The sequence below is a fragment of the Desulfolithobacter sp. genome (assembly GCF_054025815.1).
The window spans coordinates 57,198-113,806 of record NZ_JBPMMS010000034.1; the positions used below are offsets into that span (position 1 = coordinate 57,198).

The following is a 56,609-nucleotide window of genomic DNA, read 5'->3' on the forward strand; positions in this document are numbered from 1 at the left end:
ATTCCCGGAGGCGGGTATATGCGTATTTTGCCTTGTCACCCTGGCGTACCTTTTCAAGAAACGCGGCGTAGGCCCGGGCGGCCTCGTCCCGGCGCTGCATGGCTTCGAGGGCCTGGCCCCGGTAGAAGAGGATGTCCGGATTACCGGGCAGGAGCCGGTCCACCTCACTTAATTCCCGCAGGGCCTGGTCATATTTCTCTTTGGCGAGGCTGCTCATGGCCAAGAGCCAGTGGCCCTGGGCCTCTTTGGGGTAGACCTGGGTGGCCTGGCGGGCATAGCTTAGCGCTTCATCATGGTTATGATGCATAAACTGGCATTTGGCCATAACCACCAGGGCCTGGTAATCGTCCGGAGCGTGGCGAAGAGCAGTGTGCAACAGTTCTTCGGCCTGGCGGATCTGTTTACGGGCCAAGGCGGTTTCCGCCTTCTGGATGGCCCTGATTGCTGGTTTGAGACGGCGAAGACCTGCGGTGTGGTCCATGTAGCGCTGTCGGTGATCCGGGTTGTCGAGCATGGATGCGTAACGTTCATGGGCCTGCAGGCGGGCTGTTTCCAATCGTTCCCTGCTCATGGGATGGGTGGCGAACATGAGCTCGATGGCAGTGGGATTGTGCTCTCCGCTTCTGAGGAGGATTTCCATGAGACCCGCCATGCCAAGTGGTGTGTATCCGGCCCTGGTCATGTATTCCATGCCCAGGGCGTCGGCCTCCCTTTCGTCATTGCGGCTGTATCTGGCCAACAGGGCACCGGCCCCCAAGCCGCCAAGCCTGGAGATCAGCTCCGCCGTACCTTCATGACCGGCACTGGAGGTGGCTATCGAGGCTCCGGCGACCAGCAGGTTGACCAGCAACCCCTTGCCCATCTGCTCGGCTGCGTGCCGGGCACAGACATGGCCGATTTCGTGCCCCAGCAGGGCTGCAAGTTCAGCTTCGCTTTGCAGTTCAACCAGGATGCCTCGGGTGGCGGCGATGGAGCCGCCGGGAAAAGCGTAGGCGTTGATATGGGCCGCATTGACGCCGCGGAAGGAAAAGGGCATGTCAGGGCGATGTGAACGACGGGCCAGCTCCATTCCCACCCGGTTAAGATACTTGTTGAGCTCCCTGTCCATGAGGATACCGTAATCGGCCGAAAACTGGAATGGGGCCTGCTTCCGGTCCAGGGCTATCTCCTGGCTCCGGGTCATCATGACAAGGGATTTTTCTCCTGTCACCGGGTCGGTGCTGCAACCGCCAAGAAAGGGAGCCGTAATGGCGCTTCCACCGCAAAGAAAGAAAAAGCGCAGGATTGTACGGCGTGAAATTCGGGGCAAGGTGTTTGATCCGTTCATGGTGTTTTGTCCGTTTCGGGCCAGTTTATCTGCAGCAGAAGGTCATAAACGGCCCGATAGATACGCGGTTCGCCGCTTGCTCTGGGGCCGGCCACGTTCAGGGTTTTGATGTTATGGTCTTTCAGCCATTGTTCTATGGCTTTTTGAGCTCGTTTGGGATGCCATAGTTCCAGGTCGATATGGAGACAGGGGCGCCGGTGCCGGATGGCCAGGGCCTCGGTCAGGGCCGAGCCGCCGGTGAGAGGGCCAAATGACACTATCAGAGTGCCGTCACTGTCCAGTATGTTTTTCCTGGTTCGGTCCCGGTAGTTGGCCGACGGCAGCTCCTGGAGTCGGTAGCGGTCCGGCAGTGGTCCCTCCTCGGTCCGGCGCCCTCTTGGCAGCCAGCCGCCATGGGGGATGTTCAGGCTGATGGCCGCGTCAAGAGCCGCCCGGTCAGCCCCGCTCTGTCCTCCGGAGATAATTTTCATGTTCTTTCAGGACCCTTTGGGAGTCGACCCTGCCGTTGGCGTCAACGCAGCGGCGATCCGGCCGGCAATACGTTCCATGTTGGCCAGGTAGTCCCGCGCCAGCGGGTCAAGCGGTATCACTGCTCCGTCGATGGCCCTGGCGATGGTCCGGGCGCTGGAGCTTGAAAACTGGGGCTGAACAAAGATGACGTGGACATTATCCTCCCTGGCCGAGGCGATTAGGCTGGCCAGGTGGCGGGGGCCCGGCCCCTTGCCCCCGGGGGCCACTGCTTTTTGCCGCAACCCGTAGGCCCGGCAGAAATAGCCGTAAGCCGGATGAAAGACATATATGGTCTGGCCGGTCAGAGGCGCGAGCACCTCCCTGAGTCTGCGGTCCAGGGCCTCGAGATCCGCGGCAAAGGTTTCATAGTTTTGCTGGTAGAATTCTTTTCCTGCGGGGTCGAGACGGATCAGGGTGTCGCGAATGAGGGCCGCCTGTTTCTTGACCAGCCGGGGATCAAGCCAGGTGTGCGGATCCAGATCTTCACTCTTTTCCCGTTCTTTGGCATGCACATCTTCATTCTGCAGTCCTTTGTGATCGTGGTCACCGCTCAACATATCCAGTCCCTGACGCAGGTCGATGATGGAGAGATGGGGGACGGAGCGCTGTAGTTTGGGTATCAGGCTTTTTTCAAACGGCACGCCGATGCGGAAATAGACATCGGCCCGGGACAGGGTCGCCATTTGGCGTGGTGCAGGGGCGTAGGTGACCGGACTCTGGCCAGGCTGGACCAGGGCCTGGACCTGAACCCGCTCGCCACCAACCCGCTCGACAAAATATTCCTGAGGGAGGATCGAGACAAAAACCGTGATCCTGGCCATGGCCACGGCAGGCAGAGAGATGGTCAGCGTCAGGAAGAGGAGCAAAAGAGAGATTTTTTTCCAATGCATTGGGACTCCGGAACCGGTTTTGGGAAAAATGGGCGCGTACCTGAAAAATTTTACAATGACTTTTACTGGTTGTTGATGCGGGTGAGAACCGGCAGGTGACCTGGTCGTTTCGACGGTCACCATCAGGCATTCGGTACCCGGACCGGGACCATCGTTTGGACAGGTAACCCGGTAACGCCACTGTATCAGTATACGTTATGCGATCCGACTGTAAAATCAAGGGGGGAGGTTTCCCAAAGGGGAGACAGGTATTATATTTTTTCAGAGGCTTGCTGACGGTGGATCTGCAAACAGGGAGGGTATCATGCACGAGGCACGTTTTTACACCAAAAAGGAGGACGGCAAGGTCCAGTGCGGACTCTGTCAACACCGCTGCCAGATAAAACCGGGACGGCGAGGGATGTGCGGTGTGCGTGAAAACCGGGACGGGACATTGTATACTCTGGTCTACGGGTATCTGGTGGCGGAAAATAGTGATCCCATCGAGAAAAAACCGCTGTTCCATTTTCTTCCAGCCTCGAAATCCTGGTCCATCTCCACCGTGGGATGCAATTTTCGCTGTCTCCACTGCCAGAACTATGATATCTCCCAGTATCCCCACCTGCATCACGGTGGCATTGCCGGTACCTTCCGCTCTCCGGAAGAGGTGGTGGCTGCGGCGGAGCGAACGGGTTGTGCAAGTATCAGCTATACGTATGTGGAGCCTACCGTTTTCTATGAATTCGCCCGGGACTGTATGGAGTTGGCTCATTCGCGCTCCATCAGAAACGTCTTTGTCTCCAATGGCTACATGACCCCGGAGGTTATCCGGGATCTGGCCCCGCTGCTGGACGGGATCAATATCGACCTCAAGGGGTTTTCAGAGGATTTTTATCACCGGATCTGTTCAGCCCGGCTCCAACCGGTGTTGGACACGATTCGGCTCATGCACGAGGCTGGGGTCTGGGTCGAGGTGACCACGCTGGTGATCCCCGGGCTCAACGACTCGGATGAGGAACTGCGGGACATTGCCCGTTTCATCCGCGGTATCGATTTATCCATGCCCTGGCATGTGACCGCCTTTTATCCCACCTATAAGTTAACCGACCGCCCCCCCACCCCGGTGGCCACCCTGCGGCGGGCCAGGGACATCGGCCTTGGCGAAGGGCTGCGGTTTGTCTACGAGGGCAATGTGCCGGGTGAAGGAGGAGAAAATACCTGGTGCCCTTCCTGCGGCGTCGCTCTTGTTACCAGGCTCGGTTTTTCTCTTGCGGAAAATCGGTTGCGCCTCGGTGACAATCCGCGCCTGGCCCATTGTCCCGAATGCGGCGAAGATGTCCAGGGCGTCTGGAGCTGAGCGGTCGAATCGGTGGTGGTCAGAGCTGCAGGTCGACCCGTGGCTTACCGCTGTTGCCGGTATCAAGGGCCGATGAACAGATGAGCAGCCGTTTGGGATCGATACCGTGGTTTCCGCTGAGGAAATCCCGCACCGCGACAGCCCGCCTCTCGCCAAGGTTAAGGAGACGCTCTTTTGTTTCAGGACTGAGCCCGTCGGCCCTGGTGTCCGGAGGGAGGTCGTCCCGGGCCAGCTTCGGACAGAGCTGGAGTTCCAGGCTGGGTTTCTCCTTGAGAATTTTGGCAACCCGGTCGAGGTAGTCGGTCTGTTTCTCGCTCAGGACATCGCTGCCGGGCGTGAATTCCACCGGCGCCAGCCGGGTTTTGAGTATCTCGTTGCCAACTTTGGCGCCCAGGTAGGCCAGGGCGGCATAGGGGCCCAGGGCATAGACCAGGTAGGAGGATGCCCCGGTGATGATGGCCTTGTTCATGGCGGTGATCAGCAGCCCGGAAAGACTTACATTCAGTTCGTTGACCGGTCCGGAGACTGGTACTTTGAGTTCAATATTGCCATTGCTGTCCTTGAGAATAGCCAGGGCGTAGTCCAGGTCAAAGGGCAGGGCTATTGCCTTTTCCTTGTCCACTGTCTGGACATCGACTTTCTTGAACAGAAATTTGTTGTCAGCGTTGATGTTCTTGTCAGAGAGCTGGATTTTGGCTTGCAGTTCCAGCTGGCCTTGGGTGAATTTTACTCCTATGGCATCTGCTGCATAGGGTGACAGGTTGACCAGGGGATAGTTTTTGAGTTGTACTTCCTGTTCCAGGGCCATGTTTGGTCCGAACAGCCGGGCGGTCCCTTTGACCGAAAGGTAGGAGAACCTGTCGATCATCGCCTCCAGGGTGTATCTGGCAGGGGTTTCGGTGTCCTGGGAATTGATATGTTCCACCAGGGCTCTGGTCGGGACCAGCTCCATGGTGAAGGGGTGTGTGCGGGTATAGTCGGTGGCGGCCCGGTGATCGACAAAGAGGATGCGGTTTTCTCCTTCCAGGCGGATACGATCCAGGCGCAGGGGCGCTCCGGCGTAGATCTTGGCCGGTTCTTTTTTTTCGTCCACATCCGCAGGCGATATTTTATCTGGATCTTGTCTGTCTTCCAGGTGCTCCTCTGCGTCCGGCGTCGGCCTGCCTGTCAGTTCCCGTACGGCCTGGCTCAGGTTGAGCGAACCTTTTTCATCGATTTTCAGGTCCATGAAAAGGTCGCTGAGGATGATCTCTTCGCCAAAGATGCCGTTTTTCGGAGACCAGGACGGCTTGTTGACAGTGATGGAGCCAAGGTGCAGGGCCTCGGTGTCTTCCTTCCGGGGAAAGAGATGGATATCGTGGATCAGGAGGTGATCCAGGGCGACCTCACCGGTGGTGTCGGCCTGGATGTTTCTGGCTTCGAAGCCACCGAATCCTCCCTGGTTGCTGCCATTCCTGGTGTTGGTGATTGTCAGCGGATCTGAGTTCAGGGTCTGGATGGTGAAGTGCTTCAGATTCTGGCTCTCCATCCCGGTAAGGCGAAGAGAGGGCAGGCTCAGGTGCACTCTCATGTCCGGGCCGCCGTCGATATCCAGGCCAAGCAGGCTGGCTTCGGTGATTGTGACCGGGCCTTTCCCGGGAGCCTTAAGCCCGCTGATTGTCAGTTTCCGGCTTTTGAGCAGGTAGCGTCCGGTTTCCGAGTTCCCGATGACCAGTTGCTGCGCTTCCAGGTCTCCATTGCCATGAAGTTCGACATCTTCGTCAATCTGCAGGGTAAAGGCCCTGGTCGAGAGTTTCAGGTCGTTGATCGAGATTTTCCGTTTTCGGGGCTTGAGCAGGGTCTGGAGCTCCGTACCCGTCAGGGTGCCATCGAGGAGTACGGTCTGCTGCTGATCGTTTTGCTCCCAGTTGGCCGTGCCGTTCCAGTTGAGGCTGTTCTGGGAGCCGTTGATCAGGGAGAGGATGCGTTGTCTGCCTCCCCTCAAGGCAAGTTCTCCGTCGACTTGGACTGCGGCCTGACCACCGAAACGTACCGATGTTTTGCCGGCCAGGTGCAGCTCTTCCTGGGAGAGGTCGAGGTGTCCGGGCATGGTGAATTGCAGTCCTCTTCCTTCAATCGTTCCATCCAGGGCAACGGTATGTTCGGCCATGCCGGTCAGGGGTGAGGTGTACCTTCCCTGTCCCTGCCAGGAGATTTTTTTCCCTCCGGTATGGAGGGACACGGTCCTGGTGTCCAGGGCAAAGGCGGGGTCGTTGACCAGGAGGGCGCCGTTGAAGCTGACCTGTTGGCTGCGGGTGGCGGTACCCGAATTGTAGGATGCCTTACCCTTCCAGGAGAGATCCGTATCACCGATGGCGAGAATGGGCAGCGTCAGGTCTGTTTTACCGGCAGATACGGTTGCGCCGGAGTTTACCCGGACCTCCTCGCCGATATGGACCTGGACCGGTCCGTTGGCCAGAATGTGCTGCTGATTGATTTGCAGGTCGGCCTTGGGTACGGCCACCGTCACCTCGTTTCCTTCAAGACGGCCATCCACGTCGACCACCATGGCTCCGTGGGGGGGCATCTGAAACCTGGCCTTGCCGGAATAGCTGACCTTCTCCCCCCGAACTCCCCAGGAATCTCCACCCAGATCTCCTTTCTCAAGGGCGATATGCCCATCATAGGTTACATCCAGATCCGTATCTGGCCCGAGGGAGAGACGCACCACACCGTCAACCGTAGCGGTACCGGTGAAAGGCCCGAGAGAAGGTTTGAGAAAATCGGCCAGCCAGATCAGCTGAAACCCACGGATATCCACGGTACCGCTCAGGGATGGATGGGACAGGAGGCGGAGACTGTCCAGGTTAAGAGAGACCGGGGCTCCGTTGAACGAGCCGGAAAAGACAAGCTTGGCCGGGCGGGCATCGGTGGCTGTGCTCAGCTCGGAAAGACGCAGGCTGTCCACCTTCAGGGTCAGGTCAAGATCGGGGGTCTTCAGGTGGATCTGACTGTCGGAAACGAGTATTTCTTCAGCATCCAGGATCCAGGGCGAGAAACTCTGCTGCTTCGGCCCCGGTTCTTTTTCTCCTGCGGATAATGGCGGAGTGAAGAAGCCATAGCGCCAGGAACCGTCTGCATGCTGCTCCATGTCCACTGCGATACCGCGCAGGGTAGCCCTCCGGAGGATAGCTTTTTTGCGGAACAGGCCGGAAAGTTCCACCTCCAGGGTAGTTTCACTGTCCAGTACCACCTTTTTTCTGTCCCGGACAATCTCGACTCCCCGGATGGTGAGTGAGCCGGCCAGAGGATTGAGCCGTACAGCGCGAATCTGTACCTGGTCGGCCCCATTGGCCAGCAGCCATTTTTCAAGGCCGATGCGCAGGAGGAGCGGAGTGGAAAATATCAGGCCACCAAGGATGGCGACCAGCATTGCCCCGACAGGAAGCCACCATTTTATTCCGGATCTGGATTGCGTTGATTTGTTATTCGTTTCCATGGAATTCTTAGACTTTATAGCTCTTTATGTCTCTGGCAGCGGGCAAACGATGTGGGTCTGCAGCCTCCTGCCCAGCCCGGAGCCGGGACCTGCTGGTTTTTTCAGTGGCAAGGAACCGGACGATCAGCGATCCGCTGGCAATAAAGATCCCGGTCAGGGTCAGGGCAAGGTGGAAATGACCATAATCTGCCAGCTGACCGATAGCCGCCGGGATCAGGCCGCCACCCAGGACAAAGGAGAGGGGAATGGCCAGAGAGATGACCACGTTCCTGGTTTGCGCCGAGCCGATCCGGGAGAGCATGGCAAAGGCTGGCGGAAAGAAGCAGACGGCCAGTACCGGCTGCAGCCAGACCCAGAGAGAAACCAGAGTGGAAGCCGATAGTCCGAGGCAGGCCGTGGTGGTCCCGGTAAGAAGGAGGACCCATGCCATGGTTTTCCGGTTGCCGAATCGATCCGCCAGGATACCGCCCAGAAGGGCGGTGACCAGAGTGGTGATCCGCGACAATCCCACGAGCATGCTGGCCTGATACTTGGTCATGCCGTGTTCGCTGACTAAAAAGGTGGGCAGGATGGAGTAGACGCCGATGGTGCCGGTGATGCCCATGGCGAACAGGAGTACCAGAATCCAGAAATCTTTCTGTCCCATCAGGGTGCGGCAGCGGCTCAGCTCCGGCGGAGCCCCGCGTAGATGGCTGCCCCGGCCAATAATCGCATAAGTCAGGGCCATCAACAGGCCGGCTGAGGCCAGGATGAAGAGAATCTGGTGCCAGGTGATCAGCGGCAGGAGCCAGGCGGTGATCAGCGGGGCGGTGAGAAAGGCCAGGTTGGGGGCCAGTTCGTGCAGGCCGAAGGCCCGTCCCCAGCGGTCGGCCCGATACAGGTCGGATATGGTGGTGATAGCCGAGGGCAGGTAGAGCCCGGCCGCCAGCCCCAGGAGAAAGAAACCGACTCTGGTCAGCAGCAGATCAGTGGCTATGCCGACCAGGGCCAGGGATACGGAAACTGCCATCATGCTGGTGATGATCGTGACCTTGTGGTTCAGCCTGGACGAGACAAAGCCTGAGCCCAGCAGGGAGAGAAAGTAACCGCTGCTCATGATCAGGAAGAACGCGCCGGCCGCTCCGTGGGAAAGATGCAGGTCCTGCTCAAGCTGAGGCAGCAGGGGGGCGACGATAATGCGCGAACAGAAGTTCAGGTAAAATATTGCTGTAAGCAGCAACAGGGAGATCAGGGAGGAGACGCTTTTTTGTTGCATCAGTGGAAAGCGGCCCCACCGCAGGCTGACGGGAGAAGCAAAAGAATGTGGGCAACGGGACGGCAACAAGGCAAATGAGAAAACCTTTGGCAGAAAATAAATACGAAAAACAGGTAGACCGGTGGTGGTCTGTTCAGGCGGTTTTGTCCGGGTTGGTTATCTTGCTGGTATCGGCTGGAGTGTCATCGGTGACTTCACGGTCCTCTTCCGGAGAAATTTCCATGGCCGGAGCCTCCTGCTGCACCCGGACAGCCTTGGGGATCTTTGATTCCGGAACCACGAATTCACGGATTTTCTCGATTTCATGCTGCAGGTCCGGGTCGAATCGACAAATGTCGCATTCCTTGACGTGTTTGTCGACGAACTGCATCATGCGGGCAGGAGCCATGGTTTCTTCTCTGACGTGAAGATACCATCCCTTGATAAGACGAATCAGCTGATCACACTGCATGAAAACTGGCGGGACGTTGACCGTCCTCTCCTGGTTGGTGATTGATGTGTTGATAGGTACCCTTTTTACAGGGCGTGAGTATAATAAAAAGTTGTTTTTCAGGTCAATAGTTATTAAAGTCAGCATCAGGTGGAAGTGGAAAGGGCACTGGTGGCCCTCCCGGACTTCAAATCCGGTGTGCCGGGTGAACAGCCTGGCAGGTGGGTTCGATTCCCATGCACTTCCGCCATTTTTATTTTATTGAGGTGTTTATCCGGCTCTGTCCTGTTCAGACGACAGCTTTTTTCTGGTTCTGCTTTTCCCAGTCCTGGAGAAGAGGGTATCCCATTTCTTCCCGCTGTACCACGTAGCGCCTGGCCACCTGTCGGGCAATGTTGCGGATCCGACCGATGTAGCGGGTTCGTTCGGCAACGGAAATTGCCTTGCGGGCGTCGAGCAGGTTGAAGGTGTGGGAACATTTAAGGCAGTAATCATAGGCCGGCAGGATAAGCCCTTTGTCGACCAGCTTGAGGGCCTCGCTCTCATAGGTGTTGAAAGCGTGGATCAGTTCTTCGACATTGGCCTCCTCAAAGTTGAATGCGGAAAATTCCCGTTCTGCCTGGCGAAAGATCTGGCCATAGGTAACCTGTTCGTTCCACTGGATATCATACACCGAGTCCACCTCCTGCAGGTACATGGCGATCCGTTCCAGGCCATAGGTCAGCTCCACGGTAATGGGTTTAAGGTCAATGGAGCCGGCCTGCTGGAAATAGGTGAACTGGGTGATCTCCATGCCGTCGAGCCAGACCTCCCAGCCCAGCCCCCAGGCTCCCAGAGTAGGGGATTCCCAGTCGTCTTCCACGAAGCGTATATCGTGCTCCAGCAAGTTGAGGCCGAACCGCTTGAGACTTTCCAGATACATCTCCTGGACATCTTTGGGTGACGGCTTGAGGACCACCTGGTACTGATAATAATGCTGCAGGCGGTTGGGATTTTCTCCGTAGCGACCGTCGGTAGGCCTGCGGGAAGGCTGGACATAGGCTGCGTTCCAGGGCTCCGGTCCCAGGGCCCGGAGAAGAGTGGCCGGATGAAAGGTGCCGGCGCCCACTTCCATGTCATAGGGCTGCAGGACAACACATCCCCTGGAGGCCCAGTAGCTGTTGAGTGTGGCTATTATATCTTGGAAATACATGGTAATATGCTCTGCTTAACTGTCTGTGTCGGGAAAACGTACTGTAACATAACAGTCTACCATACCAGGGTGTGGCGGTAAACGCCTTTTTGCCGGCCACCGCTGTCGCTGTCGTCTGCGGGCACGGTTTTTCTGTAACGTCCCGGCATGTCATGTTATTTTTTTCTGGAGAGCGGACAATGATGCAACTTGTACCGGTGGAAACCATTCGCCGTATCCTCAAAGAGACGAAAACCATCGCCGTGGTCGGCCTCTCTCCCAAACCGTCCCGCCCCTCCCATCGAGTGGCCCTCTACCTGCAAAAGGTCGGATACCGGATTATCCCTGTGAATCCGGGACAGGAAGAAATTCTAGGCCAGCGGTGCTACCCGGACCTTTTATCGATCCCGGACAAGGTGGAGCTGGTGGACATCTTCCGTCGGTCCGAAGATGTGATCCCCATCGTCGAGCAGGCCATTGAGATCGGGGCCCGCACCGTCTGGATGCAGCAGGGGGTCGTCAATCAGGAGGCTGCGACTCTGGCCGGAGAGGCCGGTTTGACCGTCATCATGGACCGGTGCCTGAAAATTGACCATAACCAGTTTGGCGTCTCCTGACCGGCCGGTAACCCGTAAGGCCGCTTTTTTGTTTCTGAAAACCCATGGAACCAAAATATATCCGTATCCGTGGCGCGCGGATGCACAACCTGAAGAATATCTCGGTGGACCTGCCTCGAAATCGGCTGGTGGTTTTCACTGGTCTGTCCGGTTCGGGTAAGTCCACCCTGGCCTTTGATACCCTTTATGCCGAAGGCCAGCGCCGGTATGTGGAATCACTGTCCACGTATGCCCGGCAGTTCCTTGGCCAGATGGACAAGCCGGAGGTGGACTTGCTGGAGGGCTTGTCGCCGGCTGTTTCCATCGAGCAGAAGACCACCAGTAAGAACCCGCGTTCCACCGTGGGTACGGTGACCGAGATCTACGACCATCTGCGGCTGCTTTTTGCCCGCGCCGGTCAGCCCCACTGCCCGCGCTGTGACCGGCCCATCCGTTCCCAGTCGGTGGAGGATATGGTCCTGTCTCTGCTGGCCCGACCCGCAGGGACCAAGGTGATCCTGCTGGCCCCTCTGGTCAGTCGCCGTAAGGGGCAGCATGAACAGCTTTTTGCCCGCCTGCGTAAGGATGGATTTGTCCGGGTCCGGGTGGACGGGGATATCGTCTCCCTGGCCGACCCTGTCAATCTGGACAAGAACCGGCATCACTCCGTCGAGGTGGTGGTGGACCGTCTGGTTCTGAAGCAGGGCGTAAGGCGGCGGCTGGAGGAGTCGGTCACCACGGCGGTGCGACTTACCGACGGTACCATGCTGGTTCTGTTCCCCGATTCCGGCGAGGAGGTGTTGTTCAGCGAGTCTGCGGCCTGCCACAACTGCGGTATTTCCGTCCCCGAACTGTCCACCCAGCTCTTTTCGTTCAACAATCCTCAGGGGGCCTGCCCTGAATGCGGCGGGCTCGGGGTCAAGCAGTTCTTTGACGAGCAACTGGTGGTACCGGATCCGGATCTCAGTTTGGCCCGGGGCGCGGTGGCACCCTGGAACCGTCGCAAGCTCGCCACCCATGCCAGACACTGGATTCAGGCCCTGGCTGATCATTTTGGCTTTGATCCGGACACCCCGTTCAAAAAATTACCGGAGGATGTGCGCAGGGCAGTTCTTTACGGCACCGGCCGGACCAGGATCGATTTTGTCCATACCCGGGGCCGCCGGCATCTTGTCTCCAGCATTCCCTTTGAGGGCATCATCCCGCGCATGGACAGGCTCTTTCGCGAGACATCTTCCTCCCGGGTCCGTGAAGAGGTGAGCCGCTTCATGAACGAGCAGCCCTGTCCAGGGTGTCATGGGGCCCGGCTCAGGCCGGAGGCCCTGGCCGCCCGGATAGGACCATGGTCCATTATCGATCTGACAAGAATGCCGATCGACCAGTTGCTTGGCGAGTTGGATGAACTTGAGTTCGGTCAGAGAGAAAAGATGATCGCCGGCCCCATCCTCAAAGAGGTCCGGGAGCGGCTTTCTTTTCTCCAGGGGGTCGGCCTGGGATATCTTTCCCTTGATCGCAAGACCGGAACCCTGTCCGGGGGCGAAGCTCAGCGTATTCGCCTGGCCTCCCAGATCGGCTCCCGTCTGGCCGGGGTCCTCTACATCCTCGATGAGCCGAGCATCGGGTTGCACCAGCGTGATAACAACAAGCTTATCAAGACCCTGCTTGATCTGCGCGATCTCGGTAACACGGTGATTGTGGTCGAGCATGATACCGATACCATCGCCACTGCCGACCATGTGCTCGATATCGGGCCCGGGGCCGGAGTTCATGGCGGCGAGATCATTTATTCCGGGCCGGTTCCCGGACTGCTGGACTGTGAGAGATCCCTGACCGGAGGTTACCTCTCCGGGCGGATGGAAATTCCGGTGCCCGCGAAACGCAGAAAGGTCCGCAAGACGAAGAAATACAATTTGATCGTCAAAAACGTTTCGGTCAACAATCTCAAAAATCTGACCGTGCGTTTCCCCCTCGGGGTTATGACCTGTGTCACCGGGGTGTCTGGTTCGGGTAAGAGTTCGCTGGTTATCGAGACCCTGTATCGACAGGCGCACCAGTTTTTCCAGGCCGGCCGCCAGACACCGGGTATCGGCACGGTGGCGGGGCTTGAGCATATCGACAAGGTGATCGATATAGACCAGAGTCCCATCGGCCGGACACCCCGATCCAATCCGGCGACCTATACCGGGGTTCTCTCGCCGATCCGGGAACTGCTGGCCAGGCTGCCCGAGTCCCGGGCCAGGGGCTACAAGCCCGGCCGTTTCAGCTTCAACCTCAAAGGAGGGCGATGCGAGACCTGCGAGGGAGACGGGGTGATTCGGATTGCCATGCATTTTCTCCCCGACATCTATGTGACCTGCGAGCGTTGCCAAGGGAGGCGCTACAATCAGGAGACCCTGGAAATTCGCTACCGGGGCAAAAACATCGCCGATATCCTGGCCATGACAGTGGAAGAGGCCTTGGATTTTTTTCAAAATATTCCGCCGATAAAGAACCGGCTCCAGACGGTTTTCGACGTGGGCCTTGGTTACATCACTTTGGGGCAGTCGTCGGTGACCCTTTCGGGTGGAGAAGCCCAACGGGTCAAACTGGCCAGGGAGCTCAGCCGCCGTTCGACCGGACGGACTCTCTATATCCTGGACGAGCCCACCACCGGACTCCATCCGGCCGATATCCTTCATTTGCTTCACGTTCTCGGCCGGCTGGTGGACAGTGGCAACACGGTGGTGGTCATCGAGCATAACCTCGATGTGATCAAAACCGCAGATTATATCATCGATATCGGTCCGGAAGGAGGGGATGGCGGTGGAGAGGTGGTCGTAGCCGGCACGCCCGAAGAGGTAGCCGCCTGTCCCGCTTCCTATACCGGCCGGTTTTTGAAACAGACCCTGGCCGCCTGAGCAGCGGTTGCGTCTTTGGCGGTATTGAGGTACATATGCACCTGATCAGCATGAAGGCCCGCGGGGGCCCATAACAATACATCACATGAAGGAAAGACTATTATGACAGATCAGAACGACGCTCAGCAGACCATGCCGGTATTCCGGCTGCAGAAGATGTATATCAAGGATCTCTCTTTTGAGAATCCCAATGCTCCCGGGATTTTCCTGATGAAAAACCAGCAGCCCAAGGTGGAGTTCAACCTGCAGCTCAATAACCAGAAGATCGATGACGACCACTGGGAGATGTCCATTGCCATTACCGCCAAGATCGTGGACCAGGGCAATGATGATACGGTGATGTTCGTGGTCGAGATCGAACACGCCGGGGTCTTTCTGATGAAAAATATTCCTGCCGAGCACGTGGAGCGGGTTTTGGCTGTGGACTGTCCGCTCATGCTCTTTCCCTTTACCCGGCAGATCGTCAGCCAGCTGGCCGTGGATGGCGGGTTCATGCCTTTTCTCATGGAACCGATCAACTTTGTCGCCCTGTACGAAAACAGTCAGCAGCAAAAGGGTGAGCAGCAGTAGGCGGCCCTCCGGATTTGTTCCGGAGAAAATCGGTCGGAAAAAGAAAAAGCTCCTGCAGTGTGATCTGCAGGAGCTTTTTTTGTTTGCAGCAGGGGCGCCTGATTTTGTGCTCAGAGACCGGTCGCGACAAAGTTGTCAATCAGGGTGGTGATGGCCCGTTCCGTGGCCTGCTCGAACAGGGCATCATACTGGTAATCGGCGAGCACGCTTTCAGGAGAGACCCTGACATCCACCCGGTTCGTCCATACTACATCGCCGGTATAGGCATCCTGGACCCAGATCCTCAGCTGAACGACAGCCTGGGGAATACGGCCGCTGTTGTGGGTGAGAGTCCCGGCACCCGTGCCGATAACACCCCAGAAAATCGAGTTGGCATCCGAGCCTCCGGTGATGCCGAAAATGGTCTGATCCGGCTTGTCGGTGTCCCAGGGTGTGTTGAGGTTGTTACCAGCCAGGGAGCCATAGAGTGCGCCCGCCGACATGGAGCCCACCCTGTCGTAGGCCTCTGTGCTTGCCTGGCCAAAGGCGATTTTGCTTGTTATCCCGGTGACAAAGGTGAGTACGCCCTTTTTCCAGGGCTCCCAGGAGGGATCCTGACGATCTTTGTATTCGAGGATCCGGCCACGGATGATGTAATCGGCGCCGAAATGACGGCCTATCTTGACGATTTCCTGCTGGGTCAAGCCGTGGGTCCCCGGGCTGGTCAGTGCTTCGCCCTGACGTCCGCTCTCCCGTGCCGTCCTGATGTAATGACGGAATTCATTCTTCATTGCCTCGCTCCAGTCGCCCTTGAGCTCCTCTTCAAGCAGCGAGGTCTTGCTGGCTCCGTAGTCGATCACGTTGATTATCTTGTGTTCAGCCAGGTAACGGAACACGTCTTCCTGGATCGGCAGGCTGAAACTGTTGCTCACCAGTTCGTCGGTGAGATTCTCGGTGATCAGCAGGTTGCGGCGGTAGCTGGTTTCCAGATTGTCGGACCTGGAGTAGTCGGCAAACGGCAGGATCACGACCTTTTTTTCCGCTCCGGCAAGACTCTTTTTGACCAGAGGCTGCTTAAGCGATTGCTGTACCGTCTGACCGCAGCCCCCAAGGGCAAGGGCCAGGATAGCGACAAAAAGACAGCGGAAGATATTCATTCCTATTCTCCTGTGAAAACTCATATGATCTTTGGCGTAAGCAGAATGACCAGTTCTCTTCTCTCGAAAATTTTTTCTTCATATCCAAAAAGGTATTTCAAGATCGGAATATCTCCGACAACCGGGGCGAATTCCTCGTTGCTTCGCTTCACCTTGTCGATGAGCCCGCCAATGATCAGCATTTCGCCGTTGTCGACCTGGACCATGGTCGACATCTGCCGGACTCCCACCTTGGGAACACCCACCTTGAGCCCCTCGTTGCCGAAGACCTCGTACTGGATCGTATCGTCGATCAGATCGGTGGTAATCGGGGTCAGGTGAAGGATAACGGAGTCGTCGTCAAGGATGGTGGCGACAACGCCCAGCGAGATGCCTTCGACGATGTTATCGGTCTCGGCCGTATAGGTGATGGTACCTGCATCGTTATCTATGTCCTTGCTGACGCTTTTGAGGTAGGTGATGTCCTTTCCTACACTGATAAGGGCCGGCTGACCGTTGAGGACGGTGATTTTGGGATTGGAAAGCACGTGCGCATCACCCTGTTCGTTCAGGGCGTTGAGCATGGTCGTAAAGTTGACCGGTGAAAGGGCCACCTTGCTGACAAAACTGGTGGTGGCGGGATAAATCTGGCCAGTGGCATCACCAAAGGTGATCTGGCCGGTGACCGGAAAACTTTTGAGTACCTGATTCCAGTCGATCCCTACCTTGGAGTTGTCCTGGAGATAGACCTCGATGATCTTGGCTTCGATGATGACTTGACGATACAGCTCTTTTTTCAGTGAGCTCAGGTAGTTTTCCACCTTCTCGAGTACCGTGCGAGGCGCGGTCACCGTGATCAGGCCGACGTTTCTGTCAATGGTGTAATAGGCCTCGCCGGATGTCACGCTGCGGGTGGCGAGGTCCATCGGTGCCTCGTTTTCAGGCTGCTGCTCGCCCTCGGGCGGAGCTTCCACGGTATCGGTGGTGGCCGCTGGAGTCACTTGGTTGATCTGCCACTGCTGCATGATGGTGTCCAGGTTGGCCTGAATGTTTTCCCAGACGTCAAACGTGTTGTCATCGCTTGTGATTTTGACCGTGCCCTCGGTTCCGGTGGCTGCATTGCGGTTGGTGAGGAAATTACCGCCCACTGTCGTGGTGTAGCTTCCCTTCATATAGGGAATGGAAAGATGAAACCGTTTGGTCTCCTTGTATTTGACAATAATCGTGTTGTCATGGACTTCGTGAAAGTAATCAACCTGGCGCAGCAGGTTGTCAATGGCCTTGAAGTAATCGTCATCAGCACTGATATTGACATCGACCTTGACGTTCTGGTCCACGTCACTGGCCCAGGAGACGCTCATGCCCTTGAGGTTGGCCAGTCGCTTGAGGATGTCCCACAGCGGCTGCGGACCCCGGGTGGAGTTGATATTGGCTCCCACCTTGATGGCGTAATCGGCTGAATCCTCGGCCAGGACGTCGGCTGTCTCCTGTTCGATAACGAATGAAGGTCGCTGGAAACGCACCGGTAACTGGGTCGGCGCCGTCATTTCTTTTTTGACGATTTTCGGCGTCGGGGCCTGGTCCGGTTTCGATGTTGCGCTGGTGTCAACCGTGGTGCAGCCACTCACAAGATAAAGCAGGGCTATGCAACACAGCCAGGTAGAGAAGATTTTTCTGGTATGCACTTTCATGGACTAATCCTCGGTCAGGTGTCTTGATCCCATGTCACATGGGCCGGTCGAGAGCCACTCGAGCGGCAATGTATTTCTTCAGATCCGGTGGCACCCGGTAGCCAGACAGCAGAATGGCACGATATTTTTCGGTAGCCGCCTCCCGTTTTCCCATCTTGTCAAGAACTCTGGCCTCGGCAACCATGGAGTTCAGGGTTCCGCCATACAATCGGTCATGTTTGCGCAGCAGTTTGAGGGCTGCCGCGTATTCCTGCTGTTCTTCGCTGAAGACGGCATAACTCAGCAGAGCCTCGGCCGATGGCCTGGGTACACTGACACTCTGGTCAAAGTACTGCAGGGCCTCACTGTACATCTTCATGTTGGCCAATGCTATGGCTGCATTCAGGGCCGCGGAGGTATAGGTCGGATCGGCGTCCAGAGCTTTTTTGGCATAAAAGACTGCTTTGGCATTCTGGCGCAGCTGAACGAGGAAAAGTGATGCTATCTTGTTGGCCAACCGACTATTTTCAGGCCACTTTTTGAGGGCCTCGGTGTAGGACTGGACCGCGGTTTCATAGTTTTCCGCTGTCTCTGCCTGGCGCGCCCTGGCAATGATCTGGCGGGCCTCGATGATCCGCTCGGGGATGTTTTCCCGTTGCTGGATGACAATGGCTTCCTGGGCGGTCAACTTTTCATCGGCCTCGAAACTCAGGTTGTCCTCGGCCCGTTCAGGCCAGGCAAAAGCCTTTTCCTTGGGCAGGATGACAATGGTGTTGAACCGTTCTACTTTCTGCAGGTTCTTAAGCTGGAGGATGATGTCCAGTGCAAAATCCCAGGGAACGTCGTTGAGGGCCAGGGTCAGGGAGCCGGAAACCGATTCGTCGACCACAATGTTTTTCCCGCTGACTTCCCGCAGCAGCCGGAAAACATTGTGCAGATCGATTTTGTAGAAATCAACGGTGATCCGTTCTTTCTTGTAGCCTGCAAAAGAGAAGTTGTCCTGCATGGTTTGGGCCGCTTTCTTTTTCGCCGTCCTGGACAAGCTGGCAACATTGAGTGGATCCACCTGCGGCAGTTCCTGTTCGATCAGCTGTTTCTGGCCGATGAGGCTTGAAATCTGATCCGATCCCGTCTCTTCTCTGATGACGATTTCCAGCCCGTTGTCCCGTTCCTTTATTTCAAAGGGAAACAGACTGCTGCCGCTGGCATCCAGCACCACGCGCAATCCGCTGCCCCTTCTGGCAACCCGGACTCGGGCCAGGGCCGTGCCTATCTCCTGTTCCTTGAGCAGGGTGTCACCCCGGACATTGTCCAGGTCCAGGTAGAGTCGGGGGGGCGAAGATCCTGTTTTGTCGAGCACGCCGCTCCGATAGCCTCTCAGTTTGCCGTTGGCTTTGAGAACCACCCTGGTCAGGTCTCCTGTGGTCTCCACCTGGATATCTTCCACGATCGTTGCCATTCCGGAACCGTTTGATGCTGTCGTTTGCGGACGGGCATTTTTCTCGTCTATGGAAAGTATAATATCGTTGCCTTCGCTTCTGGTGGTGAAGGACCTGGGAGAAGGAAGGGTGAATTCAAGCCGTAACAGGGCAACGCCGGAGCCATCCACTGTTTTTGTCTGCAGGTTTATTCCTGTGTTTTCAGGCAGCAGGATTCTGTCCTTTGGGAGCTCTGCTTCGGCGATATCGACCACGATCCGCGGTGGATTGAAGAGTTCGTAGACCGTATAGGCAGGTTGCTGTGTCCCCTGAATCCGCAGATCCAGACCAGTGTCACTCCGGCTTGCCTTGATTGCTGATATCTGGTAGGCCTTGGCGGTCCCGGCCAGAGCCACGTTCCATTCCGCCAGTCCCGATATCAAGAGGAGGGCAAGAAGGAAGACAGTGAGCCGGTGGACTCGACATCTGCTTGGGCACGGGAAAAGATACAACATGATTTAGTTATCTCCCTCTTTGTTCAAACGCATGACCACGGTATTCTGAATCACTTTGCCGGACCTGGTCCGGGCGGTTTCGGTGATGATCACCTGCTCCTCCTGGATATCACTGACAACACCGCGTCGGCCAATGGGGGTGCCGTTTTTCAGGATGTAACCTTTACCGGTCACATCTTCCACCATGGCGATCTTCTCTCCGCCAGAGACAAGAACGGCCACAAGTTTCAGCTGACCGGGCTCGAACAGGCGCATGCCGGTAAGTTCAACGTTTTCCTCGACTATTTCGTCGGGGTTGACTTTGGTTGTGGTAGCTTTATCAGTTATAAAAGGCACAAAGGGATCGGGGCGCCCCTCGAGTCTGTACTCGAATGCGGTATCGTCTGTCATTGATTTTGATCCCTGGTTTGTCGCTTCCCTGCCTTCAGCCTGAGGATCGGTTGCCAGAGCCGTGGCGGACTGGACACAGGGGCCGGCCAGGCTGAACCACAGAGCCATGATGGCCGCCACGGTGAGAATTGGCCTGCCGCATCCTGGATCCGGTCGGGCAGGACAGCGACGGGGTCCAAAGACACCGCGCCGTGGAGTCCTGGCTCCGGGCCGGTCGGCATCGGTTTCGGGCCCCAGGTATCTTATCCGTTCGCAAGTCATGCGTTGCTACCGTTTCCTTCTTTTTTTCTTGTTCTTTTTGTTGTTATTCTGCACCTGTTGACCGGTAAAACGGTAGGTCAGAAGGCGGCAGGTGGAGTTGAGCAGCATCTCGCCTCCCTCACGCTTGGGAGAGCCCATCTTGATGTTGTTGACAGTGACCAGCCGATTCAGCTTGCTCACCCGGTCCAGGAAATGGCCCAGATTGTGGTACGGACCCCTGATGGAGATATCAATGGGGATCTCGGCGTAAAAATCCCGTGGTGTTTCCTTGCCCGGTTTAAAGGAGAGAAAGTCCAGCCCGGCAGATTTGCCAAGATCAGAGATGTTTCTGAGCAGTTCGGGTATTTCCTTTTTTTTGGGCAGGACCACGGCTATTTCTTCGAACTTCCTTTTGAGCTCCTCCATTTCTCTCTTGTAGCGGGGCAGGCTCGCTGCTGCTTTTTTTGCCTTGCGAATCTCTGTTTGCAGGGCGGTTTTCTGGCGGTTGAGTTTTTCTATCTTGTCCTGGCCGGGCATAAACATGAGAAAGTAGAACAGCAACAGCGGCAGAATAAACAGGGCCGCAATGATGCCGAGTTTGACCTTTTTACTCAGGGGCAGGTATTTTTCGTCGATAAAGATATCCAGTTTCGACGTGGCGCTTAAGGAGGTCATGAGCAGACTGTGTTAATTTTTTTCAGCCGGATTTTTCTCTTTGACCTTTTCAGGAACCCCTACACTGCAGGAAAGAGAAAATGATTTCAGGTTACGCCCCGCATAGGCTCTCAGGGAGCTGCTGACCAGGTTGACCGACTTGATATAAGGTGATTTTTTAAGGTCTTCCATGTATTTGGCAATGGTACGGTTATCAAGGGCCATGCCGGCTATCTGGAGGCTGTTGCCCGTCTGGGACAGCGACGTCAGCCACATGCGATCTGTGGGGGTGATGTTGGCTATTTCGTCGAGGATGTGGACCGTCAGGGAAGAGTTTTTTTTCAGTTGCCTGATGATTGCAATCTGTTTTTCAATGACCTGCCGGTCTTTTTCCAGCTGCTTGATCTGACGGTTTATCTTGTCGTAGCGCTGTTTTTCTTTTTTCAGCGCGCTTATTTCCTTGCCAAGCCGTTCCACCTTTGTGGCCTGCATGTATCCGGCAACGCCGAGGATAACAAGGAAAATGAAGAATGAGATGCCAATGGCGACAAGCTGCCGTTTGGCCCTGATTCGCTGTTTTATCTCCCGTACTGGCAGAAGGTTGATATAGACCATGTGCGTACCACTCAGAACTGAGCCGGGCGTATCGCCAGGCCGGCTGCAATGGCCATTTCCGGTGCAACCTTGTCAAGATATTTCTGGTCGATCTTCTTCTTGTTTACGTTCATGTTGACAAAGGGATTGAACTGGATGGTTTCGAGCCCGGTTTCCCGGCTGATGAATTTTTTGAGCCCAGCCACTTTGGAACCGCCACCACTGAGAACCAGGCGGGAAAGCGGCTGGTCCGGCCGGTTGGACAGGTAAAGATCAATGGCTTTTTTTATCTCCAGGACCCACTGGGTGCAGGTCTGGGTGAAGATATCACTTATCTCCCGCTCCCGTTCTCCGGCCGGGGCGAGGCCCAGCTTGATTTTTTCCGCCTCGTTGTAGTCGATGCCCAGGGCATGGGCTATCTGGTCGGTCAGCTGCTCGCTGCCCACCGCGATGTCCCGGGCCAGAACAGAGGCTCCGTCAGAGATGATGTTGATGTTCATCTTGGCGGCTCCGATATCCACCAGACCCACATTTTCCGTGCTGGACGATGAGATATGCCAGATGTTTTCCAGGGCAAAGCCATCCACGTCTACCAGGACGGGTTGAAGTTTCTGCTCCTGAAGCATACCCAGGTAGTCGTCGATGACATCTTTCTTGGCCGCCACCAGCATGACATCGGTGCGCTCGTTCTCCTCGGAGGCCGTGTGCAGGTCCTGGAAATCCAGGTAGACATCCTCGATATCAAAGGGAATGTACTGCTCGGCCTCGCTCATGATGTATTCGGTCAGTTCTTCCTCGTCCATAACCTCCAACTGGATTTTTTTTACGATGACCGAATAGCCGGAAATGGAGATGCCCACCTTGCTGTTCTTGATCTTCAGGTTGTTGATAAGGGAACGGAGGACTCTGCCTACCACTTCGGGATCCTGCAGGGTGCCATCCTCCACGGCACCGGGAGGCAGGGCGCCGCAGCCAAGGGCAACCAGCCGATAGGACTCCCCGGCCCTTTCGAGTTGACACACCTTGACCGCGTGGGACCCTATGTCGACACCAGTGATGAGTTTCTCTTTTTTTGCCATACGGTATTGTTCCTTTGCCTCACCTGGCGGAGAAAATCCGGCTGGGTGCGAAGGGTAAAAAACAGAGATAACACCATAAAATTCAACGTCTGTTTGTATTCTGGTCACAAATGAAAACCTTTGTCAAGCGCTGCGTAAAAGAAATTGAACTTTTTAACTGTGGAAAAACAAATGGATATGGCACATGATTCTCCTTTTATACTATATGTTGTGTTTTTTTGTGGATTGGTGGCTTATTTTGTATTGACTGGCCAGAACGGCAGGGAGTGGAAGAAGAAAACCTCCTTGAAACTAGCTGTGGATTCGGGTAGTTTTCTGACACTTGGCGTTTTTACCTTTTCTTATTTCCGGAAATTTCTGTGGCATATCTGAAAAAAAACAGGAAGAAGTCCGTTGTTCGCGAGTATGCCGAGGCTATAATATTTGCCCTTATCCTCGCTCTTTTTATCCGAACTTTTGTCGTTCAGGCTTTCAAGATTCCTTCCGGCTCCATGTTGCCGACCCTGCAGATCGGGGATCATATTCTGGTCAATAAGTTCATCTACGGCATAAAGGTCCCTGTAACCGGAAAGGTTATCGTCCCCATCAAGACGCCCCGGCGCGGTGATATCATTGTCTTCAAGTTTCCCCGCGATCCCAAGCTGGACTACATCAAGCGGGTTATTGCCGTGGGCGGTGATACAATCCAGGTTCGCGATAAAAAAGTCTATGTCAACAACAGGCTCTCTCCGGACAAGTACGCTATCCATACCGATCCAAACATTCTCCCGGCATCAGTGAGTCCGCGTGATAATTTTGGACCGGTCACAGTGCCCCCGGGCAAGATCTTTGTCATGGGCGACAACCGGGACAACTCCTTTGACAGTCGATTCTGGGGCTATGTGGACCTGTCCGTGGTCCTGGGCAAGGCCTTTATCATCTACTGGTCCTGGGATGTCCGGAAACCGCTGTTGTCTACAGACAGGTTCACCTCCATCCGCTGGGACCGGTTGGGAGATATCGTACATTAAGCACATTACGGCTCCTGCACACACATGAGCACCGGCTATTTCTTTTCACATCGGCATGTCCTTGGCATCAATCATCTCTCTCCCGATGATATCAATTACATATTGGATACCGCCGAATCGTTCAAAGAGATTTCGGCCCGTCCCATAAAGAAAGTTCCCACCCTGCGCGGCAACACCATCATCAACCTCTTTTTCGAGCCCTCCACCCGGACCCGGCTCTCCTTCGAGGTTGCGGCCAAACGCATGAGTGCCGATACCTTCAACATCTCCGCTTCTACCTCCAGCGCTGTCAAGGGTGAGTCCCTGATCGATACGGCACGAAATATCGCTGCCATGCATCCGGACATCATTATCATTCGCCACAGTTTTTCCGGGGCACCGCACATGCTGACCAAATATGTGGATGCGGCCGTGATCAATGCCGGGGACGGCACCCATGAACATCCTTCCCAGGGATTGCTTGACCTGATGACCGTACGGGAGCATAAGGGCAGGCTTCACGGGCTGAAGGTTGCCATTATCGGCGATATTCTCCACAGTCGGGTGGCCCATTCCGATATTCTCGGTTTTTCCAAGATGGGGTCAGAGGTCCATGTTTATGGTCCGGCGACCCTTCTGCCTCCGGATATCGAGCACCTGGGTGCCACCGTGGCCCCCTCCCTTGAAGAGGCTGTGCGGGATGCCGATGTGGTGATGACCCTGCGTATCCAGAAGGAGCGGCAGAATGATCCTCTGATCCCGTCTTTCCGGGAATATGCTCAGCAGTATGGCGTGAGGCGCGAGGTGGCTGATCTGGCCCGGTCCGATGCTCTCATCATGCATCCCGGTCCGATCAACCGCGGGATTGAATTGATGCCTGACGTGGCCGACGGGCCGCGATCGGTGATTCTGGAACAGGTTACCAATGGGGTTGCGGTGCGGATGGCTCTTTTGTATCTGGTCATGGGAAACAGCTGATCCGGCCGGCAGTGAAGTGCCCTGTTTTGCCCCTGTCAAATCATGAACCATGAAACAACAGAGAAAAAATTATGGCCAATGATTGGCGCATCAGGAATGGCCGGATCATCGACCCGGTAAACGGTATCGACCGGGTCGGTGACCTGTTTGTCAGGGATGGCGTGCTGGTGGAATCACCCCGGGACCTGCCGGGCAGTACCCGGGAGATCGATGCTTCGGGCTGCTGGGTGGTGCCGGGTCTTATCGATATCCATGTGCATCTGCGGGAGCCGGGTGAGGAGTACAAGGAAGATATCGTTTCCGGTACCCGTGCTGCCGCGGCCGGTGGTTTTACTGCTGTGGCCTGCATGCCAAATACCCGGCCTGTGAATGACTGTCGGGCTGTGACCGCCCTTATCCTGGAGCGGGCCCGGGAGGGATTTGCCCGGGTTTATCCGGTGGGCGCTGTATCCAGGCAGAGCGGCGGCCAGGCCCTGGCTGAATTCGGCGAGATGCGGGATGCCGGAGTGGTCGCTGTCTCGGATGACGGTTTGCCTGTACAGGACAGTCAGCTCATGCGGCGGGCCCTGGAATATGCCGGTGACTTCGGGCTGGCGGTCATCTCTCACAGCGAGGAACCATCGCTCAGCCGGCACGGGGTAATGAACGAGGGCAGGGTTGCCACCCGTCTGGGTCTGCGCGGTATTCCCGCTGCGGCCGAGTCTATCATGGTCTACCGGGAAATTGCCCTGGCCGAATACACCGGCTGTCCGGTCCATATTGCCCATGTCTCCGCGGCCATGAGCGTGGACCTGATCCGGCGGGCCAAGGAGCGCGGAGTTCCTGTGACCGCAGAGACCGCGCCCCATTACTTCACCCTGACCGAAGGGGCTGTGGAAGGGTACAACACCAACGCCAAGATGAATCCGCCCCTGCGCACCGAAGAGGACCGGCAGGCCATCTGTGCCGGACTGGCCGATGGTACGCTTGACGCCATAGCCACCGACCATGCGCCCCATTCCACGCTGGAAAAGGAGGTGGAATTTGATCTGGCCGCCAACGGTATCATTGGCCTTGAGACCTCCCTCCCGCTGTCCCTTGCCCTGGTGCGGGACGGGATCCTGGATCCCGTCGGCCTGGTACAGTGCATGTCCGTTCGTCCCGCCAGCATCCTCGGTGTGCCGGGCGGCTCGCTTTCTCCCGGAGAACCGGCCGATGTCACGGTGATCGATCCCGAGCTTTCCTTTGACTATACTGAGGATATGGTTGTTTCAAAGAGCCGCAACTCACCGTTTCTTGACTGGCGGCTGCAGGGCCGGGCCATACTTACCATGGTAGGAGGGCGGGTCACCTTTGAGCTGGCCATCACTGAGTGACGGTTTCCCGGATTGATGATAGACGTCATTGCTTGATGGCGTTGCAAAAAATCCGATCTGCTGCGTTGCAGCGGGTACGGCCAATGCTCGACCTGCTGCTGTACGCCGCCGCTGCCCCATATTCATTTCCATGCCGAACAGCAATCAGCGGGCCTGTGCCCGGAGTCTGCACTTGACTGCGGCTCCGGCAGAGTTTTGAAGGCAGGGATAATTCTGACTTTCCTGGTTCAGGGTGTTCTCCGCTATTTTGGGCTGGCTGTACCCGCTCACCGGGAAAGAGCTATTCCCGCGGGGCAATCAGGCAGGGAATTTTCTCGGTGATCGTTACCTGGTTTGGCAGAACTTCAGCCCGGTAGGCCAGGGTGCGGACACCCTGATTACTTACCCTGCGCAGCGTGTCGGCATAGAGGGGATCTATCTCTTCGGCCGGAGAGAACCAGGTCCCGTCCGCCCGCTGGACACAGAAGAGGACTGCTGCCTGGGCGCCGTTTCGGCGCAGAAGAGCCAGCTCTTCCAGGTGCTTTGTGCCTCTGGCGGTGACCGCGTCTGGAAACATGGCTCTGCCGTTTTCCACCAGGGAGCAGTTTTTGACTTCAAGATATACCTGGCCCGCATCGCTCTCAAGGACGAAATCCAGCCGGCTTCGATCCGAGACCCTGACTTCCGGAGAGATGGTCTGGACCTGGCCAAAATCATCGATCACTCCGGTACGCAGGGCCTCGTGAACCAGTTTGTTGGTCAGGTTGGTGTTGACACCGATCCAGATTTCGTTTTCCCGGACCATCTCCAGGGTCCAGCGGTATTTCCTCCGGGGATTGCCGGAGTCGGAAATGATCACCGGGCTGCCCGGTGTTGAGCAGCCGCGCATGGATCCGGAGTTGGGACAGTGAACCGTGAGCTCGCTGCCGTCTTCCAGAAGTACGTCGGCAAGGAAGCGTTTATAGCGTTTGATCAGGGTGGCGGTTTGTCTGGTTTTGGAAAGCTGCATTGCTGATTTTCCCTGTGGTGCAACAAATACTATGAAAAACTGCCCTTTTGGCCCATGGAACGGCTTGACCGCAGGTCAGGCTCTGCGGTATGTTCACTGGCAGCTTGGGGACCGGTACAGGTGCCACGGAGTGCAGGGTAATCCTGCCGTATCATGGGCCGGGAGCTGTTTTTTGTTTTCAGAAATTTTTTGAGCCGGGTCGTTCCGCTCAGGAGAACATTATACCAGTTTATACCAGTAAAGGAGAAAGGACACTATGAAACTTGGAATCAATGGCCTTGGCAGGATCGGTAAGCTTTCGCTGTGGCATCATGTTTCCCGTAAGTTTTTTTCGGAAATCGTGGTCAACCTGGGCCGGGGTGTGGGCCAGGGGATGCAGGATATCGCCACGGCCATTGAGCGCGATTCCACCTACGGTCGGCTGTCCATGTACCTGCACGGTCACCGGGGCGGTCGGGTTGTTGAAAACCTCGATGAAGCCGCCGGCACCATGACAGTGAACGGGGTTCCGGTCACCGTGCTGCGCGAGGCACGTAATCCCCGTGATATCAAATGGCAGGAGAATGATGTCCGGTTGGTGGTCGATACCACAGGAGTGTTCAAGGATCCCACCGCCGATGCCGACGATCCCCGTGGTTCGGTCCGGGGTCACCTGCAGGCCGGGGCGGAAAAGGTGCTGGTCTCGGCACCGTTCAAGATAAAATCCAAAGGGATCGACATGCCCGACGATGCGGTCACCACGATCATGGGTATCAATGACGACGACTATGATCCGGCCAAACACAGTGTTATCTCCGCTGCATCGTGTACCACCACCTGTCTTTCCTACATGATCAAACCGCTCATGGATCAGTTCGGTGCCGACCGGATGCTGTCCGCTTCCATGGTGACCGTGCATGCCGCAACCGGCAGCCAGCAGGTCCTGGATCGGTTGGCTTCCTCCGGGGCCACGGACCTGCGCAAAAACCGTTCTATTCTCAATAATATCATTCTGACCACCACCGGCGCGGCCAAGGCCCTGGCCCTGGTTATCCCGGAGATGAAGTCCATTGGCTTTATCGCCGAGTCAGTGCGCATACCCACTACCACCGGCTCCCTGATCGTTCTGGTGTTGAATCTCCAGGATGAGCTGGAAAACCCGGTCAACAGGGAGATGATCAACTCCATCTACAGGGATTTTGCTGCCCGTTCCCCCTATCTTGAGTATTCCGAGGAGCAGAATGTTTCGTCGGATATCATAGGTATTCCCGAGGCAGCAGCGGTCATCGAAGCCACCGAGACCCATACCCGGACCGCTTCTATTTCCGTAAATCTTGAGCATGTGAAATCGTGCAATTTCGAGTCAGGGCAGGTGCCGCCGGTTCTCGAGGTGCCGGTAACCCAGGCTGTCATCTACGGCTGGTATGATAATGAGCTTGGCAGTTATACCAACATGCTCGGAGAGCTGACCGTGTCCGTGGCCCAGAGTATGGTGTGAGTGTTCGGCCTATGCGGACCGGAGATGTGGCGCCGGTCGTTGATATTGAGGAATCTGTGATGGACGCGCCCTGGTCCCGCGCTCTTGTCGAGACCGAGCTGCGGGAGGCGAACGGGTTCCAGCTGGTGTTTGAAATGGAAGGTCAGCTGGCGGGGTATGTTTTTTTTCGGTTCTGTGGTCCCGAAGCCGAACTCTTGCGGATCGGGGTTCGCGACCGGAATCGGCGTCTGGGTACCGGTCGCGCCCTTCTGCGGGCAGGGATCGCTCTGTTATGGAGCCATGGTGTTGCCTCCTGCCTGCTGGAGGTGCGGAGCGCGAACAGTATCGCCTTGCGGTTCTATGCCAAAGAGGGTTTTGTCGAGGTCGGCCGGCGTCCGGGCTATTACCGCCAGCCCATTGATGATGCCCTGATTCTGGGCCTGGAGCTCCGGGACGGATGATTTTATTTTGCAGAGCAAGGAGGGGGTTGTGAAGACAATTCGGGATCTGGACATTGCTGGAAAACGGGTACTTGTCCGGGTGGATTTCAATGTGCCCATGGGCACCCAGGGAGAAATAACCGATGATATCAGGATCCGCATGGCCTTGCCCACCATTGAGTACGCTTTGGAGCAGGGGGCCCGGGTGATCCTCTGTTCTCATCTCGGCCGGCCAAAAGGCCAGCGGGTGGACGAGTACTCCCTGGCCCCGGTGGCCGCCCATCTTGGCCGTCTTGTCGGGCGCGATGTCGCTTTTGCTCGGGACTGTGTCGGAGCCGAGGCCGAGGCGGTGGTCCGTGCCATGGCTGATGGGGAGCTGGCCCTGCTGGAAAACCTGCGCTATCATCCGGGCGAGCAGGAAAACGATCCGGACTTCGCTCGCCGGTTGGCTTCCCTGGCCGATGTTTATGTTAACGATGCCTTTGCGGTCTCCCACCGGGCCCATGCCTCGGTGGTCGGGGTACCAAAGTTGTGCTCCAGCAAGGGAGCAGGTTTTCTGCTCAAAAAGGAGCTCGATTATTTCCACCGCTCCATGGATGAGCCGATCCGGCCCCTGGTGGCCATTGTCGGCGGCGCCAAGGTGTCGAGCAAACTCGGCGCCCTGACCAGCATGCTGGCCAAAGTGGATCGGATGCTGATCGGTGGAGCCATGGCCAATACCTTCCTCAAAAGCCTGGGGTACGATGTGGGTGCTTCCAGGGTGGAGGATGAGCTTCTGGATGAGGCCCGAAAACTGCTTACCCGGGCCCGGGAGAAAGGGGTCAAGGTGTACCTGCCGGTGGATGTCATCGCCGCTGATGGCTTTGCTCCCGATGCCGTGACCAAACAGGTCACCATCCAGGACATTCCGCCTGGCTGGATGGCCCTTGATATCGGTCCTGCTTCTGTGATCTGTTTTGACGAAGCCCTGGCAGACGCAAAGACCATTGTCTGGAATGGACCCATGGGCGCTTTCGAGATGGATGCCTTTGCCCGCGGCACCATGGCCCTGGCTCATACTGTCGGCTCCTCCCATGCCTTGAGTATCACAGGTGGCGGGGACTCCAACGCGGCGGTGAAAAAGTTCGGCGAGGCTGACAATATTTCCTATATGTCCACTGGCGGCGGTGCATTTCTCATGCTGATGGAGGGGAGGGAGCTGCCCGGAGTGGCTGTTCTGGAAGAGGGGCAGGAAAACTGAGGAGGACGAAATGGAACGGAGACCTTTGATTGCCGGTAACTGGAAGATGCACCTGACCTCGGACCAGGCCGTTGCCCTGGCCCGGACCGTCGCCAGTGCAGCCTCGGGTGTGGTTGACCGGGATGTGATGATTGCCCCTGCCTTTACCCTTTTGCCTGCGGTGGCGGAAGTTCTGGCCGAGTCACCGGTTCAACTGGGGGCCCAGAACGTTGCCTGGGAGGAGCAGGGCGCATTCACCGGTGAAGTTTCACCGGTGATGCTCAGGGAGTTTGGTGTCAGCCTGGTTATCGTTGGTCACTCCGAGCGGCGTCATATCTTCGGGGAAACCGATGATCTGATCAACAGGCGGTTGTGCGGGGCACTCAGGTTCGGGCTGATTCCGATCCTCTGTGTGGGGGAGACCCTGGAGGAGCGGGAAGACGGGATTACCATGCAGATCCTGGAGCAGCAGGTCCGGTCCGGGCTTGCCGGCGTGGAGGTCGGAGACATGGGTCGGGTGGTCATTGCCTACGAGCCTGTCTGGGCCATCGGTACCGGCAAGACCGCGAGCAAGGAGCAGGCCCAGGAAGCCCATCGGTTCGTCAGGAGTGTTGTTGCGAATCTTTATGAGAAAAACCTTGCTCAGCAAATTAGAATATTGTATGGTGGCTCGGTTAAGCCAGAGAACGTGGACAGTCTCATGGCCGAGCCCGATATAGACGGCGCGCTGGTGGGCGGCGCAGCACTCAAATCCGAATCGTTTGCTCGGATTATTTATTTTATATGACAACACTTTTAATTATCATTCATGTTCTGGTTTCGCTGTTCCTGATTGTGATTGTGCTGTTGCAGCACGGCAAGGGGGCGGATGTGGGGGCCACTTTCGGTGGTTCGAGCCAGAGCCTTTTCGGTACTGAAGGGCCGGTGCCGCTCTTGAACAAGATAACCACTCTTGCGGCTATCGTGTTTATGGGTACCTCGATATCTCTGGCCTACATTTCAGCCAACAAGAGCACCGGTACGGTGATGAAAGAGGTGCAGGTCCCTGTTGCGGTGCCGCAGGCAACAGTGCCCAGTGAGCCGGCCACCATACCCATGCCGGCTGGTGGGCAGCAGAAAAACAGTGAAGCCCCGGCGACCATGCCGTCGGCTGACAAGCCTGTATCGGAGAACACAGCGACCGAACAATAGAAAAGGGTGAAAACAGATTCAGGTTGCCGAAGTGGTGGAATTGGTAGACACGCTGTCTTGAGGGGGCAGTGGACCTCGTCCGTGCCGGTTCGACTCCGGCCTTCGGCACCAGATCTTCAAGGGCCGGTATCTCGTCAGAGGTGCCGGCCCTCTTTTTTTTCTGGCCTGCAGGTGGAAAATGAAAATCGTCATTGCGCCCAATGAGTTTAAGGAATCTCTTTCCGCCCCCGGGGTGGCCGCGGCCATGGCCGTGGGGGTGCGTCGGGCATTTCCCGGGGCCCAGGTGGTGGAGGTCCCGGTGGCCGATGGAGGTGACGGTCTGGTTGAGGTGGTGCACGGTGCCCTGGGAGGACAACTGGTTTGCAAGACTGTGACCGGCCCCCTTTTTACCCCGGTGGAGGCCTGTTTCTGTCATGTGGAAGACAAAGGGGTGGCGGTTATCGAGATGGCCCTGGCAAGCGGCCTGGCCCTGGTCCCTCCGGAGCAGCGTGATCCCTGTCAGACCACTACGTTCGGTACCGGTGAGTTGATCCGCGCTGCCCTGGATCTTGGCGTGTCGCGGGTGGTGGTCGGCATCGGCGGCAGTGCCACCAGTGACGGTGGCATCGGCATGGCCAGCGCTCTGGGGGTACGGTTTCTTGACGGGAAGGGACAGGAGGTTGAGCCTGTCGGCCTGGCCCTGGGATCGATTTGTCATATCGATATCTCGGGTATGGATCCCCGGCTGCGGGATGTTGAGATCGAGGCGGTCTGTGATGTGGATAATCCGCTCTGTGGAGATAATGGGGCCGCCCGGGTATACGCACCCCAGAAAGGGGCGACGCCCGCACAGGTTGAGCTGCTTGATGAGGGGTTGGTCAACCTGGCCCGCGTGATCGCGGCAGATTTGGGCGTCGATGTCTGTAATCTGCCCGGTGCCGGGGCTGCCGGTGGTCTGGGGGGCGGTTTGTACGCCTTCCTCGGGGCCAGGATGCGGCGGGGTGCCGAGTTTGTTCTGGATCTCGTGGAGCTGGAAAAGCATCTCCAGGGGGCAGACCTGGTGCTGACCGGCGAGGGGCAGGTTGATTTCCAGACCGCCAGCGGGAAGGCGCCGGCCGGGGTGGCCCGGGCGGCAGCAAGGCGGGGGATACCCTGTATCGCGTTGGCCGGGTCCGTGGGCGAGGAGCTTGGCGGGTTGTACGAGTCAGGGATCAGCGCTGTCTTTTCCATCTGTCCCGGGCCGGTGACCCTGGTGCAGGCCATGGCCGGGGCCAGGGAGTATCTGTCCCGGGCGGCTGAGCAGGTGGTGCGCTGTTATGTGGCCGGCGGTGCGGGTTACAGTTCGCCAAGTTCCGGGCAGGCCAGTTGAAACTGGATGGTTTCGTCAGCGCCCTCCATCTCCCGGATGGAGACGGCGCCCAGGGCACGAAGACGGTCAAGCACCTCCTTGACCAGTGATTCCGGGGCCGAGGCACCGGCAGTCACTCCGATGGTTGTCACTCCCTGCAGCCAGGCTGGATCTATCTCCGAGGCATTGTCTATCAGGTGGGACGAGATGTTGCGGTGTTCGCCTACCTCACGGAGCCGGTTGGAGTTGGAGGAATTTTTTGAGCCTACAACCAGCAACAGGTCGACCTCTTCACACAGTTTCCGGACCGCGTTCTGCCGGTTCTGGGTGGCGTAGCAGATGTCGGTCCGCTCTGGCTGGTCAATTTTCGGGAACCGGGCTTTGATGGCGGTCAGAACCTCGCTGGCATCGTCCATGGACAGGGTGGTTTGAGTGACATACCCGACCCGGTTGTCGTCGGCAACGGTAAGGGCGGCAACATCTTCGGGGCAGGAGACCACGTGCACTGCTCCGCTGGCCCGTCCGCATGTGCCTTCCACTTCGGGATGTCCGCGGTGGCCGATCACCAGGACGTCGTAGCCGATCTTGTTGAGCAGAGCCACGCGCCGATGCACCCTGGTCACAAGCGGACAGGTGGCATTGATGGTTCGCAGGCCCAGCCTTTTGGCCCGGTCCTCCACGGCCCTGGCCACACCATGGGCGCTGAAGATGAGTACCGAGTTTGCGGGTGCCTCCTCGAGTTGTTCCACGAAGACGACCCCCTTTTCCCGCAGATTGTTGACCACTGTGGTGTTGTGGACAATTTCGTGGAGCACATAGATCGGCGCACCGTACGTCTCCAGCGCTTTTTCCACTATGGCTATGGCCCGTTTGACTCCGGCGCAGAATCCGCGCGGCTTGGCAAGCAGTACGTTCATGGAAACTCCCAACGGGTTATAGGGTGTCCGGGACCGGGATTTTATGCCTCTGTTCGACTTTTCGGGGCCGGAAAGCCCCTTGTGCAAGGGCTGCGGACAGGGGGGCAGGGCCCTGTATGATGCAGGGCATCAATGATAATATTTGCTTTTGAAAAGGAAAAGAGAAAAGAGTATCCTTGCGGCCCATAAGAGAACCTTTTTCATTTTTTTGCGAGGTGAGCGGTGGATATCAAGAAGTATCTTCAGTCCCAGCGCAGGCTGGTTGAGCAAGCCCTGGAAGAATTCATGCTTCGGGCCGAGGGAGCTTTCAAGGATCACGTGGCAGCCATGCGCTACAGTCTGTTCGTTGGCGGCAAGCGGGTCCGTCCCATTCTCTGCCTTGCTGCCGGCCGGACCATCCATGGTGATGATTCCCTTGATGATCAGCTCTTGCCGGTGGCCTGTGCCCTGGAGTGTATCCACACCTATTCCCTGATTCATGATGACCTGCCTGCCATGGATGACGATGCCTTGCGCCGGGGTAAGCCCACCAATCACATGGTTTTTGGTGAAGCGCAGGCTATTCTTGCCGGGGACGGCCTTTTGACTTTTGCCTTCGAGCTGCTGAGTCGTCCGTCGGCAGGAGGCCAGGACCCGGTGGGCAGAATGCGGGTTATCCACACTATTGCCCGGGCGGCGGGCCCGCTCGGCATGGTGGGAGGGCAGGCCCTGGATATCGCCTTTGAGGGCCGGGACATCGAATTTGATGACCTCAAAACCATTCACCGCAGCAAGACCGGTGCACTGATAACCGCTTCGGTGCAGGCCGGTGCCCTGGTGGCGGGTGCGACGGAAGATCAGCTGCAGGCGCTGGGAGTGTACGGCAACAACATCGGCCTGGCCTTTCAAATCGTCGACGACCTGCTCAACGTGCTCTCCACCACCGAACAGCTCGGCAAGGCGGCCGGCAGTGACGCCGAGCGCGGCAAGGCCACTTATCCCTCCTTTTTCGGAGTGGAGAGGACCCGGCAGCTTGCCAGCGAGGCCGTGGAGCGGGCCCTGGAAGCCGTGGATGGTTTGGGGGAGCCTGCCGAGCCGCTCAGGGCTCTTGCCCGCTATATTGTCGTGCGAAACCGGTAGATTGTCCGCCGGCCCTGTTGCTGTCTGACGACGTTGTTCGTCCGGATTTTTGTCGTTTTAAATCCGCCTTGATTTTTGTGCCGGCTCTGTGCGATAATACAACAGCTTGTAACATTTTTTGCCCTTCAGTTCGGGGAAACAGTAATTTGAACAGACAGGCGGAATTGAACTATGCGTTGTCCGAAATGCGGCTTTATCTCTTTTGACCACCTCGAAACATGCGTCAAGTGCGGGCGGGATATCAGCGAGGTGTCTGCTGAGCTTGACGGGACCATCTATCAGGTGGATGCTCCTCTCTTTTTACGGACCGATTTTGAGGAATCGCCGGATGTTTCCGGGGGCGAGGAAGTCTCCGGGCAGGACGAGCTGGTCTTTGAAGACTCGTCCGAAGACATTGATTTTGTCCTGGATGACGTGGAGGATGGTCCTGGTGCGGATGACGACAAAGATAAAGATTCAGAAATCGTCTTTACCATGGAAGAGAGCGAAGAGGCTCTGCAGTTGGACACCGAGATCGGCGAGGGACTTTTTGATGAGATTTCCCTTGATTTTGAGGAAGAATCTGCGTTAGAACTTGGCGCGGAAAAGGAGCCCTCCCTGGATAAAGAGGTCCCATCCGGGGGTGGTGACGAAGGGCCGTCGCTGGATTTCAGTGGGCTTGATCTTTCCGACCTGGCACCGCCGACCGGGGAAGAGGAGGAAGAAGCTCTGGTCCTGGACGAAACGGTTGGTGTGGAAGCTGAAGAGGCCGTTGCTCCCGGGGCTGGAGGGAGCGGAAACCTTGAGGATTTGCAGGTCGATGGCCTGGATCTTGGCGCTCCGCCACCGCTGCCGCCCTCGGGCCAGGACGGAGACATCGTGGCCGGACCGGCAGTGAAAACCGGCACAGCCCTGGATGATTTTGATGTCGACCTTGGCGATCTTCTCACGAGGGAAAAAACGTGAAAAAGATGTTGACAAGATGCACGGTAGTTTGATATATAATATCAATTTAAGCTCGGGTGCCGAGATAGCTCAGTAGGTAGAGCAACGGACTGAAAATCCGTGTGTCCCTGGTTCGAATCCTGGTCTCGGCACCATTTTGACGCATAAAAGGAGTTGCAGAGCTCACTGTAACTCCTTTTTTATTTATCTGCTCACGGTTTATCAGGAAATCAAAGATCAGGAACCCGGTATGTCTGGCTTTTTCAGGCCTGGATTTCAGGGGCCTGGTTCTCTTGATTTGTTGTGCGGGATTGTTGCCCCGTATGGTGTTAGGCTGTTTGGGGCTGACAGTAATTGAGGAACTGGTAATGAAGATAAAGGATCTGTCAAAAGTACGAAATATTGGAATCAGTGCCCATATCGACTCGGGCAAGACCACGCTTACAGAGCGGATTCTGTATTATACGCGTCGTATTCATGCCATTCACGAGGTGCGGGGCAAGGACGGCGTCGGTGCCACCATGGATTCCATGGAACTCGAGAAGGAGCGTGGCATCACCATTCAGTCCGCGGCCACCTTCTGCAGCTGGAAGGATCATCATATCAATATCATCGATACGCCCGGCCATGTGGATTTCACCATTGAGGTGGAACGGGCCCTGCGGGTCCTCGACGGTGCCATTCTCATTCTCTGTTCCGTCGGTGGTGTGCAGTCCCAGTCCATAACCGTCAACCGGCAGATGACCCGATACAAGGTGCCGCGGATCGCCTTTATCAATAAGTGCGACCGTACCGGCGCCAATCCCTACCGCGTTACTCAGCAGCTGCGCGACAAGCTTGAACTCAACGCAATCATGATCCAGCTGCCCATCGGCCTGGAGAGTGAGCTTGAAGGGGTGGTCGATCTGGTCTCCATGAAGGCTGTCTATTTCGATGGCGAGCAGGGTGACGATGTCCGCTACGAAGAGATTCCGGACCATCTCAAGGAAGAGGCCGCTGAGAAGCGGGAGGAGCTTCTCGACAATGTCTCGATGTTCTCCGATGAACTCATGGAGGCCATTCTGGAAGAGAAGGAGCCCACCGAAGAGATGATCCACGATGCTATCCGCAAGGGTGTACTCAGTCTGGAGCTGACTCCGGTGATGATTGGCTCGGCCTACAAGAACAAGGGTGTACAGCCGCTTCTGGATGCGGTCAACGCCTATCTGCCGTGTCCCACCGATGTCGAGAATACCGCCCTTGATCTGGACAGGGACGAAGCAGAAGTTACGGTCTCCAATGATCCCGATGATCCGCTGGTGGCCCTGGCCTTCAAGCTTGAAGACGGCAGGTATGGGCAGCTGACTTATATCCGGACCTACCAGGGCAGGATCAACAAGGGCGACAGTATCATCAATACCAGGACCGGCAAGAAGACCAAGGTCGGTCGACTTGTGCGCATGCACGCGGATCAGATGGAGGAAATCGACGGGACAAGCGCTGGTGATATAGTCGCTCTTTTTGGTGTCGACTGCGCCTCCGGTGATACCTTCTGCAGCGAAGATATCAATTGGTCCATGAGTTCCATGCATGTGCCCAATCCGGTCATCTCCCTGGCCATCACCCCGGTGGACAACAAGGCTCAGGCCAACCTGTCCAAGGCGCTCAATCGTTTCTGCAAGGAAGATCCCACCTTCCGTTCCTTTGTCGATCATGAGACCGGTGAGACGATCATCTCCGGTATGGGCGAGCTGCACCTGGAGGTGTATATCGAACGGATGAAGCGCGAATACAAGGCAGAGGTCGAGGTCGGAGCTCCCCGGGTCGCCTATCGCGAGGCCATTACCCAGCGGGCGGATTTCGACTATACCCACAAGAAGCAGACTGGTGGTTCTGGTCAGTTCGGCCGGGTGGCAGGTTACATGGAGCCGCTGGAAGAAGGCGAGTACGAGTTCGTTGACGAGATTGTCGGTGGTGTCATTCCCAGGGAATACATACCCTCCTGTGACAAGGGCTTTCAGGCCTCCATGGCCAAGGGACCGCTCACCGGTTCGCCCATCACCGGTATCCGGGTGGTTATCAACGATGGTAGTTTCCATTCGGTGGACTCCTCGGACATGGCCTTCCAGCAGGCAGCCAAAGGGGCCTTCAAGCAGGGCTTTCAGAAAGCTGGCCCCATTATCATGGAGCCGATTATGAAGGTCGCAGTGGAAGGTCCTTCTGAGTTCCAGGGGGCGGTTATGGGCAGCCTGAACCAGCGTCGCGGCGTGATTGTCGGGACCTTCGAGGAAGGTAACTACACCGTGGTCGAGGCCGAGGTGCCGCTCTCGGAGATGTTTGGCTATTCAACCACACTGCGGTCGCTTACCCAGGGCAAGGCCGAGTTCACCATGGAGTTTGATTCCTACAAGCAGGTTCCCAAGAGCGTGGCCGACGAGTTGGTTAAAAAGTACGAAGAAGAACGGAAAAATAATTGATGGAGTTGCAAGAAATCCGATCTGCTGCGGTGTGGCGGGTATGGCCAATGTTCCGACGTGCCACAACAGTACGAGCTCACCCCGGCCGGCACCGCTGTGCCATGCAAGTCGAACTTTTGTGCTCAATCTTTAAAGTGTGATGTGGCTCTTGCGAGTCCATAAATAAGCAGTTAATAAAAAGCTGTACATGATCTTCTCCTGATATCAGAGGAGTATGTTCATGGTTCACCTGGCTGATTCATCATCCTGCACGGGTGTTCGCCGCGGCAGTATACGGACAGAAACGTTAGATATACGGAGTGTAGCAATGGGATATGAGCCTCTGGTAACCCAGAATCCCCTCAGGGTACTGAAACTTGGCAGAGATAACAAGCAGCTTGGGCTGGTTATGGCCCGGGCGGGCCTGGGAAAGACCGCCCTGCTTGTCCAGATTGCCCTGGACGCCATTCTGCGTGGCAACCAGGTTATCCACGTGACCATCGGCGAGTCCATCGACAAGACCCGCGCCTGGTACGATGATATCCTCCAGTTCATTCTTGAGGAGCATGCTGTCAACCGGCCCCATGAGTTAATCGAGATGGTCAAGCGTCACCGGATGATCATGACCTTCAAAGAGTCGGCCTTTTCCCGGGCCAAGCTGGAAGAGCGCCTCAATGACCTGGTACTTCAGGATATCTTCAAACCCAACTGCGTGGTGGTTGATGGCTTTGATTTTGAGAATACAGGTCGCGAGGATCTGGAAGATATCAAGGACCTGATGGAGAGCATGAGCCTCCAGGCCTGGTTTTCCGCAACCTGTCACCGCAATGATCAGCGGATGTCTCCGGCCGGTGTCCCGGCCCCATGCCACGAGGTGGATGATCTTTTCGATACCGTGGTACTTCTCAAGCCCAAAGACGGCGTGATCGAGCTTGATATCGTTCGGAACCAGGGTGAGGCAGATACCACGACCTCGGTCCTCAAGCTGGATCCGACCACCATGATGGTCAAAGAAGGTTGACTGTTGCAGCTGAATTCCGGTCACCGGGTCGATCTCCATTCCCCCGGTGACCCCGTGATTATCAGATAGTTGCCATGCGATTCCGTCCCTGCATCGACCTGCATGATGGCAGGGTCAAGCAGATTGTCGGCTCGACCCTGAACGACACTGCATCTGCGGACCTGCAGACCAATTTTTCTTCTGAATTTCCCCCTTCCCACTACGCCCGGATGTACCGGGACGACAATCTGACCGGCGGACACGTGATTATGCTGGGCCCAGGCAACGAAGAGGCTGCAGTCGATGCACTTTCGGCCTGGCCCGGCGGCCTGCAGCTTGGAGGCGGCATCACTGCCGACAACGCTACCCTGTGGCTGGATCGCGGGGCTTCCCATGTTATCGTCACCTCCCATGTCTTTCACGATGGACTCCTGGACGAGGAGCGCCTGACCTCCCTGGTTCGCCAGGTAGGCAGGGAACGGTTGGTTCTGGACCTGAGCTGCCGCTGGCGCGGAGACGGGTATTATGTGGTCACCGACCGGTGGCAGAAATTCACCGATCTCCGACTCGATGGCCGGATGCTGGACTGGCTGGCCCGGTTTTGCGACGAGTTTCTCGTTCATGCCGTGGACGTGGAGGGCAGGTGCATGGGAGTTGATGAGAGGTTGATCGGTCTCCTGGCCGACCATGTTTCCATTCCCACTACCTATGCCGGCGGCGTAACCTCGATCAGCGACCTGCAACTCATACGCCAGGCTGGACGGGGCAGGCTGGATGTCACGGTAGGATCGGCCCTGGATATCTTCGGCGGGACCGGTCTTTCCTATTCCGAGGTGGTCAGCTTCTGCTGCCGGTCGGACAGTGGCCATGAAAGATAAGCCAGCCATTAATCTCCAGGAAAAGGGATGCCCGGACTGCCGGGACCTGGCAGAGATCAAGCTTTTTGTTTCCGAGGATCTCTATCGCGCCTTTCACCGGTGCGTATGGATTCTGGTCAACGAAACTGATCGCAGCCAGGTGGAGATCATGCACGATGTGGTCCATGATTTCCTGGTAAAACACGGCTGCTGACCCATATTTCCCGCCTTATGCCGCACATCGCTTGACCTGTATTCCACCTTTGTATACTATGCCCTATGGATTTGGATCAATGCCTGGGTGGCGGAGATCTGCTTTCCGCTGTTTGCCGATAAATCAGGTTGTCAGACCATGTTTCGGCATTGTCCAGCTACGGGCAGCCAGGGAAGGAGCCTTATAATTGGATGATCCTGTGTTGATTCTCCTGTAAAAGATCCTTCTTGTCTGTGCCGGTCCAGACATTTGCTGAGTTTTGACGGTAATCATATAATTCTTTGCTGCCATGAGTGATCGGGAAAAGCGACTGCGTAAGATCAGGAACTATGTCGACAGGATGCCGAGCCTGTCCACTACGGTCAGCAAGGTTCTGGAGATCTGCAGCCGGCCTGATACCGCCCCTAATGACCTCAACAAGGTTATTTCTCTTGATCCCGTTCTGACCGGACAGGTCCTTAAGCTGATCAACTCGGCCTATTACTCGCTGGTCAACAAGGTTACCTCCCTGACCCGGGCGATTATCATGCTCGGTCTTAACACGGTCAAGAACCTGGCCCTGTCAACGGCCATTATCCGCTGCGTTGGCCAGACCAAAAAGTCGAGAGTCCTACCCATTCGCAAGTTCTGGGAACACTCGATCGGGGTCGGAGTTCTGGCCAAACTGCTGGCCCAGGAACAGGATATCCCTCTGGGTGAGCGAGAAGAATATTTTGTCGCCGGCCTGCTCCATGATCTCGGAAAAATACCTTTTGGCGATGAGTACGCCGACGTCCTGCGCCGGGCCAGGAGCCAGGGGTGCGACTTGCTGACGGTGGAGCGGGAGATGCTGGAGGTGGATCACCAGGAAACCGGGCAGTTGATCGCTCAGAAATGGACCCTCAACCAGGCCCTCACCGAATCCATCATTTATCATCACACCCCGGAGCAGGCGAGCGAGGAGTTCCAGCGGCTGGTGGCCACCGTCGCCCTGGCCGATGCCTATGTCTGTCTTTTTGATATCGGTTATGCGGGCAACATGTATCCGGATGAGAATCAGCTGAGCAAGGCCCTGGAAATTACCGGACTGTCGTGGGCGGCCGTTAACGGTCTGTCCGGGGCGATCGAAGAGGAACTGCTGAAAGCGGAGATCTTTTTGCAGGTATGACAGGAGGGTCAGTATGATTCAGGTGCGTTTTTGGGGAGTTCGTGGTTCCATCCCCTGTCCCGGTCCGACAACCATGAAATATGGTGGCAATACGGCCTGTATAGAGCTCCGTTTTCCTGAGGTCGGCCGGCACATTATCATCGATGCCGGCTCCGGTCTCCGTGAGCTGGCCAATCACATGCTGGCCCATGATCTGCCAAAGGGGCCAATATCCACTGAAATTTATCTCTCCCACACCCATTGGGACCATATTATGGGTTTTCCCTTTTTTGTTCCCAATTACATCCCCGGCACCAGGATCAAGGTGTTCGGTCCGGTAACCTATGAAGACGATCCCCTGGAAGAGGTGGTGGGCGGTCAGATGAAATATCGCTATTTTCCTGTCAACATGGGCGAGCTGGCCGCTGATATCAGTTATACCCGGCTCAAGGAAGATCCGCATATCGATCTCGGAGACGGTATCATTCTGGCGACGACCATTATCAACCATCCTATCACGGCCCTGGGCTACCGGTTTACCTTCCGCGGATCGGTGTTTTGCACCGCCTATGACACGGAACCGTTCCGCAATCTTTTTGTCACCGATCCCGATGATCCATCCTACGATGAACTGATGGCTTATGAAGGAGAGGAGGCTGCCAGGGAACAGAACAGGGCGCTGGAGAATTTTTTTGCCGGGGCCGATCTCCTGGTTCATGACGCCCAGTACACCCAAAAAGAGTATGAAAACGGGAAGGTAGGTTGGGGTCACAGCTCCATCGAGCATGCTATAGGTGCCGCCGGCCGGGCCGGGGTCAAGCGTTTGGCCCTGTTTCACCACGATCCAGAAAGGACCGATACCCAGCTCGACGGGATGGCTGAAATCTACTGCCAGAATTCGTCCACCGGGGACATGGAGATCTTTTTCGCCCGGGAAGGAATGGTGATTGAGATTTGATCCGGGCTCGGCTGCCGTTCCTCCCTCAGGATTACGAGGTGCCCACCCCTGCTTCCGGCTACGGGCGGTTCAGGCAAAATTTTTGTTTCTGACCTTCCCGGCATCTGGAGCTTGCAGGTCTGCTGGTTGCCAGCCGGAAAATCGATCTATTCCAATGACAAGGTGTTGTTATGTGTGCTGCTGTCAAGACTGTTGACTGCCGGGGGCTTTCTTGCCCTCAACCGGTATTGAAGACCAAGGAGGCCCTGGAACAGGGGGCCGATCTCCTGGAAGTTATCGTTGATAATGAGGCCTCGAAGAACAATGTTTCCCGTTTCGCTTCCAGTCAGGGCTGCGAGGTGGAAGTCAAAGAGAGTGACGACGGCTGTTTCAGGCTGACCCTGCAGGGAGGGGGTGGAGCCGGGACCGGTGAGTTCGATCCAGGTGACTATGCCTGCCCGGTGGAGTCCAGATTCGGCCTGGTCTATGTCATTGCCTCTGATACCATGGGGCGCGGCAGTGAGGAGCTGGGTTGGGCCCTGCTGCAGACCTATATCCAGACCATAAAAAATATCGACCCCCTGCCGTCCAGGATCATATTCTACAACTCAGGCGTAAAACTGGTAACCAGTGAGTCCGGCGCCCTGGAAGCCCTGCAGGAACTGCAGGAGCTGGGGGTGGAAATCCTTGTTTGTGGTACCTGTCTGGACTTTTACGAGCTCAAGGCAGCCATCAAGGTCGGGACCATATCCAATATGTACGATATCATGCAGTCCATGACCAGTGCAGACAAGGTCGTCAGCCCATACTGAAAAGCAACCACCTGGAACCACACACCATGAATAACGAACTTTGTCAAAGGCGGCCGGTCTGCGCAATCCGTCGATTCGCAATTGCCTGCCTGTTCTTTCTTCTTCTGGCAACCTCGGCCATGGCCAAGGTGCTGCCGCAGGAGTTTGATGCCGGCCGCAATCGACTGATTGCCTATATGCTCAGCCAGCAGCTGCCGGCCCAGCATTTCAGCCATAAATCCCTTGACAACACCCTGTCCCGCAATGCCTATGACCTTTACCTGCGTCAGCTCGATCCCCGCAAACGGTTTCTGCTCAAGGCTGATGTAGCTCAGCTCGATGCCTTTGCCGATCATATCGACGATGAACTGCGCCGCGGACGCATGGTCCTGCCCGACGCCGGAATGCAGCTTTTGAACGATCGTATCAGGCAGGTGGAAAAATGGGTTGACGAAATCATGGACCAGGGCTTCGACCCCAACCGCGAAGAGTACCTGGAGGTGGATCCCAAAAAGAGGCAGTGGGCCGTTGACCAGAGTGATCTCTATGACCGGTGGCGGCGCATTCTCAAGATGCAGGTGCTTTCGACCTATCTTGACCTGGAGGAAGAGAAGGTAAAGAAGGCGGGGTTCGCGGCAACCGGAGAAGATGGCACTCCGGCACTCCAGGAGACCGACAGCGCTGAATCCAGGGCTATCGATTCCGAGCTCTGGAAGGAGGCCATGGCCAAGGTGAGGAAACGCAATCATATCTATCTGCACCGGCTCCTGCAGGAGACCAGGCAGGAGCACTACAACCGGTATTTCGATGCCGTGGCCCGGGCCTTTGACCCCCACACAACGTATATGGCGCCCACCTCGAGGGAAGATTTCGATATCCACATGAGTGGCTCTCTGGAAGGAATCGGGGCCCTGTTGCGCGAGGATGACGGTCATATCAGGGTGGTGCGGATCATCCCGGGCAGCGCTGCCGAGCGTCAGGGACAGTTACAGGCAGAGGATATCATCCTGAGCGTGGCCGAAAAGGATGGCGAGCCTGTGGATATCACCGACATGCGTATCCGGGACGCGGTCAGTTACATCCGTGGTCCCAAGGGGACCGAGGTCAGGCTCACGGTCCAGAAACCTGACGGGAGAAAGGAGGTTATCCCCATTGTCCGGGACGTGGTTCAGATCGAGGAGACCTATGTCAAATCGACACTCCTCAGGGACTCGAAACAGGATCCAATAGGGTATATCCGGGTTCCCGGCTTCTATCGAGACTTCTCCTCTACCCGCAATGGCGGCAAAGGGCGTAATGTCACCGATGATCTGCGCCGTGAACTGTACAAACTCAAAAAACAGGGGATCAGTGGTCTGATTCTCGATCTGCGCAACAACGGAGGCGGAGCACTCACCGATGCGGTGGAGATATCCGGTCTTTTCCTGCCGGGCGGACCTGTGGTGCAGGTCCGCAACTCCCAGGGGATGATCCGGATTCTTGAGGACGAGGATACCGGCGTGGCCTGGGATGGCCCCATGATTGTCCTGGTCAACCAGTTCTCTGCTTCGGCTTCGGAGATCCTGGCCGCCGCCCTGCAGGATTATGGCCGGGCTTTGATCATCGGTGGCAGCCATACTCACGGCAAAGGGGTGGTTCAGGCCATCATGGACCTGAATCGCAACCTGCCGCTGCTCCATCTGAAAAAGTATGACGACCTGGGGGCGCTCAAGGTGACCATCCAGAAGTTCTACCGGATCAACGGCAGGTCCACGCAACTCCAGGGGGTGATCCCGGACGTGGTTGTACCTTCCGGGCTTGACTACTTGAAAAGCGGCGAGAAGTATATGGACTACGCTTTGCCCACCGATCAGGTGGAAGATGTCGGGTACCAGAAGTGGAGGGGTGCCCGTTTCGACGTCCACCGCGCCCGCAGCCTCGGAGAGGCCTGGGTGGAAAAAAGCATAAAGTTTCAGGCTATCAGGGAAGAAACAGAGAAGGCCCGGGCTCGCAGTGAGCAAACCAGGGTGGCCGTTTTTCTTGCCGGAATGAAAAAAGAACGCCGGGAACTTGAACAGGCCCGCAAGGAGGCAAGGGCTGCAGGATTGCTGGCCGGTGATCATGAGCGGGAATTTGCGGAAAATAAGGAAGAAAAATCCATGGATGTCATGCTTAAGGAGGATCCGTTTGTCCAGGTGGCGCTCTATCTGATGGAGGATAAAGTTAGCGAGGAACAGACAGCATCAACAACGAGATAACATTTTTCACTTGAAATCAAGGGCCAATCATGATAGAGCTTGCCCGTGTGAATCATCATTCATTTTTCTTGAATTATCACCTCTATTGAACTGAACAGGATGCAGCTGGCCGAAGCACTTAAAATCAAGAAGGACAAGATCCTTTCGACCTGGATAGAAAGGGTACTGGACAGTTATGCATCGCCCGGTTTTTTCAAAAGCTCCCAGGATGGTTTTGCTAACCCGGTGGGAGTAAACATCCGTGAGGGTCTCACCAGGCTCTTTGAGCTGCTCACAGCCGGTGCCTCGCAGGATGAGTATGCAGGTTCCCTGGATCAGGTCATCCGGATCCGGGCTGTTCAGGAATTTACTCCGGCGCAGGCGGTTGCGCCAATCCTCGAGCTCAAATGGGTCGTGCGGCAGATCCTGTCGGGAGACAAAGACACCCGTCCTCTGCTGGCCGATCTTGATTCTTTTGACTGTGATGTTGACCGGGCAGCTCTTGCTGCCTTTGATATTTATACGGATTGCCGCGAACGGTTGTACCAGCAGCGGATTCGTGAGTTGAAAAGCGGCAGTTATGTCCTGACGGACACCCCCTGTGCTTCGGCATTGTTGAAGCGTAAAGTACAGGAAGTCCCGGACGCTACCTGATTTCGGCCAACAGTTCATCAGTGCACCAGCCGGCGAGGTCCCGCAGAGAGTGGAACTGCGTCACGGCTTTAACCGCATATCCATAGAAACCTGTTAAACTCGAAAGCGAGGGAGTGATCGATGAAGTACACCTTCCCGTTGGCGGCAGTCATTGCCTTGGTGTTGATTGCGTGGATAGGGTCGCAGATCCCGGGTATGCAATACTTTTTCGGTATTGCAGTTCCTTACCTGGCCATGGCGCTCTTCCTTGGGGGATTTTGCTACCGGGTGGTCCACTGGGCCAGGTCGCCTGTCCCCTTCAAGATTCCAACCACTTGTGGTCAGGGATTTTCGTTACCCTGGATCAAGTACGATCGCCTTGAGGCACCGGTGAAAACCTCCGAGGTCGTGGCCCGGATGTTCCTGGAAATCACTGTTTTCCGCTCTCTTTGGCGCAACACCAAGGCCGAAGTGTACAGTGGTCCCAAACTCACCTACGAGTCGTCCAAGTGGCTCTGGCTGTTTGCCCTGATGTTTCATTACAGTTTCCTGGTTATTGTCCTGCGGCACATGCGCCTGTTCCTTGAACCGGTTCCAGGGTGGGTCTCCTTTCTCGGGGCCAGTGACGGCTTTCTTCAGATCGGCGCACCACCAATTTATATCACCGACCTGACCATTGTGCTCGGCTTGCTGTTGCTTTTCGGCCGACGGTTGATCAACCGCCAGGTGCGCTATATCTCCTTGGCCAATGATATGTTTCCGCTGTTTCTGATCTTCGGTATCGTCATTACCGGTATCCTGATGCGGATGTTTCTCAGGACAGATATCGACATTGTCGCCATCAAGCGGCTGGCTGTCGGCCTGGTCACCTTCCAGCCTGCAATCATTACTGATATCGGGGCGATATTCTATGTACATGTTTTCCTGGTGAGCGTTCTGCTGGCCTATTTCCCCTTCTCCAAGCTCATGCACATGGGCGGGGTCTTTCTCAGTCCGACCAGAAACATGGCCAACGATACCCGTATGCGGCGCCATATCAATCCGTGGAACCCGGATATCAAGCCGCATTCTTACGATGCTTATGAGGATGAGTTCCGTGAGGATATGGTCAGCATGGGTATCCCGGTTGAGAAAGAGTTGCCGCCGAAGGCTGACGACTAGTATTGCAAAAACTTCATTCAAGATAAGGATAGAGCAATGGCAGTTGTAAGTGTAGACAAGTTGGCAAGGAGCGTGGCAGAGGGTCCCTCTCTCATGACAGGCTCCGTCCCCCGGAAACCGTGGTGGGAGGTAGAGGCGGTTTTCAAGCCGGGTAATTACGCCTATGTGGCCAAGAAGGAGAAGGTCGAGTATCTGGATTCCCAGCAGGGGCTTCATTTTCCCAATGCCCGCGAGTGGAACCCGGAAGATGATGACTGGAAACTGCCCGACAACTGGCAGGAGATCATCCTGGAAGGATTGAAAGAGCGGCTCGACAAGTTCCGCAGCCTGAAGATTTTCATGGACTGCTGTGTGCGCTGCGGAGCCTGTGCCGATAAATGTCATTTCTTTCTCGGAACAGGAGATCCCAAAAACATGCCGGTTCTACGGGCCGAGTTGCTCCGGTCTGTTTACCGCAACGATTTCACTCTGGCCGGCAAGATACTTGGCAAGATGGCCGGCGGACGGGAGATGACCTTCGGGGTGCTCAAGGAATGGTTCATGTATGCCTACCAGTGCACCGAGTGCCGCCGCTGTTCAGTCTTCTGTCCCTACGGCATCGACACCGCCGAGATCACCATGATGCTCAGGGAACTGTTGCATCTGGTTGGTGTGGGAATCAACTGGATTCTGGAGCCGGTTTCCAACTCCAACCGGACAGGTAACCATATGGGGCTTACACCCCAGGCTTTTGTCGGAAACGTCGAGTTCCTCTGCGAGGACATCGAAAACCTTACCGGTGTAAAGGTGAATCCCACCTTCAACCGTAAAGGCGCGGAAGTCCTGTTCATTACCCCGTCAGCCGATGTGTTCGCCGAGCCGGGGCTTTTTACCTGCATGGGCTATCTCCTGCTTTTCGAGGCCATTGGCCTGGACTATACCTGGTCCACCTATGCCTCGGAAGGCGGCAATTTCGGTCTCTTCACCAGCAACGAGACCATGAAAAAACTCAACGCCAAGATGTACGCCGAGGCCAAGCGGCTCGGTGTCAAGTGGATCCTTGGCGGCGAGTGCGGTCACATGTGGAGGGTGGTTCACCAGTATATGGATACCATGAACGGACCGGCAGATTTTCTTGAAGTGCCGAAATCTCCGATAACCGGCACGGTTTTCGAGAATGCACGGTCCACCAAGATGGTCCACATCAGCGAGTTTACCGCAGATCTGATTTACCATAACAAGATCAAGCTCGATCCGAGCCGTAATGACCATCTGACCTGCACTTTTCATGACTCCTGCAACCCGGCCCGGGCCATGGGACTTCTTGATGAACCCCGTTATGTGATCAAAAACGTGGTCAACAGGTTTTACGAGATGCCTGAAAACTGCATCCGCGAGAAGACTTTCTGTTGCGGCTCCGGTACTGGTCTCAACACCGATGAGATCATGGAGCTTCGCATGCGTGCCGGCCTGCCGCGTGCCAATGCTGTGAAATATGTCCGCGAGAAGCATGACGTGAATATGCTGGCCTGTGTATGCGCTATTGATCGCGCCACTCTGACCACTTTGATGGGGTACTGGAACCCTGAAGTCGAAGTGTGCGGTGTCAGCGAACTGGTTGGTAACGCCCTGGTAATTGAAGGCGAAAACAGACAAGAACTGACCGAGGGTCTTCGGACTTTGGTTTAATTCCCTGGCCTGAGTGGAGGAGATACGATGTATGACAGTGGTAAAATTATTCCGGGACTGATTATTTTCGTCCTGTTTATCACGTTTCCCATCTGGTACAACCACGGCGACGCCGGGGCGGTGCCAAAGCCGGATTTACCCAAGGATGTCAAGGAATGTGTTCGTCCGGCCAACTTTATGCGAGCTGAGCATATGCAGCTCCTCAACGAGTGGCGTGACGAAGTGCTGCGGACCGGCGATCGTTCGTTCAATGTCGAGATCGGTGACAGGCAGTATCAAAAGAGTCTGATGAATACCTGTATGCAGTGCCATACGAGTAAGAAGAAGTTCTGTGACAGCTGTCATACATATGCTTCTGTAACTCCATATTGCTGGGACTGCCATATAGCTCCTGTTGAGTGAGCAGCGAAGGAGGATATATACTGATGGATAAGAAAAGAAGAGATTTCCTCAAGATCGCCGGAGTTTCCACCCTGGCGGGACTGGGAGGGGCAACGGTCGCCGGCCGGCTTGTATCCGGGTCCAGTCCCGTACAGGCCCGGGCTGCGCATGTGGTTGATTCCGCCGCAAAGGGAGCCGGACATGGGGCGCCCATGGCAGAAGCCGGTGGCCATGGAGTAGCCGGAGAGGTCAAAAAGTCCGGTAACCGCTGGGGTATGGTCATTGACATGCGCAAGTTCCGGGAGAATCCCGGCCTGGCCGAAAAGGTTGTCCATACCTGTCACTCCATCCACAACGTTCCCAACTTTCCAGACAAGAAAGATGAGATCAAGTGGATCTGGTTGATGGATTTTGAGAATGTATTCCCTGATCACAGTCATTATCACAAGAACAAAGACCTGCTTGATCATGAAGTCTTGGTCATGTGCAACCACTGTGACAGTCCGCCCTGCGTAAAGGCCTGCCCGACCAGGGCGACCTTCAAAAACAAGGATGGTATTGTGGCCATGGACTACCATCGCTGTATCGGTTGCCGGTTCTGTATGGCTGCCTGTCCGTATGGCGCCCGGAGTTTCAACTGGCGGGATCCTCAGGATTTCATCGAGAAGATGAACCGAGAATTCCCTCACCGGATGCGCGGTGTTGTCGAGAAATGCAATTTCTGTGCCGAAAGAGTAGGGCTTGGTAAACAGCCAGCCTGTGTGGAGGTTTGCGGAGACACAAAGGCTATGGTTTTCGGAAACCTCAACGATCCCGATTCGGAGATCAGGCAGATTTTGAAAAACAACTTCACCATTCAGCGTAAGCCTTCACTGGGCACACATCCATCAGTCTTTTATATTGTATGAGGTCGCCATGTTTGAAAAAGCGCTAAAAGGAAACAACTACTACTGGATCTGGCTGGCCTTTCTGGGATCCCTGATGGCCATCGGTGCGTTCTGTTACGTACGCCAGTTCAACTACGGTCTTGGTCTGACCGGCATGAGCAGGGATGTATCCTGGGGACTCTATATTTCTCAGTTCACCTTCCTGGTCGGCGTGGCAGCAGGAGGTGTGATGTTGGTGCTGCCTTACTATGTGCATAACTTCAAGGCCTTTGGCCGGATCACCATTCTTGGTGAATTTCTGGCCATCGCCGCACTGCTCATGTGTCTGACCTTTATCGTAGCCGATCTTGGTCAGCCCATGCGTATGCTCAATGTTATCCTGCATGCCCAGCCACGCTCCATGCTGTTCTATGACATGATCGTGCTGAACGGCTATCTTTTCCTCAATATCCTCTGCGGCTGGGTCATTCTTACCGCGGAGAGGAAGCAGGTGCCGCCGCCGAAATGGATCTATATTTTTGTCTACATTTCCATTCCGTTCGCCATCTCGATCCATACGGTCACAGCCATGCTCTACTGCGGACTGCCCGGACGGCATTTCTGGCTTTCCGCCATCATCGCTCCGCGGTTTCTGGCCTCTGCTTTTGCCGCCGGTCCGGCCCTCATCGTTGTCGCTGCCCTGATCCTGAAAAGGGTGGCCAATTTCGATGCCGGCAAGCAGGCCATTGACAAGCTGGTGACAATCATCATCTATGCCGCCCTGATCAATGCTTTCTTTGTGATCCTGGAGTTTTTTGTCGGCTTCTACTCCAACATTCCTGGCCATAAACATACATTGCAGTACCTGTTTTTCGGCCTCGAGCATCACGGACATGTCTACAATAATCTGGTGCCTTTTATGTGGGCCTTCGTTGCCTTTGGCATTGCAGGTATCACCCTGCTGGCAATACCCTACTCGCGCAAGAAAAACGAGTTTCTCCTCGGGCTCGGTTGTGCTCTGCTCTTCATCTCCCTCTGGCTGGACAAGGGTATAGGGTTCGTTCTCGGGGGGTTCGTGCCGACGCCTCTCGAGGAAATTGTGGAATATTATCCCACAGCCAACGAGATATTCATCACCATCGGAGTGTGGGCCATGGGCTTCTTTGTCCTTACGGTTCTCTATAAAATAGCCGTAGGGGTCGAGCACGAAATCGAAGCCTGACCGGCGCTGCCTCATACAGACCTCCGGCCCCTGATCCTCTTGCTGGATCAGGGGCTTTTTTTTGTCTGCAGGTTATGCTATAAACCGCTGTGAGCAAGGGACTGTTGTCGTGCAGGGTGAGTTGCCCTGTTTCGGACCAGGTACTCAATTTTCAAGATACAGGCGTTCGAGCATATGGATACTTCGCAGGGACAGGCCAAAAAAGTCCTGCTGATCTACTTTTCCTTTTCCAGTCAGACCAAGAATCTTCTTCAGGCGCTGAGCGAGGGATTGGAAGACCATAATGTTTTGATTACCAGGGAACGTCTTCGTCCGGTTACCAGGCTGCGATTTCCCATCGGCACGATTCCAAGAACCATCTGGCTCATGCTGCAAACTTTTTTCCGCATGAGGGTTCCTATTCACCCCTTAAGTGACGAGGCCTTTGCCGATTACGATCTGATCATCCTTGCCGGGCCAACCTGGTCCTATAATCCTTCAGGGCCTGTGCTGTCTCTGCTTGACCGGGATGGAAAAAAGCTGTTTGCCCGGCAAAAGGTGCTGCCGTTGATTTCCTGCCGCGGATACTGGCGCACGCACTGGCTGGGGTTGAAGGCGCTCCTGAAGAAATGCCACGCTGACGTGGTCAACCGAATCATTTTTACCCATCCCAATCCAGAACCCTGGCGGACGCTGGGCGTGTTTCTCAAGCTCGCCGGCCGGACCCCGGAATGCAATTCCTGGATAGCGAGACATTATCGAAAATACGGTCATACCAGGGAGCAACTGGCCAAGGCCCGCTCATGTGGTGACCGGCTTGGCGCTGCTCTTGAGAACAATGAAGATCTTTCGGCCCTGCATTTTGAGGTTTACTGACAGTCATAGTCATCCGCCGGATGCCATTCCCAGGTAGCGTTGCCAGAGCTGGAGAATTTCCTGGTTGAAAAAGAGGTAGGTCATGGCGGCCAGGGCCAGAAATGGCCCGAAAGGAATCCTGGTTTGTCCTCCCTTGCCCTGTTTTGCCATGGCTGCGATGCCGATGATGGATCCGGTGAACGAGCTGATAAAGACCACACTCAACAGGCTCTGCCAGCCCAGAAAGGCACCGATCATGGCCAGGAGTTTGATGTCGCCACCGCCCATGCCCTCTCTCCGGGTCAGCAGGTAGTAGCCAAGCGCCACACTGTACAGTATGCCGCCGCCAGTGAGAATGCCAAGCCCGGACTGGATCCAGTTCACACTGTCGGCGAAAAAAGAGCCGCAGAAACCAAGGACGATACCGGGCAGGCTGATGATGTCCGGGATGATCTGGTGATGGATGTCGATGAAGATGATCACCAGCAGGGCGGCAAGAAACAGGAAATAATAGGCGAAATCAAACCCTGGCCCGAACCTGTGGAAAAGCGCCACTGAGAGCAGCCCCATGCACAGTTCCACCAGGGGATACTGCAGGGAGATCCGCTGACCGCAGATCCTGCATTTTCCCCGCAGGACAAGATAGCTGACAACTGGTATATTATCGTACCAGCGGATAGGGGTCCTGCACCGCGGGCAGTGGGAGGAAGGGAAGATGATGGAGGCGTCGTCCTGCGGAAGCCTCAGGATGACGACGTTTAAAAATGACCCCACCACGCTGCCGAAGAGGAAGGTGAAAATGAGCAACAGGGTGTCTGTCATGGGAGCATGTCCTTGAAATGTATTTATGTCTGGAATGCTGAGCCCTGTCCTTCCCGGGCCTGCACACGAGCATGCTTCAATCCGGACATTGAGATGGGTGAAAAGCTCAGCTCTGTCGCACCTGTAGCTGAATTCAGGTGATACTCTCTACTTTGTAGCCCGCTTTATGACTGAGTTCCAGGAAAAATCCCGTATTGTCCGCATTGAATCGCTGACACCGGCTATTCACCGGCTGACCCTTCAGGCTCCTTTGATTGCCGACCGGGCCTTTCCCGGTCAGTTTGTCATGGTCCGTATCAGCCCGACCTATGACCCCCTGCTCCGGCGGCCGCTTTCGATCCATGATGTGGCTGCGGACGGGACAGTGCGGCTTCTTTTCAAGGTGGTGGGCCAGGGCACCCGGCTGCTGGCCGGGATGCGGCCCGGTGATTACCTGGATATGGTCGGTCCACTGGGCCGAGGTTTTACCCTTGAGCGGAATGAGCCGTTCTGTCTTGTCGGTGGTGGTATGGGCATTGCTCCGCTCTATTTTCTCGCCAGGAGACTGCAGCGGGTCAATTCCCATACGGGTTCGACCGTGTTGCTTGGTGGCCGGACCGGTTCGGAACTGTATGTTCTTGAAAAGGAGTTTCTCCGCCTTGGGTGTCAGGTGTACTGTGCCACAGATGATGGCAGTTACGGCCATCACGGTTTTGTCACCGAACTGCTCGATGAGCTTTTGCCCGGGGTCGAAAGGGTGTATGTCTGTGGTCCGTTTCCCATGATGCGGATTGCGGCTATGAAATGTCTGGCGAGGGGCGTGGCCTGTGAGGTGTCGCTGGAGACCCATATGGCCTGTGGCCTCGGGGCCTGTCTGGGATGCACGATGAAGGGCAGTGATGGCTCGTATACGCATGTGTGTAAGGATGGGCCGGTGTTTCCGGCAAAAAAGGTGTCATGGACCCTGTAATTGTGAAAAACAATATGGAGCTGGGAGTTCGGATTGGCGATTTGCAGTTGCCAAATCCGGTACTCACGGCTTCCGGTACCTTTGGCTATGGCCGTGAATTCGCTCACCTGGTACATTTGCACCGGCTGGGCGGCATTGTGGTCAAGGGCATTTCCCTTGAACCACGCCCTGGCAATCCGCCCCCCCGGATTGTCGAGACAGCTTGCGGCATGCTCAATGCCATAGGTCTGGAAAATGTCGGGGTTGAACGCTTTCTTGACGAAAAGATGCCCTGGCTGCGCGGGACCGGGGCCAGGATCATTGTCAATATCCTGGGGGACAGTGTGGATGAATATGCCCGGTTGGCCGGGCGGTTGGCCGGTGTCGAAGGCATCAGCGCACTGGAGGTCAACATATCCTGCCCAAATGTGAAAAGGGGTGGGGTAGCTTTTGGCACGGTCCCGGAAATGGCAGCGTCGGTGACCGAGGCGGTCAAGGCGGAGTCGGACGTGATGGTGATCGTCAAACTGTCGCCCAACGTGACCGACATCGTGCAGATGGCACGGGCCGTGGAAGAGGCCGGGGCGGACGCGGTGTCGCTCATAAACACCCTGATCGGCATGGCCATTGATATCGAGTCCCGCCGGCCGGCGCTGGCCAATGTGATCGGTGGTCTCTCCGGACCGGCGATCAAGCCGGTGGCTCTGCGCATGGTCTACCAGGTTGCTTCCAGCGTACGGATACCTGTCATCGGCATCGGCGGTATCACCACTGCGGACGACGCCATCGAGTTTCTGCTCGCCGGGGCCACTGCTGTGCAGGTGGGTACAGCCAATTTTTATCAGCCCTCTGCCGCCGAAGAGATTATTGACGGGATCACAGAGTATCTCGCAAGGCACGGTCACCTCTCGGTACGGGAAATCATCGGCGGTTTGCAGACCGGGAAGGAGTGATGGAAAAGCGGGGTAAGATCTGTGTTTCCCTGGCCGGGGCAGATGCGGCGGCGGTTGCCAGCGCTGTGCGGCCCGTGCTGGACCTGGTGGACGTTGTCGAGATCCGCTTGGACTCCATGACCAATCCTGAAGTGAAAAAATGCTGCGCCCTGATCCCAAAGCCACTGCTTTTTACCAACAGACCCACCTGGGAAGGCGGGCAGTTTGGCGGTACGGAGGAGGAACGCGTCGCGCCCCTGCTGACGGCGATCCGGGCCCGGGCCGCCTGGGTGGATCTGGAACTGCGGGCCGACGGTGCGCTGCGCCGGTCACTGCTGTCGGCGGCCGCGGAGTCCGGGACAGAGGTTATTTCTTCCTGGCATGATTTTTCCGGAACCCCATCCCGCGAGAGGTTGAATGCGCTGCTGGCGCAGATGATGGAGAGTGGCTGCCATGTGGGCAAAATCGTGACTACTGCGCAAAACGAAGCGGATGTGCTGCGGGTCCTGGCGCTTCAGGAACAGGCCCTGGTCGATGGCTTTCCGCTTTCCTGTTTCTGTATGGGCGCGGCCGGCCGCATAAGCCGGTTCGCCACCCTGTACCTGGGTGGCTACATGACCTATGGGGCGCTCGATGGCTCCCTGGCCACAGCGCCGGGACAGCTCACAGTGAGGCAGCTCCAGACCCTGACACAGGTTTTCGAGGATATCAATGCGGATTGACGGCAAGACACTTCTGCACGGGATTATCGGCAACCCGGTTCGCCATTCCCTCAGCCCGGCCATGCATAATGCGGCGTTTTCAGCGATGGAGATGAACCGGGTCTATGTTCCCATGGAGGTTGCCGATCCCCGGGAGGCCGTGGCAGCCCTGCGGACGCTTGGTTTTGTCGGGGTCTCGGTTACTGTGCCCTACAAGGAGACTATCCTTGCGGCCCTTGATGAGATCGATCCCGTGGCCAGCCGGATCGGCGCTGTTAATACCCTGCTGCTGAGGAAGAGAGAAGATACGGGAGATATTATTGTCCGGGGATTCAATACGGACTGGGTCGGGTCCAACATGGCACTTGCCGAAAAGATGCGCCTGGCTGGCTCAAAAGTCCTCGTCATCGGAGCCGGGGGAGCAGCCAAGGCTGTGGGGTTTGGGTTGCGGGAGGCCGGGGCTGAGGTCATCATTACCAATAGAACCGAGCAGCGCGGCCAGGAGCTGGCCAGCTGGCTTGATGCTTCTTTTGTGCCTTTTGCCGAAGTTGATGCAGTCCGGGCCGATGCCCTGGTCAATACCACCTCTGTCGGGATGGAGCCGGATGTTGAGGCCATTCCCCTTGATCCGGGACTGCTTTGTCACTTTCAGGTGGTGATGGATATTGTCTATGCGCCATTGCAGACCCGGTTGTTGCGGGAAGCGGCAGCAGTCGGGTGCCGGAGCATCGATGGTCTGGCCATGCTGCTGTACCAGGGCGCGGCCCAGTTTCGTATCTGGACCGGAATCCAGCCACCCCTTGATATCATGCGCCGGGCCCTGGAAGAAGAGTTACGCTTAAGGAAAAAAATATGATTGAAATACGCCCCCTTGATGCCATTGATGCTACTGTTGAAGTTCCGGGCTCCAAGAGCTTGACCCAGAGGGCCCTGATTGCCGCTGCCCTGTCCAGGGGAACCTCCAGGCTGGTCGGGCCGCTGGCCAGCGAGGACACTGCCTATACCATGGCCGCACTCAGGGCCATGGGTATAGACTGTGATGATTCTGATCCCAGGGCATGGATTGTACAGGGGAGTGGCGGCGTCATCAAACCGCCGGGACAGGACATTTTTCTTGGCAACAACGGCACAGCCACCCGTTTTCTCACCTCGGTTGCCGCGCTAGGTCAGGGGCGTTTCCGGATTACCGGGGATAAACGGATGGCCGAGCGACCCATTGCGCCTCTCATGGAGGCCTTGCGGGGCTGGGATGTGGACATCACAAGCGATGCGGACAACGGCTGTCCGCCACTGACGATCAATGGTTCCGGACTGGCCGGAGGCCGGACCGTGTTACCCGAGGGAAGGTCGAGCCAGTACCTCTCCTCCCTGCTGCTCGTTGCCCCTTATGCCCGGCAGCAGGCCGAGCTGGAGGTGCAGGGAGAAGTTCTGTCCCGGCCCTATGTGGAAATGACCCTGGCCGTGATGGCTGATTTCGGTATCCGGGTAGAGGCCGCGCCTTCACTGACCTTTTTCCGTGTTCCGCAGGGCTGCTATCAGGGCCGGGAATACCGGATTGAAGGGGACGCTTCCGGTGCCTCCTATTTTTGGGCCGCAGCGGCCGTGACCGGGGGGCGGGTCACTGTGGCCAATGTGCCGGTTCCTTCACTTCAGGGCGATGCCAACCTGGTCCCGCTCCTGGCCCGCATGGGATGCGAGGTGACGAAGTCCGGCAATGGCATAACCGTGGAAGGACCGGAACAGCGGAAACTGTCAGGAATTGAGGTGGATATGGGCAACATGCCGGACGTGGCCCCGACTCTGGCTGTGGTCGCCGCCTTTGCCGAAGGCACGACGGTGATTAACAA

52 protein-coding genes and 3 tRNA genes (2 of these 55 cut by a window edge) are annotated in these 56,609 nt (G+C 56.4%); 38 read left to right on the forward strand and 17 right to left on the reverse strand.

The window, feature by feature from the left end; translation table 11 throughout:
• The 3 genes in view from ACXJJY_RS08435 to ACXJJY_RS08445 are tightly spaced (at most 6 nt apart) and all read right to left on the reverse strand, a layout consistent with a single transcriptional unit that may run on beyond the window.
• A protein-coding gene (locus ACXJJY_RS08435; protein WP_456386964.1) for a M48 family metalloprotease crosses the window boundary here: on the reverse strand, window positions 1–1,327 show its 5' portion. 17 nt of this gene lie to the left of the window's left edge; the window shows 1,327 of its 1,344 coding nt (coding positions 1–1,327); its start codon is at window positions 1,325–1,327; its stop codon lies beyond the left edge, outside the window.
• Window positions 1,324–1,797, reverse strand: coding sequence for a putative molybdenum carrier protein (locus tag ACXJJY_RS08440; RefSeq protein ID WP_456386965.1), 474 nt, complete (start codon window positions 1,795–1,797; stop codon window positions 1,324–1,326). The genes ACXJJY_RS08435 and ACXJJY_RS08440 overlap by 4 nt, the downstream gene beginning before the upstream one ends.
• A 6-nt stretch (window positions 1,798–1,803) precedes the next feature.
• The gene (locus ACXJJY_RS08445) at window positions 1,804–2,727 is read right to left on the reverse strand and encodes a metal ABC transporter solute-binding protein, Zn/Mn family (RefSeq protein ID WP_456386966.1); all 924 of its coding nucleotides are present in this window, start codon (window positions 2,725–2,727) and stop codon (window positions 1,804–1,806) included.
• A gap of 304 nt (window positions 2,728–3,031) precedes the next feature.
• On the opposite strand from ACXJJY_RS08445, the gene amrS reads away from it, so the two are divergent.
• The gene (gene amrS, locus ACXJJY_RS08450; protein WP_456386967.1) at window positions 3,032–4,063 is read left to right on the forward strand and encodes an AmmeMemoRadiSam system radical SAM enzyme; all 1,032 of its coding nucleotides are present in this window, start codon (window positions 3,032–3,034) and stop codon (window positions 4,061–4,063) included.
• A 19-nt stretch (window positions 4,064–4,082) separates the two neighbouring features.
• Here the strand turns inward: amrS and ACXJJY_RS08455 are convergent, their stop codons facing one another.
• The 3 genes from ACXJJY_RS08455 to ACXJJY_RS08465 all read right to left on the reverse strand — a co-directional run bounded on the left by ACXJJY_RS08455 (window position 4,083) and on the right by ACXJJY_RS08465 (window position 9,247).
• A complete protein-coding gene (locus tag ACXJJY_RS08455) occupies window positions 4,083–7,541 on the reverse strand; it encodes a DUF748 domain-containing protein (RefSeq protein WP_456386968.1) in 3,459 nt (1,152 codons plus the stop codon).
• Between the two features lie 7 nt (window positions 7,542–7,548).
• Window positions 7,549–8,796: an MFS transporter gene (locus tag ACXJJY_RS08460; protein ID WP_456386969.1), complete on the reverse strand. Its 1,248-nt coding sequence runs from the start codon at window positions 8,794–8,796 to the stop codon at window positions 7,549–7,551.
• Window positions 8,797–8,929: 133 nt separating this feature from the next.
• The gene (locus ACXJJY_RS08465; protein WP_456386970.1) at window positions 8,930–9,247 is read right to left on the reverse strand and encodes a hypothetical protein; all 318 of its coding nucleotides are present in this window, start codon (window positions 9,245–9,247) and stop codon (window positions 8,930–8,932) included.
• 131 nt (window positions 9,248–9,378) lie between these two features.
• On the opposite strand from ACXJJY_RS08465, the gene ACXJJY_RS08470 reads away from it, so the two are divergent.
• A tRNA-Sec gene (locus tag ACXJJY_RS08470) sits at window positions 9,379–9,476 on the forward strand.
• A 39-nt stretch (window positions 9,477–9,515) separates the two neighbouring features.
• Here ACXJJY_RS08470 and glyQ read toward each other — a convergent pair.
• Window positions 9,516–10,418, reverse strand: a complete 903-nt coding sequence (glyQ, locus tag ACXJJY_RS08475) for a glycine--tRNA ligase subunit alpha (RefSeq protein ID WP_456386971.1) — start codon at window positions 10,416–10,418, stop codon at window positions 9,516–9,518.
• 179 nt (window positions 10,419–10,597) lie between these two features.
• On the opposite strand from glyQ, the gene ACXJJY_RS08480 reads away from it, so the two are divergent.
• From ACXJJY_RS08480 to secB, 3 genes are all read left to right on the forward strand, one after another.
• On the forward strand, window positions 10,598–11,014 hold the full coding sequence (locus ACXJJY_RS08480; protein WP_456386972.1) for a CoA-binding protein: 417 nt from the start codon (window positions 10,598–10,600) through the stop codon (window positions 11,012–11,014).
• Window positions 11,015–11,058: 44 nt separating this feature from the next.
• A complete protein-coding gene (gene uvrA / locus ACXJJY_RS08485; protein WP_456386973.1) occupies window positions 11,059–13,890 on the forward strand; it encodes an excinuclease ABC subunit UvrA in 2,832 nt (943 codons plus the stop codon).
• A gap of 102 nt (window positions 13,891–13,992) precedes the next feature.
• Window positions 13,993–14,460 (forward strand): protein-export chaperone SecB, encoded by a 468-nt coding sequence (secB, locus tag ACXJJY_RS08490; RefSeq protein WP_456386974.1) that lies wholly within the window; start codon window positions 13,993–13,995, stop codon window positions 14,458–14,460.
• Between the two features lie 110 nt (window positions 14,461–14,570).
• Here the strand turns inward: secB and ACXJJY_RS08495 are convergent, their stop codons facing one another.
• Genes ACXJJY_RS08495 through pilM form a run of 7 tightly spaced genes read right to left on the reverse strand, consistent with a single transcriptional unit; the run spans window position 14,571 to window position 22,135 of the window.
• Window positions 14,571–15,596 carry a hypothetical protein gene (locus ACXJJY_RS08495; protein ID WP_456386975.1) on the reverse strand — a complete coding sequence of 342 codons (1,026 nt, stop codon included), beginning with the start codon at window positions 15,594–15,596 and terminating at the stop codon, window positions 14,571–14,573.
• 20 nt (window positions 15,597–15,616) lie between these two features.
• Complete coding sequence (mshL, locus tag ACXJJY_RS08500) at window positions 15,617–17,266, reverse strand: pilus (MSHA type) biogenesis protein MshL (RefSeq protein ID WP_456386976.1); 1,650 nt, start codon at window positions 17,264–17,266, stop codon at window positions 15,617–15,619.
• 34 nt (window positions 17,267–17,300) lie between these two features.
• Entirely contained in the window at window positions 17,301–19,178 is a 1,878-nt protein-coding gene (locus tag ACXJJY_RS08505) for an AMIN domain-containing protein (protein ID WP_456386977.1), read from the reverse strand.
• Between the two features lie 3 nt (window positions 19,179–19,181).
• Window positions 19,182–19,829, reverse strand: a complete 648-nt coding sequence (locus ACXJJY_RS08510; protein ID WP_456386978.1) for a pilus assembly protein PilP — start codon at window positions 19,827–19,829, stop codon at window positions 19,182–19,184.
• 6 nt (window positions 19,830–19,835) lie between these two features.
• A complete protein-coding gene (locus ACXJJY_RS08515; RefSeq protein WP_456386979.1) occupies window positions 19,836–20,483 on the reverse strand; it encodes a type IV pilus inner membrane component PilO in 648 nt (215 codons plus the stop codon).
• A gap of 12 nt (window positions 20,484–20,495) precedes the next feature.
• The gene (locus tag ACXJJY_RS08520; protein WP_456386980.1) at window positions 20,496–21,077 is read right to left on the reverse strand and encodes a PilN domain-containing protein; all 582 of its coding nucleotides are present in this window, start codon (window positions 21,075–21,077) and stop codon (window positions 20,496–20,498) included.
• 11 nt (window positions 21,078–21,088) lie between these two features.
• Window positions 21,089–22,135, reverse strand: coding sequence for a type IV pilus biogenesis protein PilM (pilM, locus tag ACXJJY_RS08525; protein WP_456386981.1), 1,047 nt, complete (start codon window positions 22,133–22,135; stop codon window positions 21,089–21,091).
• A 368-nt stretch (window positions 22,136–22,503) separates the two neighbouring features.
• On the opposite strand from pilM, the gene lepB reads away from it, so the two are divergent.
• The 3 genes from lepB to ACXJJY_RS08540 all read left to right on the forward strand — a co-directional run bounded on the left by lepB (window position 22,504) and on the right by ACXJJY_RS08540 (window position 25,457).
• Window positions 22,504–23,145 (forward strand): signal peptidase I, encoded by a 642-nt coding sequence (gene lepB / locus ACXJJY_RS08530; protein WP_456387364.1) that lies wholly within the window; start codon window positions 22,504–22,506, stop codon window positions 23,143–23,145.
• Window positions 23,146–23,169: 24 nt separating this feature from the next.
• Complete coding sequence (locus tag ACXJJY_RS08535) at window positions 23,170–24,102, forward strand: aspartate carbamoyltransferase catalytic subunit (protein WP_456386982.1); 933 nt, start codon at window positions 23,170–23,172, stop codon at window positions 24,100–24,102.
• Between the two features lie 71 nt (window positions 24,103–24,173).
• Entirely contained in the window at window positions 24,174–25,457 is a 1,284-nt protein-coding gene (locus ACXJJY_RS08540) for a dihydroorotase (RefSeq protein WP_456386983.1), read from the forward strand.
• A gap of 280 nt (window positions 25,458–25,737) precedes the next feature.
• On the opposite strand, the gene sfsA is transcribed toward ACXJJY_RS08540, so the two are convergent.
• On the reverse strand, window positions 25,738–26,445 hold the full coding sequence (gene sfsA, locus ACXJJY_RS08545) for a DNA/RNA nuclease SfsA (RefSeq protein ID WP_456386984.1): 708 nt from the start codon (window positions 26,443–26,445) through the stop codon (window positions 25,738–25,740).
• Between the two features lie 256 nt (window positions 26,446–26,701).
• Here sfsA and ACXJJY_RS08550 point away from each other — a divergent pair, with 256 nt between their 5' ends.
• The 7 genes from ACXJJY_RS08550 (at window position 26,702) to ACXJJY_RS08580 (ending at window position 32,099) form a co-directional block, all read left to right on the forward strand.
• A complete protein-coding gene (locus ACXJJY_RS08550) occupies window positions 26,702–27,922 on the forward strand; it encodes a type I glyceraldehyde-3-phosphate dehydrogenase (RefSeq protein ID WP_456386985.1) in 1,221 nt (406 codons plus the stop codon).
• Window positions 27,919–28,362 (forward strand): ribosomal protein S18-alanine N-acetyltransferase, encoded by a 444-nt coding sequence (rimI, locus tag ACXJJY_RS08555; protein ID WP_456386986.1) that lies wholly within the window; start codon window positions 27,919–27,921, stop codon window positions 28,360–28,362. The genes ACXJJY_RS08550 and rimI overlap by 4 nt, the downstream gene beginning before the upstream one ends.
• Window positions 28,363–28,390: 28 nt before the next feature.
• Window positions 28,391–29,581: a phosphoglycerate kinase gene (locus ACXJJY_RS08560; protein WP_456386987.1), complete on the forward strand. Its 1,191-nt coding sequence runs from the start codon at window positions 28,391–28,393 to the stop codon at window positions 29,579–29,581.
• A 10-nt stretch (window positions 29,582–29,591) separates the two neighbouring features.
• On the forward strand, window positions 29,592–30,347 hold the full coding sequence (gene tpiA, locus ACXJJY_RS08565) for a triose-phosphate isomerase (RefSeq protein ID WP_456386988.1): 756 nt from the start codon (window positions 29,592–29,594) through the stop codon (window positions 30,345–30,347).
• Window positions 30,344–30,751, forward strand: coding sequence for a preprotein translocase subunit SecG (secG, locus tag ACXJJY_RS08570; RefSeq protein WP_456386989.1), 408 nt, complete (start codon window positions 30,344–30,346; stop codon window positions 30,749–30,751). Before tpiA ends, secG begins: the two co-directional genes overlap by 4 nt.
• A gap of 25 nt (window positions 30,752–30,776) precedes the next feature.
• Window positions 30,777–30,862 (forward strand) — tRNA-Leu (locus ACXJJY_RS08575).
• A 67-nt stretch (window positions 30,863–30,929) separates the two neighbouring features.
• The gene (locus ACXJJY_RS08580; RefSeq protein WP_456386991.1) at window positions 30,930–32,099 is read left to right on the forward strand and encodes a glycerate kinase; all 1,170 of its coding nucleotides are present in this window, start codon (window positions 30,930–30,932) and stop codon (window positions 32,097–32,099) included.
• Here the strand turns inward: ACXJJY_RS08580 and ispH are convergent.
• On the reverse strand, window positions 32,066–32,995 hold the full coding sequence (gene ispH / locus ACXJJY_RS08585; protein ID WP_456386992.1) for a 4-hydroxy-3-methylbut-2-enyl diphosphate reductase: 930 nt from the start codon (window positions 32,993–32,995) through the stop codon (window positions 32,066–32,068). The two genes, ACXJJY_RS08580 and ispH, sit on opposite strands and share 34 nt — an antisense overlap.
• Before the next feature lie 222 nt (window positions 32,996–33,217).
• On the opposite strand from ispH, the gene ACXJJY_RS08590 reads away from it, so the two are divergent.
• The 18 genes from ACXJJY_RS08590 to ACXJJY_RS08675 all read left to right on the forward strand — a co-directional run bounded on the left by ACXJJY_RS08590 (window position 33,218) and on the right by ACXJJY_RS08675 (window position 51,400).
• On the forward strand, window positions 33,218–34,114 hold the full coding sequence (locus ACXJJY_RS08590; protein ID WP_456386993.1) for a polyprenyl synthetase family protein: 897 nt from the start codon (window positions 33,218–33,220) through the stop codon (window positions 34,112–34,114).
• A 171-nt stretch (window positions 34,115–34,285) separates the two neighbouring features.
• Entirely contained in the window at window positions 34,286–35,059 is a 774-nt protein-coding gene (locus ACXJJY_RS08595; RefSeq protein ID WP_456386995.1) for a hypothetical protein, read from the forward strand.
• A gap of 58 nt (window positions 35,060–35,117) precedes the next feature.
• A tRNA-Phe gene (locus ACXJJY_RS08600) sits at window positions 35,118–35,193 on the forward strand.
• 213 nt (window positions 35,194–35,406) lie between these two features.
• Window positions 35,407–37,494 carry an elongation factor G gene (fusA, locus tag ACXJJY_RS08605; protein WP_456386997.1) on the forward strand — a complete coding sequence of 696 codons (2,088 nt, stop codon included), beginning with the start codon at window positions 35,407–35,409 and terminating at the stop codon, window positions 37,492–37,494.
• A 307-nt stretch (window positions 37,495–37,801) separates the two neighbouring features.
• A complete protein-coding gene (locus tag ACXJJY_RS08610; RefSeq protein WP_456386999.1) occupies window positions 37,802–38,494 on the forward strand; it encodes a P-loop NTPase family protein in 693 nt (230 codons plus the stop codon).
• Between the two features lie 74 nt (window positions 38,495–38,568).
• Window positions 38,569–39,351, forward strand: coding sequence for a phosphoribosylformimino-5-aminoimidazole carboxamide ribotide isomerase (gene hisA, locus ACXJJY_RS08615; RefSeq protein ID WP_456387001.1), 783 nt, complete (start codon window positions 38,569–38,571; stop codon window positions 39,349–39,351).
• A complete protein-coding gene (locus ACXJJY_RS08620) occupies window positions 39,341–39,544 on the forward strand; it encodes a hypothetical protein (protein WP_456387003.1) in 204 nt (67 codons plus the stop codon). Before hisA ends, ACXJJY_RS08620 begins: the two co-directional genes overlap by 11 nt.
• 289 nt (window positions 39,545–39,833) lie before the next feature.
• On the forward strand, window positions 39,834–40,691 hold the full coding sequence (locus ACXJJY_RS08625; RefSeq protein ID WP_456387005.1) for an HDOD domain-containing protein: 858 nt from the start codon (window positions 39,834–39,836) through the stop codon (window positions 40,689–40,691).
• A 13-nt stretch (window positions 40,692–40,704) separates the two neighbouring features.
• Window positions 40,705–41,628, forward strand: coding sequence for an MBL fold metallo-hydrolase (locus ACXJJY_RS08630; RefSeq protein ID WP_456387007.1), 924 nt, complete (start codon window positions 40,705–40,707; stop codon window positions 41,626–41,628).
• Between the two features lie 170 nt (window positions 41,629–41,798).
• Window positions 41,799–42,419: a sulfurtransferase-like selenium metabolism protein YedF gene (gene yedF, locus ACXJJY_RS08635; protein ID WP_456387009.1), complete on the forward strand. Its 621-nt coding sequence runs from the start codon at window positions 41,799–41,801 to the stop codon at window positions 42,417–42,419.
• Between the two features lie 26 nt (window positions 42,420–42,445).
• A complete protein-coding gene (locus ACXJJY_RS08640) occupies window positions 42,446–44,635 on the forward strand; it encodes a carboxy terminal-processing peptidase (protein ID WP_456387011.1) in 2,190 nt (729 codons plus the stop codon).
• Window positions 44,636–44,734: 99 nt separating this feature from the next.
• Entirely contained in the window at window positions 44,735–45,268 is a 534-nt protein-coding gene (locus tag ACXJJY_RS08645) for an RsbRD N-terminal domain-containing protein (protein ID WP_456387013.1), read from the forward strand.
• 120 nt (window positions 45,269–45,388) lie between these two features.
• Entirely contained in the window at window positions 45,389–46,408 is a 1,020-nt protein-coding gene (gene dsrM, locus ACXJJY_RS08650) for a sulfate reduction electron transfer complex DsrMKJOP subunit DsrM (protein WP_456387015.1), read from the forward strand.
• Between the two features lie 36 nt (window positions 46,409–46,444).
• Window positions 46,445–48,076, forward strand: coding sequence for a sulfate reduction electron transfer complex DsrMKJOP subunit DsrK (dsrK, locus tag ACXJJY_RS08655; protein WP_456387017.1), 1,632 nt, complete (start codon window positions 46,445–46,447; stop codon window positions 48,074–48,076).
• A gap of 27 nt (window positions 48,077–48,103) precedes the next feature.
• Window positions 48,104–48,478 carry a sulfate reduction electron transfer complex DsrMKJOP subunit DsrJ gene (gene dsrJ, locus ACXJJY_RS08660; protein WP_456387019.1) on the forward strand — a complete coding sequence of 125 codons (375 nt, stop codon included), beginning with the start codon at window positions 48,104–48,106 and terminating at the stop codon, window positions 48,476–48,478.
• Window positions 48,479–48,501: 23 nt separating this feature from the next.
• On the forward strand, window positions 48,502–49,365 hold the full coding sequence (dsrO, locus tag ACXJJY_RS08665) for a sulfate reduction electron transfer complex DsrMKJOP subunit DsrO (protein ID WP_456387021.1): 864 nt from the start codon (window positions 48,502–48,504) through the stop codon (window positions 49,363–49,365).
• Window positions 49,366–49,372: 7 nt separating this feature from the next.
• The gene (dsrP, locus tag ACXJJY_RS08670) at window positions 49,373–50,545 is read left to right on the forward strand and encodes a sulfate reduction electron transfer complex DsrMKJOP subunit DsrP (protein WP_456387023.1); all 1,173 of its coding nucleotides are present in this window, start codon (window positions 49,373–49,375) and stop codon (window positions 50,543–50,545) included.
• Between the two features lie 174 nt (window positions 50,546–50,719).
• Window positions 50,720–51,400 carry a flavodoxin family protein gene (locus ACXJJY_RS08675; protein WP_456387025.1) on the forward strand — a complete coding sequence of 227 codons (681 nt, stop codon included), beginning with the start codon at window positions 50,720–50,722 and terminating at the stop codon, window positions 51,398–51,400.
• Between the two features lie 9 nt (window positions 51,401–51,409).
• Here the strand turns inward: ACXJJY_RS08675 and ACXJJY_RS08680 are convergent, their stop codons facing one another.
• Window positions 51,410–52,201: a prepilin peptidase gene (locus tag ACXJJY_RS08680; protein WP_456387027.1), complete on the reverse strand. Its 792-nt coding sequence runs from the start codon at window positions 52,199–52,201 to the stop codon at window positions 51,410–51,412.
• A gap of 166 nt (window positions 52,202–52,367) precedes the next feature.
• Here ACXJJY_RS08680 and ACXJJY_RS08685 point away from each other — a divergent pair, with 166 nt between their 5' ends.
• The 5 genes in view from ACXJJY_RS08685 to aroA are tightly spaced (each overlapping or abutting the next) and all read left to right on the forward strand, a layout consistent with a single transcriptional unit that may run on beyond the window.
• Window positions 52,368–53,150 (forward strand): dihydroorotate dehydrogenase electron transfer subunit, encoded by a 783-nt coding sequence (locus ACXJJY_RS08685; RefSeq protein WP_456387029.1) that lies wholly within the window; start codon window positions 52,368–52,370, stop codon window positions 53,148–53,150.
• Window positions 53,138–54,082, forward strand: a complete 945-nt coding sequence (locus tag ACXJJY_RS08690) for a dihydroorotate dehydrogenase (protein ID WP_456387031.1) — start codon at window positions 53,138–53,140, stop codon at window positions 54,080–54,082. The genes ACXJJY_RS08685 and ACXJJY_RS08690 overlap by 13 nt, the downstream gene beginning before the upstream one ends.
• Entirely contained in the window at window positions 54,082–54,783 is a 702-nt protein-coding gene (gene aroD / locus ACXJJY_RS08695) for a type I 3-dehydroquinate dehydratase (RefSeq protein ID WP_456387033.1), read from the forward strand. The genes ACXJJY_RS08690 and aroD overlap by 1 nt, the downstream gene beginning before the upstream one ends.
• Window positions 54,773–55,618, forward strand: coding sequence for a shikimate dehydrogenase (locus tag ACXJJY_RS08700; protein WP_456387035.1), 846 nt, complete (start codon window positions 54,773–54,775; stop codon window positions 55,616–55,618). Before aroD ends, ACXJJY_RS08700 begins: the two co-directional genes overlap by 11 nt.
• Window positions 55,615–56,609 carry the 5' portion of a 3-phosphoshikimate 1-carboxyvinyltransferase gene (aroA, locus tag ACXJJY_RS08705; RefSeq protein ID WP_456387037.1) on the forward strand. The gene runs 310 nt beyond the window's last position, so the window shows 995 of its 1,305 coding nt (coding positions 1–995); it begins with the start codon at window positions 55,615–55,617; its stop codon lies beyond the right edge, outside the window. Before ACXJJY_RS08700 ends, aroA begins: the two co-directional genes overlap by 4 nt.

Excerpts from the sequence above, each read along its gene's own strand:
- ACXJJY_RS08440 (WP_456386965.1), bottom strand. The coding sequence starts at position 1,797 with ATGAAAATTATCTCCGGAGGACAGAGCGGGGCTGACCGGGCGGCTCTT.
- ACXJJY_RS08445 (WP_456386966.1), bottom strand. The coding sequence starts at position 2,727 with ATGCATTGGAAAAAAATCTCTCTTTTGCTCCTCTTCCTGACGCTGACC.
- amrS (WP_456386967.1), top strand. The coding sequence starts at position 3,032 with ATGCACGAGGCACGTTTTTACACCAAAAAGGAGGACGGCAAGGTCCAG.
- ACXJJY_RS08455 (WP_456386968.1), bottom strand. The coding sequence starts at position 7,541 with ATGGAAACGAATAACAAATCAACGCAATCCAGATCCGGAATAAAATGG.
- ACXJJY_RS08460 (WP_456386969.1), bottom strand. The coding sequence starts at position 8,796 with ATGCAACAAAAAAGCGTCTCCTCCCTGATCTCCCTGTTGCTGCTTACA.
- ACXJJY_RS08465 (WP_456386970.1), bottom strand. The coding sequence starts at position 9,247 with ATGCAGTGTGATCAGCTGATTCGTCTTATCAAGGGATGGTATCTTCAC.
- glyQ (WP_456386971.1), bottom strand. The coding sequence starts at position 10,418 with ATGTATTTCCAAGATATAATAGCCACACTCAACAGCTACTGGGCCTCC.
- ACXJJY_RS08480 (WP_456386972.1), top strand. The coding sequence starts at position 10,598 with ATGATGCAACTTGTACCGGTGGAAACCATTCGCCGTATCCTCAAAGAG.
- uvrA (WP_456386973.1), top strand. The coding sequence starts at position 11,059 with ATGGAACCAAAATATATCCGTATCCGTGGCGCGCGGATGCACAACCTG.
- secB (WP_456386974.1), top strand. The coding sequence starts at position 13,993 with ATGACAGATCAGAACGACGCTCAGCAGACCATGCCGGTATTCCGGCTG.
- ACXJJY_RS08495 (WP_456386975.1), bottom strand. The coding sequence starts at position 15,596 with ATGAATATCTTCCGCTGTCTTTTTGTCGCTATCCTGGCCCTTGCCCTT.
- mshL (WP_456386976.1), bottom strand. The coding sequence starts at position 17,266 with ATGAAAGTGCATACCAGAAAAATCTTCTCTACCTGGCTGTGTTGCATA.
- ACXJJY_RS08505 (WP_456386977.1), bottom strand. The coding sequence starts at position 19,178 with ATGTTGTATCTTTTCCCGTGCCCAAGCAGATGTCGAGTCCACCGGCTC.
- ACXJJY_RS08510 (WP_456386978.1), bottom strand. The coding sequence starts at position 19,829 with ATGACTTGCGAACGGATAAGATACCTGGGGCCCGAAACCGATGCCGAC.
- ACXJJY_RS08515 (WP_456386979.1), bottom strand. The coding sequence starts at position 20,483 with ATGACCTCCTTAAGCGCCACGTCGAAACTGGATATCTTTATCGACGAA.
- ACXJJY_RS08520 (WP_456386980.1), bottom strand. The coding sequence starts at position 21,077 with ATGGTCTATATCAACCTTCTGCCAGTACGGGAGATAAAACAGCGAATC.
- pilM (WP_456386981.1), bottom strand. The coding sequence starts at position 22,135 with ATGGCAAAAAAAGAGAAACTCATCACTGGTGTCGACATAGGGTCCCAC.
- ACXJJY_RS08535 (WP_456386982.1), top strand. The coding sequence starts at position 23,170 with ATGAGCACCGGCTATTTCTTTTCACATCGGCATGTCCTTGGCATCAAT.
- ACXJJY_RS08540 (WP_456386983.1), top strand. The coding sequence starts at position 24,174 with ATGGCCAATGATTGGCGCATCAGGAATGGCCGGATCATCGACCCGGTA.
- sfsA (WP_456386984.1), bottom strand. The coding sequence starts at position 26,445 with ATGCAGCTTTCCAAAACCAGACAAACCGCCACCCTGATCAAACGCTAT.
- ACXJJY_RS08550 (WP_456386985.1), top strand. The coding sequence starts at position 26,702 with ATGAAACTTGGAATCAATGGCCTTGGCAGGATCGGTAAGCTTTCGCTG.
- tpiA (WP_456386988.1), top strand. The coding sequence starts at position 29,592 with ATGGAACGGAGACCTTTGATTGCCGGTAACTGGAAGATGCACCTGACC.
- secG (WP_456386989.1), top strand. The coding sequence starts at position 30,344 with ATGACAACACTTTTAATTATCATTCATGTTCTGGTTTCGCTGTTCCTG.
- ACXJJY_RS08580 (WP_456386991.1), top strand. The coding sequence starts at position 30,930 with ATGAAAATCGTCATTGCGCCCAATGAGTTTAAGGAATCTCTTTCCGCC.
- ispH (WP_456386992.1), bottom strand. The coding sequence starts at position 32,995 with ATGAACGTACTGCTTGCCAAGCCGCGCGGATTCTGCGCCGGAGTCAAA.
- ACXJJY_RS08595 (WP_456386995.1), top strand. The coding sequence starts at position 34,286 with ATGCGTTGTCCGAAATGCGGCTTTATCTCTTTTGACCACCTCGAAACA.
- fusA (WP_456386997.1), top strand. The coding sequence starts at position 35,407 with ATGAAGATAAAGGATCTGTCAAAAGTACGAAATATTGGAATCAGTGCC.
- ACXJJY_RS08610 (WP_456386999.1), top strand. The coding sequence starts at position 37,802 with ATGGGATATGAGCCTCTGGTAACCCAGAATCCCCTCAGGGTACTGAAA.
- hisA (WP_456387001.1), top strand. The coding sequence starts at position 38,569 with ATGCGATTCCGTCCCTGCATCGACCTGCATGATGGCAGGGTCAAGCAG.
- ACXJJY_RS08620 (WP_456387003.1), top strand. The coding sequence starts at position 39,341 with ATGAAAGATAAGCCAGCCATTAATCTCCAGGAAAAGGGATGCCCGGAC.
- ACXJJY_RS08625 (WP_456387005.1), top strand. The coding sequence starts at position 39,834 with ATGAGTGATCGGGAAAAGCGACTGCGTAAGATCAGGAACTATGTCGAC.
- ACXJJY_RS08630 (WP_456387007.1), top strand. The coding sequence starts at position 40,705 with ATGATTCAGGTGCGTTTTTGGGGAGTTCGTGGTTCCATCCCCTGTCCC.
- yedF (WP_456387009.1), top strand. The coding sequence starts at position 41,799 with ATGTGTGCTGCTGTCAAGACTGTTGACTGCCGGGGGCTTTCTTGCCCT.
- ACXJJY_RS08640 (WP_456387011.1), top strand. The coding sequence starts at position 42,446 with ATGAATAACGAACTTTGTCAAAGGCGGCCGGTCTGCGCAATCCGTCGA.
- ACXJJY_RS08645 (WP_456387013.1), top strand. The coding sequence starts at position 44,735 with ATGCAGCTGGCCGAAGCACTTAAAATCAAGAAGGACAAGATCCTTTCG.
- dsrM (WP_456387015.1), top strand. The coding sequence starts at position 45,389 with ATGAAGTACACCTTCCCGTTGGCGGCAGTCATTGCCTTGGTGTTGATT.
- dsrK (WP_456387017.1), top strand. The coding sequence starts at position 46,445 with ATGGCAGTTGTAAGTGTAGACAAGTTGGCAAGGAGCGTGGCAGAGGGT.
- dsrJ (WP_456387019.1), top strand. The coding sequence starts at position 48,104 with ATGTATGACAGTGGTAAAATTATTCCGGGACTGATTATTTTCGTCCTG.
- dsrO (WP_456387021.1), top strand. The coding sequence starts at position 48,502 with ATGGATAAGAAAAGAAGAGATTTCCTCAAGATCGCCGGAGTTTCCACC.
- dsrP (WP_456387023.1), top strand. The coding sequence starts at position 49,373 with ATGTTTGAAAAAGCGCTAAAAGGAAACAACTACTACTGGATCTGGCTG.
- ACXJJY_RS08675 (WP_456387025.1), top strand. The coding sequence starts at position 50,720 with ATGGATACTTCGCAGGGACAGGCCAAAAAAGTCCTGCTGATCTACTTT.
- ACXJJY_RS08680 (WP_456387027.1), bottom strand. The coding sequence starts at position 52,201 with ATGACAGACACCCTGTTGCTCATTTTCACCTTCCTCTTCGGCAGCGTG.
- ACXJJY_RS08685 (WP_456387029.1), top strand. The coding sequence starts at position 52,368 with ATGACTGAGTTCCAGGAAAAATCCCGTATTGTCCGCATTGAATCGCTG.
- ACXJJY_RS08690 (WP_456387031.1), top strand. The coding sequence starts at position 53,138 with ATGGACCCTGTAATTGTGAAAAACAATATGGAGCTGGGAGTTCGGATT.
- aroD (WP_456387033.1), top strand. The coding sequence starts at position 54,082 with ATGGAAAAGCGGGGTAAGATCTGTGTTTCCCTGGCCGGGGCAGATGCG.
- ACXJJY_RS08700 (WP_456387035.1), top strand. The coding sequence starts at position 54,773 with ATGCGGATTGACGGCAAGACACTTCTGCACGGGATTATCGGCAACCCG.